Genomic DNA, 57,671 nt, shown 5'->3' with positions numbered 1-57,671 from the left:
TTGCAATGTCTCAGCAAGTCCCAGCGCCGAATCGGCAACTCCATCGGGCGAACGCAGGTATGACAGTGTGAAGGAGGAGCAGGAGCAGGTACGACTGAGGTTCGATTTGGATCGGGACTACGCAACTTGGTTTGAGTTTGTCTGGAATCGCAAGGGTGAGACCAGTGATCGGTGCAATGACTTGTTCGGATGGAATCCGAATTGGTATGTCGCCGTGAAAGAGAATGGTGGTGGCTGGTCGACAGAGATTGCGATCCCCAAGTCGGAGTTGATTGCCGACAGCAGCAATCCCAATGCGGGCGTCGCATTGGATTCGTCTTCTCGGGTATGGGCCTTGAGTGCGCTACATATTCAGCCCGGCAAATCAACCCGCACCATTTCACCCGCCGTCTCCGATCAATTCCAAAACGACCACTGGACCCTCATCGATTCCAATCCTTAAAGCAAAGAGCGAGTAGCGAGTAGCGAGGAGCATGGAGCATGGAGCGAGGAGCATGGAGCATGGAGCATGGAGCATGGAGCATGGAGCTCTACCCATGTCCTGAACCTAAACCAGGTAGCTATTTTCTTCACTCTTGTTACTCGCCACTCGTTCCTCCGTCTAGGCCTGGTCGATTCGCCGGTAGGGTGCGAGCAGGGGAAGCCGTCGAGACGACGGCTCTACATTTGCTCCGGCCTCAAGCCTCAAGCCTCGGTGCTACCCCCTCGTCCTCTGCTCCCCTCGCCCCGTTTCGGGGAGAGGGGCTGGGGGTGAGGGGTTGGGTACCTTCACAAACTCTTGAATCGCTCGAATCACTTCGCGACCTTCCCCAATCACCGCATAACCAGGTATACGAAGGACTCTAACCCCTCGCGCATGCAGGAATCGATCGCGATGCCGATCATGCGCTAACCCATCCTCGGTGAAGTGACTTGCGCCATCGATCTCAATAATGAGTTTCTGCTCCACGCAACAGAAATCCACGGTGTAAGGTGGAATGGGATATTCGCGACGAAACTTCAATCCTTGGATCTGTCGATTGCGAATCCATTGCCAAACATTTGTCGAAAATTCGTTGGATGTTCGACGCTTGCTTTGTACAAATTCGATTGCTTCTTTGGACCTGGACCGGCTGCGTTTCATGGGAATGAGTCTCTCTTCGATTCCATGGAATCCAATAGCAATTCAAGACCTTGAATCTCGTTGGAAACTTTCTCTTACTCTCTCAGCGCTCAACCCCTCACCCCCCCGCCCCTCTCCCCGAAGCGGGGCGAGGGGGGCCGAGAACAGAGAATATGAGTAGCGAGTAGCAAAGAGCGAGTAGCGAGTAGCGAGTAGCGAGGAACAAGGAGCAAGGAGCAAGGAGCAAGGAGCAAGGAGCATGGAGCATGGAGCATGGAGCGCTACCCATGTCCTGAACCTAAGCCAGGTAGCTATATTCTTCACTCTTGCTACTCGCCACTCGTTCCTCCGTCTAGGGTCGGTCGATTCGCCGATAGAGTGCATGCGGGGGAAGCCGTCGAGACGACGGCTCTACATTTGCTGTCGCCACTCCTCCGGCCTCCGGCCTCAAGCCTCAAGCCTCAAGCCTCAAGCCTCGGTGCTACCCCCCCCGGATCTCTGCTCCCCTCGCCCCGCTTCGGGGAGAGGGGCTGGGGGTGAGGGGTTGGGCACCTTCACAAACTCTTGAATCGCTCGAATCACTTCGCGACCTTCCCCAATCACCGCATAACCAGGTATACGAAGGACTCTAACCCCTCGCGCATGCAGGAATCGATCGCGATGCCGATCATGCGCTAACCCATCCTCGGTGAAGTGACTTGCGCCATCGATCTCAATAATGAGTTTCTGCTCCACGCAACAGAAATCCACGGTGTAAGGTGGAATGGGATATTCGCGACGAAACTTCAATCCTTGGATCTGTCGATTGCGAATCCATTGCCAAACATTTGTCGAAAATTCGTTGGATGTTCGACGCTTGCTTTGTGCAAATTCGATTGCTTCTTTGGACCTGGACCGGCTGCGTTTCATGGGAATGAGTCTCTCTTCGATTCCATGGAATCCAATAGCACTTCAAGACCTTGAATCACGTTGGAAACTTTCTCTTACTCTCTCAGCGCTCAACCCCTCACCCCCCCGCCCCTCTCCCCGAAGCGGGGCGAGGGGGGCCGAGAACGGAGAAAATGAGTAGCAAAGAGCAAGGAGCTTGGAGCAAGTAGCATGGAGCGAGTAGCATGGAGCATGGAGCTCTACCCATGTCCTGAACCTAAACCAGGTAGCTATTTTCTTCACTCTTGTTACTCGCCACTCGTTCCTCCGTCTAGGCCTGGTCGATTCGCCGGTAGGGTGCGAGCAGGGGAAGCCGTCGAGACGACGGCTCTACATTTGCTGTCGCCACTCCTCCGGCCTCCGGCCTCAAGCCTCAAGCCTCAAGCCTCAAGCCTCAAGCCTCAAGCCTCAAGCCTCAAGCCTCGGTGCTACCCCCCCCGGATCTCTGCTCCCCTCGCCCCGTTTCGGGGAGAGGGGCTGGGGGTGAGGGGTTGGGCACCTTCACAAACTCTTGAATCGCTCGAATCACTTCGCGACCTTCCCCAATCACCGCATAACCAGGTATACGAAGGACTCTAACCCCTCGCGCATGCAGGAATCGATCGCGATGCAGATCATGCGCTAACCCATCCTCGGTGAAGTGACTTGCGCCATCGATCTCAATAATGAGTTTCTGCTCCACGCAACAGAAATCCACGGTGTAAGGTGGAATGGGATATTCGCGACGAAACTTCAATCCTTGGATCTGTCGATTGCGAATCCATTGCCAAACATTTGTCGAAAATTCGTTGGATGTTCGACGCTTGCTTTGTGCAAATTCGATTGCTTCTTTGGACCTGGACCGGCTGCGTTTCATGGGAATGAGTCTCTCTTCGATTCCATGGAATCCAATAGCACTTCAAGACCTTGAATCACGTTGGAAACTTTCTCTTACTCTCTCAGCGCTCAACCCCTCACCCCCCCGCCCCTCTCCCCGAAGCGGGGCGAGGGGGGCCGAGAACAGAGAATATGAGTAGCAAAGAGCAAAGAGCAAAGAGCAAAGAGCAAAGAGCAAGGAGCAAGGAGCAAGGAGCAAGGAGCAAGGAGCAAGGAGCAAGGAGCAAGGAGCAAGGAGCAAGGAGCAAGGAGCAAGGAGCATGGAGCATGGAGCATGGAGCATGGAGCGCTACCCATGTCCTGAACCTAAACCAGGTAGCTATTTTCTTCACTCTTGTTACTCGCCACTCGTTCCTCCGTCTAGGCCTGGTCGATTCGCCGGTAGGGTGCGAGCAGGGGAAGCCGTCGAGACGACGGCTCTACATTTGCTGTCGCCACTCCTCCGGCCTCTCTTCTTTGTCGCAACTTACTACTTACTACTTACTACTCGCTACTCGCTACTCGCTACTCGCTACTTTTTTCTTCGCGTTGTTTGTATCGAAGTGGGGATGGGGAATGGAGCGGGGGACGGTGATTCGGGGGAGGCCATCGATTTCTTGCGGTCTTTCCGAAGGGATGCACAAAACGTTCCAGGATGCAAGATCCGAGAAGAGGTTCGTTGGAACCCCTCGGTGATTCGAAGGATTGAATAAATACGGCGTGTGCCAATACATCGTGTATCCCTTCGCGTCGATCCATTCGAACAATTCCCCTCGTCGTTCCTCACGGTCTGATTCGACGTACAGGAATGGACGGCAACGCATTATCGTGTCCGATGCACCCTTTAACACTTCTAGTTCCATTCCTTCCACATCCGCCTTGAGAAGATGGCACTTGGGAAGCTTCAGACTATCGATCGTGATCATGGCGACTTCATGGCCAGGAAGATCCGAACGGAGACTCACGCCGCCGAAGTTATTGATTTGATGCACCGGCATCTCCGGTACTTGTACGACCCCCGACACCTCACCAACGGCAACCCAATGACAGTCGACATTGGTGATACTGTTGAGAGCCATATTTCCGCAAAGGGTTTGGAAGACAAATCGCTGTGGCTCCATCGCGATGACACGACCGGTCGGCCCGACGATTTTCGCAAGAGGTAGCGTGTGGGCTCCAATGTTCGCGCCCGCTTCCACCACGACTTTCCCAGGCCCCAGTATCTGAGATAGGACCTCCAGCTCCCCAACGGAAAACTCGCCATACTCCAAAATCGAGCGACCGATATAGGCATCGTTCCGATTGACAATCATCGGACCAAAGCGAGATTCGACCAACACATTGCATGACTCGGGAGTCGAACAATCGGCTGCGGACATCCTTGAATCCTAAGGGAAGAAGGGGGCGGGGGCGCGGGCAGGGGGCGTTCTTAGTTCTTGGTTTTTGGTTCTTGGTTCTTGGTGCTGAAGACTGAAGACTGAAGACTGACTTCTTGGAGCATGGAGTGTCGAGCAGTCGTCCTCGACTGCTCCCCCCGTCTCCACCCTACCGGCGAATCGACCGACGCGTTTACCGTTGAATCAGCAGAGCTCTCCCTTCAAAACACCGTTCGGAGAACGGTTCGAACGCAGAACGCCGTTTTGAAAACGGCTACTGCACAGGCCCACTGGAAAATGTTGCCTAGCCCCGCCACCTACTTCCTTCGCGCAAAAACAGTCGAGGACGACTGTTCGACACTCCTCGCCGCTCGCCTCTCGCTTCTATCTTCTTCAAAGATGAAAATGCATGGCTTCTCCAAGTCCCAGCTTTTGGCGGATCTCTTCGATGGCCGTGACCGTGGTGAGATAATCGAACTGCTGATCGATGCGGTGGATCAATCCATCCCGGAAGAAGAAATGTAGGTTCATCCAAATCGGTGGAAGCTGATGCGCATAGAAACAGAGTATGTCTTCAAACTGCGCCGCCACGCGTCCTTCCCCAATTAAATAAGTCGTGGCCAAGGAGGAAGGGCGGCGCGTGAAGAAGGAAAAGAATCGATTCAAGAACGATTGGAACTCTTCTTTGCCGTTGTACATACCCGCCAGCTTCAATACCGACTTTTGGGCAGGAACATTGAACACGAAATCAGGAGCCAAAAAGTCGCCACAATGAGCGAGCATGTCGACCCCATAGGCGTCATAACTCTCGACGAAAGTTCTCGCGAGAAGCTCTTCGCTATATATCAACTCCTTGGTTGAAATCGGAATGGCAGCGTTCGAGAAAGTCTGAGCAAGGTTTTCAATGGTCTCCATGCTCAGTTTTCCGCCAGCTTCCGCTTTGCGGATCACCCGTTCGCAATACCCCGCGCGTTTTCCCAACTCGGCTTGGGACCATCCGACACGACGGCGAAGGTTGCGAAGCAGTTTCGAATTCACGGCGTGAAAACGGGATTTAGTCATCACAGGAAAGGCGTTCCTCGCTAGGGGGCTAGCTATGCGATTGGAGGGCTCCGAATGCAATGTCTTGCGATTTGCAATCGGAAAATAGGGCGAGCGGGCTTACGCATCCGGACGGTCCTCATTCCTGCACAGCTCTACAAATACCGTGCAGTCCCAGCCTGTCTCGAATGCGGGAGTTCAAGTCGAAATCGGTGAGCATGGAAGTGGCCGAAGAATTGATAACACGCCGGGCGAACGGCGTATCAGATTCCCCAACCACACCTTAAGCTGACTATACCCACCATTTCAATCTCGTCCAACTATGGGTGAAATCGTGAAACTGAAACAACGCGAGTTATCGACAAAAAGAAATCAATCCACGCTCGACTTGCTCCGCGGTCCATCAACGCGACGATGACAATTCCCTTGCTTTTCCCAGGTCTGGCGCATTTCTCTGACGAATAAGTTCCGTTCCGAACAAAATTGATCGTCAAATCCCCACGGATTTCAGAAAAAATCGCGTGAGCATCGTGCCGGTGTCGTGCCGGTCTCTCTGAAGAGTCAAGCGTTCGAGGATGCGGGGGAGTCGGAAACGCCTCAATCCGAACAAAGAATTTGACGCGTTTTTGGAAGGATGGAATGGAATGGCCGGTGCGGGCGCCACAGGAATCGACCCGTGGGCCCGACGAGGAACCGACCAAGATGCGCGGCTATTAACCAACCAGCAGAGAGTGCTGTCGCAGCTGTGCAAGAACTTTGTCGATCGTCATGGTATGTATGGACTTCATGTCTACGTTCTGCCCTCCTTTGATATTAATATTTACCTTACCTTGCTCGGCAAGTGACGCCAAATGATCGGCGAGCTGTCCGTGGGTTTTGGTACCATCGACTTCTTGCGTGATCAATCGTGTCAGTGGATCGAGATTGACCATCGAATGCCGCTGCGTCGTGACCGGTCCGCCTTGCGAGGCTTGAAGTCGTACCAATGCCGATACTTTCGGGGTCGAGGACAATTCCGTAACAAATCGGTCTGGAACGCAACGGAACTCTACGTCCCCTCGCACGACCAACTGTAACATATTGGTGGTAACGAGTTGCGAAATAGAAATCGATTCCCTTTCACCGACGACGACTAACTCCGAAAGCTTTTTCTCCACTATCTTGCACAACTCAGGGACATCCATGGATTTTGGCCAGGCTTCCACCAACGCGAACATCAATGCCTTCAAGGCCGAGTGCTTCGTTTGAAGCTTTCGACCGTTCGGGCACTTGAAAGCCACTTCCACCTCGGGACTGAGATTGTTCATCAAGCTGGGATCTTCCAGCTTGATATTGCCCGCATATCGGACTCCTTCCATACGCGATGGACTGAGATGGCGATCCAGTTTCACATCCGCACGACAAAGGAGCGACTGCCGAAACATCCGATTGGTGACGAAGTCGGTGTACTGGCTACGGTGGTAGACGTCGGTCGTAAGTTTCGAAAGTGCATCGGCCGCTTTAGGAGGGAGATTGCTCGTGATCATCGACGCTAGGCTGGTCTCGCCGAGGAACTGGAGACCGAGCCCCTTGGCCATCTCCATGAACTGATAAAAGAACATCGGTCGATTGTTCTCTTCCAAATGCTCATGGAAGAGATAGGAATCCGGATGCTTCCCGAGCAACTCCAATTCGGATTTCAATACCTGCGCATAAGGAGTCGTTTGCCCCTCGGTGCTGGCCACGATAAACGAAAGGAGCGCTCGGGCTTGTTGGATTTTGCTCGCAGGATCCGGCAGATTGGACACATGATACAACATCATCTGCCGAATCATCCCTCGCATGAACCACCCGGGGTAGGCGTTGTAGCTGATGTAAGCGACTCCATGGGGCGTTAAACGCTCCTGGCATATTTCCAATATCCGTTGCTGAGCGACCGGGGGGACCCATGAAAAGACACCGTGGCAAAGGATGTAATCAAAATCGCCATACGCCTCGTTAATCGCTTGAAAATCATCGGCGATTAACCGGATGTTTTTCAATCCCAACGCTTGGACAATCTTTTGGCCATCGGCGATTTGCTTCGACGATAGGTCAACTCCAACGACCGTCGCGTTGGGGAATTGATCCGCGAGAGGGATAATGTTCCCTCCGCTCGCACATCCTAATTCGAGAATTCTCGCATTCTCCGGAAGCGTTGGTTGAAGCTGAAACAGCTTCGCTAAGGAATAGATATGGTCGGGGTGTGTCGCCTCGAATGGATGGCTTGGATAAGGAATCTCGTCATACGAATAGGTCGATTCCTTGGCAATTCCGGAAAGTTCAGTCACAGGGGTTCCTCGGGTCTTAAAAATGAGTACGTATTACGCAGTGAATGGAGGTTGGGAGAATGGAGGTTGGGCGTGTTCGCGTCGTCGCGGTCGTCTGATGAAAAGCATCAGTCCCGTGCAAGCCAGTAGCAGCGCGCCAGGTTCGGGAACGGCCGTGATCGTCGGGTACAAGAACTGACGCATCCCATATTCGTCGTTGGTTAGGGGGATCCCGTTGCTCAACGGATTGTTGGGGCCGATCCCAAGCCCATTGGATTCCATCAACAGATCGATGCCGTTCAAAGCGAATGTCGAGCTAGGAATGTTATAGAACGAAAGTCCGGCGGACTGCATCGGATCCGTCGGATTCACCAGATGAGCCCAGGAGTTGTTCAATGTCGCTAACGGGTTCGCATCAGAAAAATTATCATCGAGAAAAGGCCCAGTCAGATCGACATCCCCAAGTCCGATCGCATGCCCAATTTCGTGCGTCAAAAGCCGTTGAAAGGTGTCGAGATTATAAACAGCGTTCTGATTGCTGTTGATGGTGATGTCGACCCCGGCGATAGCAGCTGTGTTGGCATAGTTTTGGACGCCGCTAGTCAACGTTACTTCGGTAGGCGAGACCAACATCCCGGTGAAGCCTCGCAACCCGGCATCCCCCGCATCCCAACCTAACAAATCGATCTCTGCTCCTAAATAGTTCACGCTGCCAAACGCATTCGCACTCACGACTTGAGTAGAGAGGTCCGAAACGAACGAAAGATTGGTACCGAGACCTGAGTCAGGATCTACCGATTGCCAAGCACCAAAGGACTGGTGAACAACCGATTGAAATTCGCTCACCGTCGGGACAATCGACCATTGAAACCGATCGCGAAAGGCTTCATACGATCCCCCTTGCAGAGAATAGCGGATACCGCCGGACAAGGATCGTTCGACGCCCCCGATCACACTCGGCGCCGCATCCCAACGAACCCCCGCCGTCGCAAACCCCGCCGTTTCGATAACACCGGCTCTTACGCTCATCGGAATCCCAAAAGCATACAGAATCGCTATCGCAATCAATCGTATGGTCGCAACAATAGTCACTCGTCTCATAGCGTAGAGTCACTTTGGAATAGATTGAAACTCGACAAGGAATGCAGCGAAAGGAACATGGGCGGATTCGACCCGTGAGATCCAACGAATGTGGAATGAAATTCGACGGGTGGTATCCCAAATCGGTAATACGGGTAGATTCGATCTACCTTTCTGGCACAAAAAAAGCTCCAGGAATCCTGGAGCTTTCTATAGCAAAATAGGTTAGTGAATTCGCTCTATGATCGCACAGCCTTGAATCGGCGTCTGGCTACAATACCGACCAATGATCCGCTAACCGCTAACAGCAACATGCTCCCTGGCTCTGGGACAGCGGAGATCGTCACCGTCCCACCTGTCAGCCCAGGGTTCACCGATCCTGTAGCACCAAACATCAAAGATTCAAAGGAAGGAGGTCCTGCGGAGTTGATCGGATTGATCGAAAACGATCCAGTGGCTCCGGCAGCGACGGAGAAATTAACTTTGAATAGACCTGCGTTGTTGACAACACTTGGGTTCAGAGCAAGATCCCCAAAATTCGTCGTCACCGTCATTCGTTCCAGCCCCCCAACTTCGTTAGCCGTCACTGTCGGCGCACTTGGGAATAAAGGAGCAAATGGAGCAGAAGAAAAGGTAGCCGAGGTCAATTGAACCTGTGCTGCACTCAACCCAGAGAAACTAGTTGGCTGGAGGCTTACACCATACCCTGTAATCGTTGGAAAACTAGCGATATCAATCGCTGGATTGTCGGTAAATAAATACACATTCGCAGATCCAACAGTCGGGTTTACCCCGTCCGAAACCAAGTTGACATTCTCTACTTGGAAAAAGAAGCCTGCATGGCAAACGCTTTGCGAAAAGAGGCATGCCACTAAAACAAGGACGCGATACATGAGAGTACTCCATTAGGTGGTGTTGACCGACTCATCCTAATTATTAATGAATTTTGGTCAACAAAATTGTCGTATCAATTTAGTGCATACTCCCCAACGCGTTGCGTTGGGGAGATTATTTTACCTTAAACGTCTCGGTTCTCTTCCTTAGAGAGATTCTCCCGAGTTGCCGCTCAAGAATTCCCCATCGCCTAACACCAGGTCAAGCTCATCGAACGACTCCATGGCCTCGTCGATTCCCGTGACATCAGGTTCGTAAGGAGCCATTTCGATCGGTGATGGCGCCCAATCGCCTAATTGACTCTTGAGGGAACGGAGAACGGCTTCCTTTTCGTAGTCACCAGCTCCAGTGTTACCCGTCCCAAAGCTTCCGGGTGAGCCCACGGGGAGTGAATTGAGTGGGAGTGAAAGTCGCCCGAAGGTGATCGCTGCATCCGCGATATTGACGGTCCCGCTTCCATCCACATCCTTAAATATCGTATACGGACTGGTGTTTGGTGCAGGGAAGGCGTTGGTGCCGTCTGTCGATGCACCAATCGCTCCGAATGCCAAACTTGCGTCTGCAATGTTCACGGTTGAGAAACGATCCACATCACCTGGCAGCACATTGAATGTAAAGTTGAATGCGCCACCCGGTGTTCCATTGCCGGAGTCGAAGGAGTCAGCATTGTTGGCCCACTCGCCATCCAGCGGAGTTCCCAGGTAGGTTACACTGTCCGAAACCAACAATCGCAGCCGATCGTTCGTAATGTTTCCACTCAGGGTGAGTGTCGCAATATTGGTCGAGGTGTCATAGGCTACGGAAGTAACCGATGGCGTGGCTGCACCTTGCAATCCAAACAGAACGAAGTTCGCGGGAGTCAGAGTCGCTGGATCTGGATCCTGGCTGAAATTGACGAACAATCGATTAATGTTTGCCCACGGCAGCGTTGTTGCTTGCGCTGCGCCCGCTGGTATCGAGAATCCTCTCTGCCCCACTGGTGCGCCAGTATTGTCAACAAAGTCGTTAAACGTTGCTGACCAAGCCGACGATCCTGCTTTTACTCCCTGAACATTGAAGACTTGGAAGTCGTTATCCAGGATTCCCACGACGGCTACGTCTGTGGTGTCCACGACATGCAATCCAGGTCCGTTGACATAGGTCGTGCTGAGAGAGACTCCGAATCCTTCAAGCCCTTCTACCAGCAAATCGTCGACAATCGTGAACGTCACCGATTGAGGTGCCAGACTTCCAGGACCGAACACGACTGTTTGCGAACCGCTAGGTGCAAAGTCGGAAGGTGAACCGGCCGTCAGCGGTGTGTAGTTGACCGTGACTGGGACCGAAATTCCTTCCAGCTTACTGCTGATCGAAACCTTGATCGTCGCCGACCCATCTCCCTCGTTCACCACGAGATCTTCCACCGTGAAGACCGCTTTGTCATTGTCGATGATGTCGACAGCGGCATTGCCTACACCGATCGACGCCGGCTCCATACCCGGAAATCCACTATGAACTAGTCCAACCAACCCGACCTTAACTGTCTCGGTTGCTTCGACCAACAAATCATCGTTGACGGAAACGTCGATCAAACCAGTTGTTTGTCCAGGTGGGATGAAAATCGAACCTGAAAGAGCCACATAGTCACCAGATGGTCCCGCAGTCGCTGTTCCTCCCGCCGAACTGTAATTTACCGTCAATCCCAACGGAGGAGCAGGAACTGGGGTCACCCCATCGTCCTTCGTGATCTTGATGATAAACGATCCGTTGGAAACACCTTCGGTTCCATTGCCGTTGTTGAACACGCTGACCAAGATACCGTCGGAATCGTCGGCGATGGTGACGGTGTCATTGTTCGCACCCCCGATCTTGATATCTGCGTTCGTGGGCGAAAGCAGACCGGTCAGAGTCAGCGTCACAGTCTCAGCCGACTCCACGGCGACGTCCTGCAGAACACTCACGTCGATCTTGGTTTCGGTTTGACCCGCTGGGATCGTGACTGTTCCACTCAACGCTTTGTAGTCCGCGCCGTTGGTCGCTTGGCCCACACCGGCGGCGATCGAGTACGTTACGACGGTGTTGGTGTCGCTGACTTCCGACAAACTCACCGTGAACTGTCCGTCATCGAGAGGATCTTCCGATGCGTTCGGATCGTTCGCCTTGAGCGTCACGAGTGCTTGATCGTCGTCGTAAATCGTAACCGTTCCAGCTAACGTTCCCGTGAGGGTGACATCGGGGTCTCCGCTCGTGATCTTGGTCAAGGTGACCACGACCGTCTCGTCGTCTTCCAACTCTGCACTGTCCACAACCGTTACGTCGATGAACGCCGAGGTCGCACCTGCTGGAATGGTGACGACACCAGTCAGAGCCTTGTAGTCAGAACCCGGCGACGCCGAGCCACCTACCGTGTAACTGATGATGGTTGGCGAACTGGATACCGCGGTTTGTACCACGGTGAACTGTCCGTTTCCTTCATTGACTGTGTCGAAGGGTTCCGATGCCAAAGGATCGTTGGTGACCAAGCTTACGGTCGCGACATCGTCATCGGTGATCGTTCCGATCGCCTTATCGTTGACGTCGGTGTTGCGAGTTCCGGTCTTGTCGACCATCGTAACCTCGAATTGCTCATTGCCAAAGGAGTTGAGCAACCCACCTTCTACGATGGAATCGTTATTGACCCGCACGCGGAACTTCTGACTGGTGGTCGAGTTTGCACTGAAGGTCACCTTCGAATTGTAAGCTCCTACGCCACCATTGGCGGCATCGTTGTCGTAATCGATTCCACCCACCAACTGCGGCACCGGTACCGGCTTGGCGATGTTGAGGAAGCTGTCAAAGTCACCACCTACCGCAGTGAGGTCGGTGAAGTTGATGTCGATGTCGGTCGCGACGTCGATCGGATTGCTTACCTTGACCTCAAATTCCATCTCGACGAAGGCAGGCGATCCGTCGCCGGATGGCGAGGTTTTGTCCGTGTCCTCCACCACCGTTACATCCGCAATGGTGAAGACGGCCTTGTCGTCGTTCGTAATCGTTCCCGTTCCGACCGCACCTGCAATCACCAGCGGCGATCCAGGAGTAGCCGAAGTCAACGTTACCTTGAGGGTTTCAGTCGCTTCTACCAACGTGTCGCCGTTGACATCGATCACGATGAATTGCGTTTCACCCGCGATTCCCGTGAAGGCAAGTGGACTGCTCGTCGCTACGCTGTAATCGGATGGACCCGACTTGTTAGTCGTCACATCCGCTACCGCAAAGGAAACACTGAAACCACCTGCAACAGCCGTTGGGCTGGTGACCAAGAACTTCATCGCCACCGTACCGCTGTCCGTTTCCACAACGGTCGGACTCGAAATCGTGAGAACGCTGGCGTCATCATCGAGGATGCTCACCGTCGCAGGAGTGGAGTCGGCAGAAATCGCCGCGACATGCACTCCCTTGATCGATGTGAGTTTGATATCCACCGTCTCGGTGAACTCAGCCAAGTTGTCTTCAAGGACTGGAACCGTCAAGATGGCGGTCGTATCCCCGGCCGAGATCGTTACCGTTCCCGTGACGGCGAGATTGAAATCGCTGCCGTTGGTCGCCGTGCTGGATCCTTGAACCACATACTCGACAACGGTGTTCTCGTCAGAATAGAACTTGCCATTGAGCGGGTTGTAGTTCGGGTTGGTCGGTACCAATGTCAGCAAGAACTTGCCATCGATCGGCAAACCAGCCTTGTTCTCATCCCCATCCACGAGCTTGCTCACCACCACCTTCGCGGTGTCTTGATCGACCGAGAAACCGGTCAAATCTTGAATGGTGACGGTCTTCAAGGTTGTATCCGCAGTGATCTTTGCGTTGCTAGTCGACGAAAGTTTGATCTTCACTGTCTCATCGTTTTCGATGATGTTGTCATCGAGAACATCCACAATGATCGTGGTCGACGTCTGTCCTGCAGGGACGGTTACGCTACCAACTGGGATCGCTAGCGTTGTTCCTGCCAACTTATCCAACAACTGGTAATCGTTGCCCAATCCTGGGGTCGCATCTCCGCTCGGATCGAGCGAGAAGGTGACGACGGTATTTGTCGATGATGGGTTGGTGAGGAAGACGGTGAACACACCGTCGTTCGTCCCTGGCTCGAATCCGATAGGGCTGGTAGGGATCAAGAACGCTGTCGATGTGTCGTCGTCCGTGATGTTGACCGTACCAAGAGTGGTTCCAAGCTTAGCACTTGGATCGGTTGGGCCCTCCAAACTCAGCAATTGAATGTTCACGGTTTCGGTCGGTTCGAGCAAATTGTCTTGCTGGACATCAACGGTTACCCATGTCGACAATTGACCTGCTGGAATTGTCGCTAGCGTCGTCGAAATGGTCGAATAGTCCGAGCCACTCGTTGCCGTACTGGAAGCCAGGATCTTGTACTTCACGACGGTGTCGGTCGCGGAAACATTTCCTTGAGAGATGACAAACTTGCCATCGCTCAATGCCAAAGGTTGTCCAGACTCGGTTCCATCGACACCGCTTACAGAAACGGTGGTCGTGTCATTGTCCACGACCACTTGCGTCGCAGGTGTCGAGTCAATGGTTGGAACAGGTGCTGGGCCCCACTTGTAACTGGGGCCAGCTGTCGATGCACCCGTGATTTGCAACGTGAGGGTTTCGTCCCCTTCCAACTTCAAGTCGTCGATAACATCGACGCTCAAGGTGAATTGGGTGGTGTTCGCCGGAATCGTCAAAGTACCCGAGAGAGGTCCGACGTCAGGAAGATTGGTATCGGGATCGAATGCAGGGGAAATGAACAGTCCAGCGCCCGGGACCACACTGTACGTGACCACGGTCGGCTCAGGGAGCGGATTGGTCAAGGTAAAGGTGAACTGGGCATTGGAGCCCGCTGCTGGTCCGGGCTCAGCACCCGGGCTATCAGTCTTGGTCACCGCTACCTTGTATTCCAGATCGTTGATGGTCACGAAAGCATTCGGTGTAGCGTTCAACACACCGTTGCCATTCGAAACCGACGTGATCTGCAGCTGGACCGTCTCGGGCCCTTCTGTCACGTAATCCAGGAACGGCACCACTGGGAGCGAAACCGAAGTCGAATTCGCAGGGATCGTTACCGTTCCCGTGACATAGGTTGGGCCTACCGAACCGGTTAGCGCGGATCCGTTGTAGTCAGGAGCCTTGCCGTCCACTGCGAGGGCGGCTAGCCCCGCACCACCAGCTGGATTGATAACCTGATAGGTGATGACAGTTGGCTTGTCACTCGGGAAATTCAATTGGAATTGGAATTCGCCGTTGGTCGTTCCTTCCACAGCGTTCTTAATGGTCGCGACGTTGTTGACCTCCAACACTTGCTCGTCATCCAGAATCAAGACGGTCTTGCTGGTGGGAGTTCCAAAGATGCTGGGGTTACCCGAGACGATGGAGTCCAATTTCAAAATAACCGACTCACCAGCCGCTTCATTGATTCCATCATCGATCACCTCGATGGTGATTGTGGTGGATAAGAAGTTCGCCGGTATGGTGACCAACGCTGGCAGGGCGTTGTAATCGCTCCCCGCGGTGGCAGTTCCTGTTACCGATAGAGCCAGCACGGTGTCGGTGTCGCTCGGTACGGTCAAATTGATAACTGCCGTCCCATTAATCGGAGAAAGCTTCGTGTTCCCCATTGTGTTTTCATCGCCATTGACCACAGCACCGAACGAGATGACGCCGAAATCATTGTCATTGATAGTGACCGTGCCCGTCACAGGAGAACCGAGAGTGATCTCAGGGTCTGCCGTTACGATCTTGGTGATCTTGAGGTTCACTGTCTCAGGGAACTCGATCAAACTGTCGTTGTTGGGGGTAATGAATACGGTCGCATTGGTCGCGTTCGCTGGAATCACGATCGAGCCGGATGGAACCGGGACATAATCGCTACCCGATACGGCAGTTCCTGTAAGCAGATCCTCGTAGTAAACCGTTACAGCTGAACTGGACGGGTTGGTCATCACAATCATGAACTTGCCCTGTATGCCTGGCTCGACTGCATCGGACGTCCCGAAGACCTGAACCGTTGCAGTATCGGTGTCCACGATTTCAACGGTCGCAGAGAGATCCAGATCCACCGTCAAGTAGGGTCTGGCTCCGAACAGACCTTCCGAGCTGACAATCTTTGTTCCAATCAAGGGGTTGTTCGGGAGGATGGCCCATCCGAAGTTTGGATTTCCACTGGACCAGGATTGCACGTTCGACGTGACATTGACTGGAGTGGTGGAGAAGCTCGGTAAGATCGCCAAAGGACCGGATGCCGAGGATTCCAAACCATCCGGCTGGATCCCGTTACCACCAAATACCGTGTTCCAAGTTGCCGTTCCCTCGGACCAGCCACCGAACAGTTCGTGCAGGGATACCGGACCGCCGATCGTCGTGGTTAACGAGAGAACGGCGTTCTGAATCGGTGCCCCTAACGGAATAGCCGATGGGCCGATAATTCCTCCAAACTTCAGCAATCCGTGTTCCGCTGCACTCGATGGAACGGGCAGTGAATCGGTATCGACCTGAATCGCTCCTCCATCGAAGTTCACGGTCGGGAACGCAAGAGAAATGAAGGTGTCTTCACTGCTGTTGTAGGTCCCCAACCCTTGTTGGAATTTCAGCGATGGGCCACCCAACGAACCAAGCTTGATCTGCGGATCACCCGAGGTGATCGCAGTCATGGTGACTTTGACCGTCTCGGTTCCTTCGACGATGTTGTCGTTGAATACATCAACCAGCACGGTTGCCGACGTGCTATTGGCCGGAATGGTTACCGTCCCTGAGAGGGTCGCATAATCATTGCCTGCTCCCGAGGTCGCTGTGCCCGCGATCGAGTAGGTCACGACAGTGTTCGTCGCGCTGGGCTGGCTTAGGAAGAATGTGAACTCTCCGTCGACGTCGCTAGCGGGATTGTCCTGTGCGGGCGACTTGGTCGCTTTCACCGAGACGTATCCTGCGTCATTGTCGTTGATCGATACAAATCCTTGATCCAACGACTTGGAAATCGTGATGTCTCCAGCACCACTGGATACGCTCAACAGCTTGATCCGGACCTTCTCGGTCTCTTCGATCAAATTGTCGTCGGTAGCTGCAACCGTGATAACGGCAGACGTTTGGTTCGCTGCAATGGTCACTGTTCCGGTTAGGGCAGGATAGTCCGAACCAGCCGTCGCATCATCTGCGTTACCTGTGAGGACTTGGTAGGTCACGACCGTGGGAGTTTCACTTGAAGTGTAAATCCCAGCGCTCGGGCTGTAGAGCTTCACTGCAAACGATGCGGAGTCGTTGTTCAGTGGCGTCTCGGTGGCTACCGAATCGACAACGCTCAACTCGACTTCTTGATCGGAGAAGATGTTCACGGTCGCAGGTCCACCGGCTGGGGTATAGCCGATACCGCTGAGGACCTTGGTAACCTGCACGCGGACGGTTTCGGTTCCTTCGCTGATCCCATCATCCATTACATCGACCAGCAACGTGGTACTGGTCTGGAACGGAGCAAACGTTACCTTGCCGGTTGGACCCAGTGCGACGTAATCACTCCCGGGGGTCGCATCGTTGATGTTCCCGGTCAGAACCGAGTATTCGACCACAGTCGGCAATGGGCTTTGACCACCTAACGTGATTTGGAATTTGCCGTTCGTGTTTCCTTCTGCAGCGTCATCCACCTTGGTAATCGTTACAGTGCCCGATTCGTCGTCGATAATATTCCCTACCGCGTTACCAGAGCCTGTTACGCCGGGACCACCACTGACCGAAACGATCTCGATAAAAACGGTCTCGTTTCCTTCGAATAGCCCGTCATCGAAAGCACCCGTCGCATCGATCTCTACCGTCGCAGATTGAGGTGCTGCCCCTGCTGGAATCGTGACAGTCCCAGTGAGGAATCCAAAATCAACTCCCTCCACCGCAGAGCTCAACGCATTCACTTTGTACGTGACGACTGTAGGAACAACGGTTATCCCTGTACCGACGGTTTCAAAGGTGAAAACACCCTTTGCCCCACCTTCGAATGCGTCCAGAGTCTTGCTGACCGAAACGGTCAAGGAATCGTTGTCGACGATCACCAACTGATCGGTCGGAGAGCCGACTCCAACCGAAATGTTGGAGTCGGTCGGTGTAAGGAGCTTGGTAATCGAGATGATGACCGTCTCGTTTGCCTCGAGCTCCAGGTCATTGAATGCACCCATGACGTCGATGATGACATCGGTCGATGAAGCAAACGCAGGAATCGTCGCGGTACCTGTTAGAGGAGCAAAGTCCACTCCTGGTGTCGCCGATCCGCTGATGGTGTACTCGATCACCGTATCGCGATCGCTCGTGGTCAGCTTGCCAATGGGATATCCAGGTGGTTCTGCCAAGAAGAAGGTGAACTTCCCGTTGCTGACTCCTTCGACGGCTGGCGAGAATGTCGCGTCGACGTCCACCACTCCTAGATCTTCGTCTTGGAAGAGCATCGAGGCGGTCGGAGCAGCCAGGGTAATTTGTGGGTCGGTGGTGGTTTTGGTCGCAAGCTTGACCACCAACGTTTCGTCTTCTTCGATCAAGGCCGAATCGATGACCGGAACGGTCAATGTCGTCTGCGTGGTGTTCGCAGCGATGGTGACAGTCAACGTTTGTGCCAGGGTATGATCAGCAGGATCCGAAACGGAACCATTGAACAAGCTCTTTGTGGTCGAATTGATGTTGTCGACGACAACTTCTACGACCGTGTTCGAAGAGCTCTTCAAACTTTGTGTGAAGGTGAAGACACCGTTGGTGCCGGGTTCGACGGCTTTGGTGGAGGTAACGGTAATCTTGGCATTGTCGTCGTCCAAAATCGTTACCGCTGCGTTGCGAGAAGCGTCTGTGGCGGTCCCGCTTTGGAAGCTGATGTCGCTGTCCGCGAGAGGAATGGAGTCGAGCCGAACTTTGATGTCTTCATCGGGTTCAACCAAACTGTCGCCGATCGCGCTCATGATCAGGGGAACATTCGTGCTACCCGCTCCGATCACCCCATAGTTTTGGGCACCCGGTACCGACAAATGCAATCGATAGCTTTGAGCTCCTGTCGCTCCCGTATTCGCCCCAGCACTCGCTCCAGCGCTATTGGCGCTCGAGCCAGCGGTCCCTGCGGTAACGCGTACATAGTAAATCCCCGCACTGGGCAGATTGACGGAGACCTGGGAGTCGGTCGTGTTCGGTCCTCCACCACTACCACTACCGCTACCTTCAAAGAGGTTATCGTTGGAGCCGAGCAGCGTACCATTGCCGTCGAAGACTTCGAGGAAGGAATTGAAACCGCCGGTCGTGGTGTCGATATCAAACACCGATGCACCTCCCGTGGAGGTATAGAAGGCATAGACGTCGGCCGTTCCGTTATTAGTTCCCGTGGTGCTATTGACCGTCAAATGCGGAACCGTTGTGGAATTCGCAATTTCCGAATCGTTGTTCAGCGAGAACCCGGCCAGGCCCTGCGCTCCGGAAGCAAACTGCTGTGGACCAAACACCGAATCGTTGGCCTCGATTTCCGATACCAGCCCAAACGTGAAATCGGTTCCTTCGGTGGCCGTCGTTCCCGTGATCAACGAGTACTTGACAACCGTTGGAGAACTAGAGGCCTGGGTTTGCGAAATCTTTGCAGTCGCAACACCCCCGGTTTCACTCACGGTCGCAGCAACAAAGGGACCGATCGAAACTTTGGCCGTGTCAGGTGTATCGGCAATGGTGATGACATCGGTGTCGGAACTACCAACGACGATCAATGGATTCGCCGAGGCCAAAGTGATCTTCGCTTTGATGGTCTCAGTGGCTTCGACCAAGTTATCGTCGTTGATGGTTACCGCTACAACCGTGCTCTGGCTCCCAGCAGGAATCGTCGCTGATCCAGCGGAATTGTAATCGGCTGAGGACGCAGTGGTTACCGTGTTCCCGGGCACAGTGTAAGTCATGTTCACGACGGCGGCCTTGTCGCTCGGGGAACCGACATACTCCACGGTGAATTCACCTGGATCGGTTCCTCCCGCATTTTCAGTAGCCGATGCATCGGAGGCCACGATTCGAATCGTCGGAGCGGTCTCGTTATCGATGATCCCGATTTGGGCATTGGTCTTCAATCCGATCGCTTCACTCGAAGAAGTAATCAACGCTACCTTCACCGTTTCTGTCCCGCCGTCGTACAAATTGTCATCGATCGCGTCGATGTCGATCACAAGACTCGTTGACCCTGCGGGAATGGTGACGTTCAACAAGGAAGGTTTCCCGAACTCATAAATCTTGACACTCGCAGCGGTTGCCACAAAGTCGGCGTTTTCGGTGTTCGCAAATCCGGATGTGGTGTCGAACGCCAACGTGACGACTTCGTTACCCACATTGCCGCTTCGTGTGAGGAAGAACTGGCCGTTTTGAACCGGGCCACCTTCCTGCAAGTTCGAATCGTTGGTGAAGATATCCACCGCGAGAAGCTTTCGCTCTTCCAACCCTTCGCACAACGCTGTTCGGAAGTAACTTTGCCGAACGGCGGGCGCTCGCCGCGATGATCCCTTACCCCACCCCTTTGGCGACAAACCCAAGATCGCCATGAAGGCCGCCCACAATGTCTTCGCTTGCCCGGTTGCCCAATGCAGGAGACCCAACGACGGCGTTCGGAAGGTTCGCGACCACCAAGCCATTCTAGCCTGGTAGCGCATAACGAAACTCTCCGCAGACTTGCGGACTTGGTTCCTCATCAAGTAAGCCTTCTCGCGAATCCGAGCAGTACGTGCAGCAGATTTGGCGGAATCACGGTGGGAGCGACGAATCATAATAAATCTCTCGAACTAACAGTTGCAGCAACAAGATGAATACGAAAGTCAGCGACGAAGCCGATCCGAAGACCCTTAACAACAATTGAGTTCAGCGGGCTAATTGAGTTAAGCAGACTCGAAGGAAGCTGGGCAACTTTCAACGATGTAATCACAAAGAAGGCGGGGTTGGATTTGGGCGGCGGCACAGTTGTCACGGAAGGAACAATCCTTCCATCCGACACAAGCCTCGTAATTTAGATGGGCAATACATGCCGTCAAGCAACGGGAACCGGCACGCTCGTCAGTCAAGCTCCATGAACCAAGAAAATAGCGCGCTAAAATAGGAAAATAACTTGTTCGCTTTCTGCCGACTTTGTTTTGAGAACGCAAAGCAAGCTTCCTTTGCATGAGCGCATGACAAAAAGATGCACCGATTACGTGGCGGTTCTATCAATCAATTCGTTGGTGAGAATGAGAACTTGTCTGGAAGTATGCGTTGAAGTAGCCACTTTCACTTTCCGTGCCCGTTTGTTCTTCGCGACTCCATCGCGTGTTGAAAATGGAGTGCCGGTTGCGTGCCGGAACGCGACCGGCATCCATTCAAAAAAACGGCTGTTTTGCGGTTGCCACGCTTGCGTTGATTCTCAATTCGTGAATCGAACCATCGCCGAACAGACTTGCGCGACATCGCAGTAACGATTGATTCATTCATCTAGCGTCATCGCGCATGCGCGCGCCCGATTCGTAAACGCGTGCAGTCGAAGAGTCGGCCCCAGTCGTCGTGCATGAATGCGCTTCATCAATCCCTACAAACCAACAAAAGATGAGGATGCGATCGTAATAGGAACGGTTAGCGTGCCGGTTTAATAGACCTCGATACGATCTCCCATTCATGCTTGGTTCGTCAACGGCTTGCTATAGTAAGAAGCCGGTTTGGAAACGCATCGTCTCGCTGTCGTTTCTCCCGTGAACCTATGAGAACCACCGAACGAGGTGACTCCTCGGACTGGATCGACTGCACCTTCACACGCCTCGGATCTCCCTATCCTCGCCTACGTCCCTATGAATGCTATTGTCGAACAGATTCAAACCGCGTTGGACCTTCATCGAAACGGCTCGATGGGGCAAGCGGAATCGCTTTACCGCGAAATCCTGGGCAAACAATCCGATTGCGTCGATGCGATCTACCTCTTGGGAGCGTTGCTCGTTCAATCGGATCGAGCCAACGAAGCGATCGCGATTCTTCAACATGGAGTGAAACAATTCCCACGCCATGCTCCCATTCTCGTGAACCTTGGGACGGCCTACTCGCGGATCTCGGATCTGAGCATGGCCGAGCATTACTACCGACTGGCTTTGTCGGTCGATCCCGATGCATTCGATGCGTTGCGAAATCTCGCGACCAATCAAATCAAACAAGGGAAACTGGAGAACGCTCTTCCTTTGCTCGAACGCGCCCTCCAATTGGACCCGACCGCAGTCGACGCTCGTTTGTCGTTGGCATTTACCCTTACCAAAACCGGAAAGCACGATGCCGCAATCCCGCACTTCCGCACCCTCTTGGCCACCGATCCCGATCACCGCGCGGCCCTGATCGGATATGGGCAATGCCTTCTTAAAGAAACGGTCCCCAGCGAAGAAGGTGTGACGGTTTGGAAGCGGATCGTCGAGCTCCATCCGGGGCACGCAGGCATGCTGAACAACTATGCGACCGTTCTTAAAAACACGAAACGCTATCCGGATGCCGAAGCCGCTTGCCGCGAAGCGCTCGCACTCCTTCCCGATTTCTTTTCTGTCTGGTGCAACCTCGCCATTATCCTGGCCGCCCAAAATCGATTCGAAGAAGCTTGCCACGCATTCGATCAAACCCTGCTTTTGGGTAGCCGCCGCTCGGAACTCAACCCTCAACTCCCGCCGTTCGCAACAATCTCCGAAGAGACTTGGCGTGAGTTTGGTGCCATCGCAGGTTGCCAACTCGCCGCGTGCCGAAACTTTCTCGGCCATACCTCGCAAGCTTCAGACGCGGTCGAAACCGCATTGCGAATCAGCCCCCATGACATCGACTCTCTGATGATGAAGGGCTTCCTCCACCTGCAGTCCGGTCGATTTGAACAAGGCTGGCCTCTCTACGAAAAGCGCAAGCTCAGCAAACACAAACCACGTACGTTCCCCAAACCCGAATGGGATGGTTCCGCCCTCGATGGCCGCCGGCTCCTGATCCATTGCGAGCAAGGCCTCGGGGACTCGCTTCAATTCATCCGCTATGCCAACATCGCCCACGCGCTGGGTGGAAAGATTACCTTTCTCTCCCACCGTTGCCTCGTTCCACTCCTGAGCGCCTGCCCCTACCTGGAACGCGTGATCGCCGACGGGGATCCACTCCCCGATTACGATCTCCATATCCCGTTGATGAGTTTGCCCCATGCCCTTCGGACGACGTGGGACTCGGTCCCCAAAAGCGTCCCTTACCTTTATCCCTCCCCATCGCTCACGGAGCAGTGGAAAGCGAAACTCTCGCCCTACACCGGTTTCCGAATCGGGATCGCTTGGCAAGGAAACCCGAATTTCGCCAACGATGAAGTCCGCAGAGTTCCGCTGAAGATGTTTCAATCGATCGCTTCCGTACCCGGGGTCCGTCTGATTTGTTTGCAACAGCGGGAAGGGATGGAACAGCTCGGGGACATCGACTTTGAACTGATTCGCTTCGAAAACCTCGATGCCAATGCGGGCGCCTTCATGGACACCGCGGCGATCATTCAAAACCTGGACTTGGTCATCTCACCATGCACCGCGATTCCGCACCTCACCGGAGCGCTGGGACGCCCCATTTGGCTGGCGAAATCCTTTGCCGCCGAATGGCGATGGATGAGCGACGACCGGGAAGAGAACCCTTGGTATCCGACGATGACGATGTTCCGCCAGCCGAAGCTTTGGGATTGGGACTCGGTCTTCTCTCGCATGCGGGATCGACTCGTCACCCTTCTTGAATCAGACTGATGGAATGAACTCCTTCTCTCCCTCCGATTATGTCGTCGCCCTGCTCAACAAAGGGGTCGCGCTGCAACAACAGGGGAAACTGGCCGATGCACAGTCTCTCTATCGGCAAGTGCTCGAGGTATGCCCCGAACAACCCGATGCACTGCACTTGCTAGGTCTCATCGAGATGGCCAACGGGAATCACGTTGCCGCGATCGATTGCATCCAACAGGCCCTGCGATGGAGCCCCGATAGCAGCGTCTTTCTCGGGAACCTTGGCGTTGCACTCCGGAATATCGGACGGATCGACGAAGCCATCGCAACCTATCAGCGAGCCCTCCAATCCAACCCCGAAGCCCACGATACTTGGTTCAATCTTGGCAAGGCCTACCGATTGCAAGAGAACAACCTGCGCGCCGAAGAAGCCTTCCGAAAAGCGATCGACGCTTCACCCTCCACGGCTTCTCCCTATCTCAGCCTATTGCGTCTCCTCTCGGAAGAACGGCGAGTGGAGGAAGCCTTGGAGTGGGCGAACCGGGCGATCGAGCGCTGTCGGCCGAATGTCGAATTGCATCTCTCCAAAGGGGCGGTTCTCAAGCGGCTGGGCCGGATCGACGAAGCGATCGTGCAATACACGAAAGCGACCGAGCTGAGTCCGACTAGCGTTGATGCGTTGACGCGGCTGGCTTCGACGCACTTCTCTCGGCACGAAATCGACGAAGGGAAACGCTGGCTCGATCGTGCGCATCAACGAGCACCGAACCATCATCTGGTTCTCAATGCAATTGGGCTTCTGCAAACCACGCTTGGCAATGCGACCGCGGCCGTTTCGTTCTTGGAACGTTCTCTGTCCGAGAATCCCTCCTACGCGACGACCTTTTGCAATTACAGCAATGCCCTGCGCAAACTGGGACGGCTATCCGATGCCCTCGAGGCCATTCAAAAGGGACGAGAGCTCGATCCGAAGAACCACGAGGCGTTGTTGCTGGAGGCCGGCTGCTGCTTGAGCGTCGGGGACATCGATACGGCGATCGAGCGGTTTCGATCTGCCATCGCGTTGCGAGGCAAGGTCCGGGACGCGCACGACGGATTGCTCATGGCCATGCAATACCACCCCGATATTACCCCCGAGAAACTGCGCGACGAGCATGACCTCTGGTGGCAAAGCGTTGCTCCCGAAACAGAACAAGTGGCTGCACCGGACCATTGCGCCGTTGCGAGCGTTGCGCGCAATTCAAATCTTCCTCAACGCGACCGTCCGCTGCGGATTGGTTTCACCTCGGCGGATCTCGGCGCCCACCCCGTGGGTTATTTCACGTATCGACTGTTCAAGCATCTGGATCGCGACCGATTCCAGACATTTGTTTACTCGGATCGAATTGGTCGCGATTGGCTTGCCGCGAAGATCGAAGCGGAGACGTTTCGTTGGTTGGACGCGGCTGCTTGGAGCGATGAAGCGCTGCGCGATCGGATTCGGTCCGATGAAGTGGATATTTTGTTCGATCTGTCGGGACACACTGCGAACAACCGGCTGGGAGTTTTTGCGTCGCGGGCGGCTCCCGTTCAGATCAGTTGGGCGGGATATGTGGGAACAACGGGTCTTCAAACGATGGACTATCTTCTCGCGGATCGTTTCCATGTCCCGTCGGAGTTCGAGTGCTATTACACCGAAAAGATATTGCGCATGCCCCATGGGTACGTGACTTATACGCCACCTGAAGATGCGCCACCCATTGGGGAGTTGCCGGCGGAGCGAAAGGGGTATGTCACGTTTGGTGCGATGTGCAATCCGGCCAAGATCAATCGCAGGGTTATGCTGCATTGGGGCGAGATCATGCGACGCGTACCGAATTCCCGATTGTTGCTTTGTTATACGGGGATGCCAGATCGAATGAATCGGGAGCGGATCGAATCGGCGATGGAGGGAATGGGTTGTGGGGGGCGGATCGAGTTCGATCAAACGACTGGGGCTGCATCGTTGATGGAGCGATACCATCGCGTCGACCTCGCGCTCGACACGTTTCCTTATTCGGGTGGACTTACCACGATAGAAGCCATGTGGATGGGCATACCCACGGTAACTTGGCCGCATCGCACGTTTGCCGGTCGGCATTCCTTGAGTCATCTATCTAATGTCGGCCTCACCGAGTTCATTGCATCGTCGTCGGAGGAGTACATTGCAAAAGCATGCGCGTGGGCGAGCGAGATCGAGCGATTATCTCCCTTGCGTCGCACCCTCCGTCAACGCGTCCTCGACTCCCCCCTATGCGACGGCCCCCAATTCGCAAAAGACTTCGAAGAAAAGATGAGAGAAATAAGTAGCGAGTAGCGAGTGGCGAGTGGCGAGTAGTAAGTAGTAAGTAGTAAGTAGTAAGTAGTAAGTAGTAAGTAGTAAGTAGTAAGTAGTAAGTAGTAAGTAGTAAGTAGTAAGCAGTAAGCAGTTAGCAGTTAGAAGCGAGTAGCGAGAAGCGAGAAGCGAGAAAGAAGAGAGGCGGAAGCAATGTCGAACAGTCGTCCTCGACTGTTTTTGCGTGAAGGAAGTAGTTGGCGTGGCTAGGCAAAGTGGGAAGGGACGAAAAGCGAGTAGCGAGTAGCGAGTAGCGAGTAGCGAGTAGCGAGAGGCGAGAGGCGAGAGGCGAGAGGCGAGAGCAATGTCGAACAGTCGTCCTCGACTGTTTTTGCGTGAAGGAAGTAGTTGGCGTGGCTAGGCAAAGTGGGAAGTAGCGAGTAGCGAGTGGCGAGAGGCGAGAGCAATGTCGAACAGTCGTCCTCGACTGTTTTTGCGTGAAGGAAGTAGTTGGCGTGGCTAGGCAAAGTGGGAAGTAGCGAGTGGCGAGAGGCGAGTAACGAGTGGCGAGAGCAATGTCGAACAGTCGTCCTCGACGGCTTCCCCCGCATGCACCCTATCGGCGAATCGACCGCCCCTAAACGGAGAAAAGAGTGGCGAGCAGCGAGCGGCGAGAATGAAGAAAATAGCTCCCTGGTTCAGGTTCAGGACATGGGTAGCGCTCCATGCCCCTCGCTCCTCGCTCCTCATATTTTTGATTCTCGGCCCCCCTCGCCCCGCTTCGGGGAGAGGGGCGGGGGGGGGAGGGGTTGAGTGCTGAGAGAATAAGAGAACGTTTCCAACGTGATTCCAGGTCTTAAAGTGCTATTGGATTCCGCGGCATCGAAGAGAGACTCATTCCCATGAAACGCAGCCGGTCCAGGTCCAAAGAAGCAATCGAATTTGCACAAAGCCAGCGTCGAACCTCCAACGAATTTTCGACAAATGTTTGGCAATGGATTCGCAATCGCCAGATCCAAGGATTGAAGTTCCGTCGTGAATATCCCATTCCACCTTACACCGTGGATTTCTGTTGCGTGGAGCAGAAGCTTATTATTGAGATCGACGGCGAAAGCCACTTCACCGAGGATGGGTTAGCTCATGATCGGCATCGCGATCGATTCCTGCATGGGCGAGGGTATAGAGTCCTTCGTATACCCGGCTTTGCGGTGATTCGGGATGGTCGCGAAGTGATTCGAACGATCGAAGAGTTTGTGAAGGTGCCCAACCCCTCACCCCCAGCCCCTCTCCCCGAAGCGGGGCGAGGGGAGCAGAGATCCGGGGGGGGTAGCACCGAGGCTTGAGGCTTGAGGCTTGAGGCTTGAGGCCGGAGGCCGGAGGAGTGGCGACAGCAAATGTAGAGCCGTCGTCTCGACGGCTTCCCCCGCATGCACCCTATCGGCGAAACGACCGCCCCTAAACGGAGAAAAGAGTGGCGAGCAGCGAGCGGCGAGAATGAAGAAAATAGCTCCCTGGTTCAGGTTCAGGACATGGGTAGCGCTCCATGCCCCTCGCTACTCATATTCTCTGTTCTCGGCCCCCCTCGCCCCGCTTCGGGGAGAGGGGCGGGGGGGTGAGGGGTTGAGCGCTGAGAGAGTAAGAGAAAGTTTCCAACGTGATTCAAGGTCTTGAAGTGCTATTGGATTCCATGGAATCGAAGAGAGACTCATTCCCATGAAACGCAGCCGGTCCAGGTCCAAAGAAGCAATCGAATTTGCACAAAGCAAGCGTCGAACATCCAACGAATTTTCGACAGATGTTTGGCAATGGATTCGCAATCGACAGATCCAAGGATTGAAGTTTCGTCGCGAATATCCCATTCCACCTTACACCGTGGATTTCGGTTGCGTGTAGCAGAAACTCATTATTGAGATCGATGGAGCAAGTCACTTCACCGAGGATGGGTTAGCGCATGATCGGCATCGCGATCGATTCCTGCAAGGGCGAGGGGTTAGAGTCCTTCGTATACCAGGCTTTGCGGTGATTCGGGATGGTCGCGAAGTGATTCGAACGATCGAAGAGTTTGTGAAGGCGCCCAACCCCTCACCCCCAGCCCCTCTCCCCGAAGCGGGGCGAGGGGAGCAGAAAAGGGGGGGGAAGCACGGAGGCTTGAGGCCGGAGCGAGAGCAAATGTAGAGCCGTCGTCCTCGACGGCTTCCCCCGCATGCACCCTATCGGCGAAACGACCGCCCCTAAACGGAGAAAAGAGTGGCGAGCAGCAATAGTGAAGAAAATAGCTACCTGGTTTAGGTTCAGGACATGGGTAGCGCTCCATGCTCTTTGCTACTCGCTACTCATATTCTCTGTTCTCGGCCCCCCTCGCCCCGCTTCGGGGAGAGGGGCGGGGGGGTGAGGGGTTGAGTGCTGAGAGAATAAGAGAACGTTTCTAACGTGATTCCAGGTCTTGAATTGCTATTGGATTCCATGGAATCGAAGAGAGACTCATTTCCATGAAACGCAGTAGGTCCAGGTCCAAAGAAGCAATCGAATTTGCACAAAGCCAGCGTCGAACGTCCAACGAATTTTCGACAAATGTTTGGCACTGGATTCGCAATCGACAGATCCAAGGATTGAAGTTTCGTCGCGAATATCCCATTCCACCTTACACCGTGGATTTCGGTTGCGTGGAGCAGAAGTTCATTATTGAGATCGATGGCGTAAGTCACTTCACCGAGGATGGGTTAGCTCATGATCAGCATCGCGATCGATTCCTGCATGCGCGAGGGGTTAGAGTCCTTCGTATACCAGGCTTTGCGGTGATTCGGGATGGTCGCGAAGTGATTCGAACGATCGAAGAGTTTGTGAAGGCGCCCAACCCCTCACCCCCAGCCCCTCTCCCCGAAGCGGGGCGAGGGGAGCAGAAAAGGGGGGGGAAGCGCGGAGGCTTGAGGCGGGAGGCGGGAGCAAATGTAGAGCCGTCGTCTCGACGGCTTCCCCTGCTCGCACCCTATCGGCGAATCGACCGCCCCTAAACGGAGAAAAGAGTGGCGAGCAGCGAGCGGCGAGAATGAAGAAAATAGCTCCCTGGTTCAGGTTCAGGACATGGGTAGCGCTCCATGCCCCTCGCTCCTCGCTCCTCATATTTTTGATTCTCGGCCCCCCTCGCCCCGCTTCGGGGAGAGGGGCGGGGGGGTGAGGGGTTGAGTGCTGAGAGAATAAGAGAACGTTTCTAACGTGATTCCAGGTCTTAAAGTGCTATTGGATTCCGCGGCATCGAAGAGAGACTCATTCCCATGAAACGCAGCCGGTCCAGGTCCAAAGAAGCAATCGAATTTGCACAAAGCCAGCGTCGAACGTCCAACGAATTTTCGACAAATGTTTGGCACTGGATTCGCAATCGACAGATCCAAGGTTTGAAGTTCCGTCGTGAATATCCGATTCCACCTTACACGGTGGATTTCTGTTGCGTGGAGGAGAAACTCATTATTGAGATCGATGGCGAAAGCCATTTCACCGAGGATGGGTTAGCTCATGATCGGCATCGCGATCGATTCCTGCAAGGGCGAGGGTATAGAGTCCTTCGTATACCTGGCTATGCGGTGATTCGGGATGGTCGCGAAGTGATTCGAGCGATTGAAGAGTTTGTGAAGGTGCCCAACCCCTCACCCCCAGCCCCTCTCCCCGAAGCGGGGCGAGGGGAGCAGAAAACGGGGGGATAGCACGGAGACGGGGGAAGCCGTCGAGGACGACGGCTCACCATTTGTCCTCGCCCTTTGCTCCATGCTCTTTGCTCCATGCCCTTTGCTCCATGCTCTTTGCTCCATGCTCTTTGCTCCATGCTCTTTGCTCCATGCCCTTCGCTCCATGCCCTTCGCTCCATGCCCTTCGCTCCATGCTCTTTGCTCCATGCTCTTTGCTCTTTGCTCTTTGCTCTTTGCTCTTTGCCCTTTGCCCTTTGCCCTCGCTACTCGCCGCTATTTTGCATTAGGTGGATTTCGTTGGCGCGGAGGATTTGGATGATCCAGCGGTAGTCTGGGGAGGATTCCGATAAGCGTTCCAGCCAATGGCTTGCGTTGCGGTGGATTTGGACTCCGGTCGCGGTCGAGGCCGCGTCGGCGCTGGTGGCGTCCGGTGCCAAAATCGTGATGCTTTGCGGGGCATCCAGCCCCAGCCCCAGACGCGGATCGAGAATGTGACTCGACGTTTCACTTCGCGATTGACTTCGCGCATCCGGTAACCGCTGCCAACGATCTCCCGATGTGGATATGCCGCATTGCGACAAAGATAGTCGCACCAACTCCACCGGCTCCTCCGTCGCGCCCCCACGCGAACAAGCATCAATACTGACGGGCCATCCGGTCGCATTCGACGGGGGGTTTCCAATTCGCATGTTACCAGCGAAATTGATCAAACATCGATCGAGATCCTTCCCCGTCAACAAATCAAAAATCCGATCGGCTACCCATCCCTTGCCTATCGCTCCAAAATCGAAACGAATCCCAGGACGCTTGAACCGCAATCGTCCGCGGTCTCCGTCCCAGTCCACCCACTCCCATCCGATCGATTCCTTGGCTCGCTCCCAGTCGGTCGAAGCGGGTAGCTTTCGCTTTCTTCTCAATCGGGTCATGGCGCCGAGTGATGCATCGAATGCGCCTTCACTGAGCCGATACCATCGGTCTGCTTCACGCAGCACGCGTCCCAAGTCTTCGCTCACCGGGTGCCATTGCAGATCGTCCGCCGCTGCGGATAGTCGCGACGCTTCGCTCTCGTCGTCGTAATCGCTGAGTAACCCGTTCCAGTACTCGGCCAACGCGCGCCCTTCTCGATCCACCCCTTTGGCCCGTTCGGCCGCCTCGGCACGGGTCGGTCCGGAATCTTCCCACAAGATCCGGAGCAGACTCCCCATGGCCGGGAATTGGGTTTGAAAGGATGCGGGCTCCGATTCCGAACTCGGGGCTTGCGCGCCCCACAAGACCGAACCACCCACGCCTCCCATGGTTTCCGTCATCCAAACGGCGCCGGCGACTCCCCATACGCTTTGAGCTAAAAACCGACGCCTCGGTAGCATGGCACAGGACAGCAGGTGCATGGACTTGTTCTGGACAACGGCAGCACGGTTGTCCCGATGCGAACCCTTGATATTGATCCGAAAGCAGTCTCCCTCGTTAGGATCGCCATCAGAGCTATGGCAAAGCATGGACGAATTCCGATCGGTTGGTGGAACGTGTTCCTGTGATTCGCAAGGATCGTCGTCGAATCGTTTCATGTTCGTTCTCCGGCGTTGTCGACGCGCGATTCGCTATCGAATGATACGGAACCGAGATGAGCCGCTGCCCAGGCCGATCGAATGGGCTCGCGTCCCTAGTTCATCCAATGCCTTTTGCCCTACATCACCGAGCGAAACGGTCCAATCGTTGACGTAGAGTTCGACATGTTTCAACAGAACGGTATCGTCGAACTCTTGCGCGTACCGACGCATGGTCGGGAAAGTCGATTCTGGGTTTTGCTTCGCGTAGAGGATCGATTCGCGAAGAATGGATTGCACTTGGTGCAGAACCTCTTCCCCCAAATCCAACGCTCCGATTATCCCGCCGAGGGGTAACGGACACTGTGTCTCGGTCTCCCAACGGGTACCAAGATCCTCGACCAAGTGAAGTCCTTCTTGTTGCCACGTAAATCGCCCTTCGTGAATGCAAACTCCGAAGTCCGCTTCCTTGCGTTTCAGCCGAGGCATGATCTCCGAAAAAACAACATGTTGCACTTGAGCAGAGCCTGGATAGAAGAGCTGGTAGAGCAGCGCGGCGGTCGTGTCTTTACCGGGACAAAGGGTCGTTTGTTCAGGTGTGGACGGTACTGAATTCGGCGCGGCGGCGAGTAGGAGTGGGCCGACTCCGAAACCAAGGGCCGATCCGCTATCAAAGACGCCATAGCGATCGGCGAGATAGATCGCTGCATGAAAACTGGTTTTAGCGACATCCAACGTTCCTTCCAGCAATCGATCGTTCAAGGTCTGAATGTCCAAGAGTTCGATTTCGAAGTCCAATCCTCGCCAATCCACCAATCGATTCAGGAATGCGTGGAAGGCAAAGGTGTCGTTGGGGCAAGTCGAGATGGCAAAACGTATGGGGGGGCTCATCGGTCTATTGCCTTACGTGGTCGTCTCTAGAATTTGAGTCATCGCCGCATCGAGACTTCGATCGATCTCCCAATGACGGTGATCCCGATCCCCGACGCGATTGGAAATCCCTCGAATGATTCGCAGAGGCTTGTTGGCCAATCGGCATGCTGCGGCCACGGAAAAGCCCTCCATGTCTTCGGCGATTGCACTCGGATGCTTGGTCATGCGTCGTTTGACCTCCTCGTTGTCGCAGGCAGTAGAAGCTACGGTTAGTAACTCCGAGTCGCACCGGAGGTCGTTTCCGAAGTCGATACGGTCGGCAATTTCCGGGGGGCCGATCCAATGGAGCCAATTCAAATCGCCCGCCGATAAAAACGACTCCCCGGTCCCCACTCCAACGCCATAGCACGTCACGCGCGCGAATTCGATACTGCTGCCGATGGGAATATCCTCGGCATAGGCTCCCGCGATCCCCATGAGGACGACTTGGGAGGGATTCCATTGCTGCAATGCCATGGCGGTGGTGATGCCCGCGATAGCCATTCCGAATCCACAAAGTTCGATCGCGTTGCCTTGCTCGGTCCACGCGCGACGCAGCTCCAGGGAGAGTCGTTCCCGTTCAAACGCAGTGGGGATGAGGAGCAGATTCAATGCAGGGCTCTTAGGCAAACGGTCTCAATTCGTTCAGAACTTGGTCGTGCACCAAGCCATTGCTCCCGAGGCAATGCGGGACGCGGATGTCGTACTCCCCGCTCCAAGTCGAAAAGGTTCCCCCGGCTTCTTGAATGACCGGAGCGACGGCTGCGACGTCCCAGGGATTGACGATGGGATCCACCATCACTTCGGCGCGTCCTGTTGCTACGAGGAGATACCCGTAACCATCGCCCCAAGTTCTCGTGACATACGCGAGCTTTTCAAGATTTTTGTAGGCCGACTCCGCTTGACGCACGCCGAAGTTGTCGATTTGGGAAGTGACCATCAATCCGTCCTCCAGTTGTGCCTGAGAGGATACGCGGCATCGCTGCAAAACAATGGGCCCCGGGTCGGTACCGTACTTGGGATCCCCCTGCAGTGGCGCGCTGCCGTACCAAGCTCCCAGCCCCTTGGCGGCGATAACGAGTTCACCCAGGACCGGGATATAGATGACTCCGATCATGGGTTCGGTACGATAGGTCATCCCGATCAAGGTGGAGTAGAGAGGAACTCCGGAGATAAAGCTCTTTGTTCCGTCGATTGGGTCGATGATCCATTCGAACTCGCTTTGCCCTTCGATGACTCCGAACTCTTCGCCTAGGATGGCATCGTCACGGTATCGATCCGCGATCATTCCTCGTGCGAGTTGCTCGGCTGCTTTGTCGGCAGCGGTGACCGGAGATTTGTCTCTCTTCCTTTCGACTTGTACTCCTGTGCTGCGATAAAAGGGCAATGTGGCGTTTCCGGCGGCGATCGCCAAATCCAACGCGAACTGAAGCCGTCCGCTCATTTCCGAAGCGAGCGTACCGGGCAACCGAAAGTCGAGCACCATCTCATCTATCCCTGTGGGAGTAACTCAATCTAGAAGCGGCCGACAGTATAGGGGGCAAGTGCCATTCGCTCAACGCAAGGCGCATTCGAGCCATGCATGTGTTATGGGCTCGCCACTGGGTGCGTCTCATTGCGGCTGGGAGCCAATCGATGCACAGCTGGGCCAGTTGATGCATTATTGCGCCAGTCGATGCTTCGTGGGGGAGAATGATCAGCCTTCGAGGGATTCGAGATCCAGTTCGGTGGCAGGTCGATCGAGCCCGGTGCCATGGGACATGGTCGTGGATGGGGGCAGCTCTTTGGATTCTCGGACGACCAATCGTCCAAGATCCAATCGAATCACCTTGACCGGCTTGCCGCTGTCGATCGGTCCTGTTTCGCTGATGGCTTCGAAGCTCTCGTCGTGGATCTTCACATAGCCACTTGGGAGTAGATCGCAGGTAGCTGTCCCGAGTTGCCCGATCAATTGGTCTGCGGCACCTGACTTCGCAGCATCGGACCAAACGAAGGTTCCCGCGGGGACAGGCTCGACGATCATTCGTTTACCCATGGGCGTTTTGGGCCAAACGACGACGAAGACCCAGAGCAAGATAGGGATGAGGGCGAAGGTGGCGACGAGCATCGCCAATCCGGCTTGGAAGCTGTAGCGAAACGCGAAGATGACTGCCCCCAAGGCGAGAAAACCTGTGACGGCTACAAGAACGCCTCCACTGGGGATCATCAGGTCGATGGCGAAGATCACAATGGCCAGAATGAACAGGCCTAACGCTATCCCTAAAAATGACACTCGCTATCCACTCCCTCTTTGGTATCCAAGAATTCGAACAACCGTTTGAACATGGCGACTACTCGATACGATTCGCCGCTTTGCGGAATCGTTCCAATCTCTCGCGGAGGGACTCGGGTGGTCTGACGCGAGAACCATCTTCGAGATATCCTCGCAGTTGATCGTCTTGATCGGTCGTTCCCTGAACTTTGCTTCCTGATTTCTTCAGTCCCAACGATCGAAGGGCCGCATCGAGATCCCGTTTCTTATCCGGATCCGTTCTGGCCTCTTCTTTTGCTTTGGACCAGCGGTCGATGAAGCGTTGCATGTCCTCTTTCGACCAATTGAGTTTCCGCAAGAGTTCGGGATCGGGCTGATCTCGTTGCTCTTTCAAGTATTGGAGGGCGAGGTCGGTTTGTTTGTCTGCGTAGGTCGTGTCCATGGGATTGCGAGGTGGGAGAACGTCGCGACCGTCGGATTTGACGACTCCCGCATTCGAGCTGGTGGCCGAACGCATGTTGCCGGAGATATTTCCGCGATCGGAGGGCTTGCCTCCTTCGGAGGCGGATTGGCTTTCGCCGGATGGGGTGGCGGAATCGCTACCGGGCTGACTGCTGGGTTGGGAGCCAGATGGTTGGGAGGATTCTGCTCCGGGTTGGCTGCTGGATGGGTTGTCGGGCGACCCTCCGGGTTGATTAGCGCCCGGGTCTCCGGCGGATTGTGGGGAGGGACTAGGTTGACGAGGTTGACCGGGTTGACCGGGTTGACCGCCGGATTGGGAGCCGGATTCTCCGCCGGTTTGGGGAGCGGCCTTCGGGCCGGGATTTTGTTGACTGGAAGAATCGGGGGAACCCGATTGGGAGCTAGATTCACCGCCGGGTTGATTGGCACCTGGTTCTCCGGCGGATTGTGGGGAGGGACTAGGTTGACTAGGTTGACGAGGTTGACTAGGTTGACCGGGTTGACCGCCGGATTCGGAGCCGGATTCTCCGCCGGTTTGGGGAGCGGCCTTCGGGCCGGGATTTTGTTGACTGGAGGAATCGGGGGAACCCGATTGGGAGCTAGATTCTCCGCCGGGTTGATTAGTGCCTGGTTCTCCGGCGGATTGTGGGGAAGGACGAGGTTGACCTGGTTGACTTTGTTGACCGGGTTGACCGCCGGATTGGGAGCCGGATTCTCCGCCCGGTTGGGGAGCGGCCTTCGGGCCGGGATTTTGTTGACTGGAAGAATCGGGGGAACCCGATTGGGAGCTAGATTCTCCGCCGGGTTGATTAGCGCCTGGTTCTCCGGCGGATTGTGGGGAGGGACTAGGTTGACCTGGTTGACTTTGTTGACCGGGTTGACCGCCGGATTTGGAGCCGGATTCTCCGCCGGGCTGATTGGCGCCGGGCTGATTGGCACCTGGTTGATTGGCACCTGGTTGATTGGCACCTGGTTGATTGGCACCGGGCTGATTGGCACCGGGCTGATTGGCACCGGGCTGATTGGCACCGGGCTGATTGGCACCGGGTTGGTTGGCACCGGGTTGGTTGGCACCGGGTTGGTTGGCACCGGGTTGGTTGGCACCGGGTTGGTTGGCACCGGGTTGGTTGGCACCGGGCTGATTGGCACCGGGCTGATTGGCACCGGGTTGGTTGGCACCGGGCTGGTTGGTGCCGGGCTGGTTGGTGCCGGGCTGGTTGGTGCCGGGCTGGTTGGTGCCGGGTTGGTTGGTGACGGGTTGGGGGGGACGAGGTTGACCAGGTTGACGTTGTTGACCGGATTCGCCGGGTTGGCCGCCGGTTTGGGGGGATGATTCTCCTCCAGATTCTCCGCCGGATTGATCGCCGGATTGGGTGGGGGATTGTTCGCGCTGCTGTCGATATTCGTTGATGGCGTCGAACGCTTCGCCGTCGTGTTCCGGCGACTTGCCAGACTCGTCTCCGCTAGGCGTCGACGGAGAAGTGGCATTCGAGCCATTTTGCGTTCCACTTTGAGATCCGCCTTGCGATCCGCTCTGGGAGCCGCTGGATCCACCGCTTTCGGAGCCGCTTTCCGATCCGTTGGGCTCGCTGCTTTCCGATCCGCTTGATGCGTCGTTTTGCGGATCGCCCGAGCCAGCTCCTTGAGAACCAGACGGTTGGGACGTTGCGCTCTGATTGCCTCCAGAGCTGGAGGAGCCTGTGCCGGACGCGTTCGAGCCTCCTTGTCCGGTCCCTTGGCCACCTTCGTTGGTAGAATCCGAATTGCCTGACTGCCCGGAACTACCTCCCTGCCCGGTTCCTTTTCCTTTCCCTTTGCCTTGGGTGGATTCTTCACCGGATGCTCCGCCACCCGCGCCGCTCTGCGACGAGTCCGTTTGGGCGCCGGACGATTCTTGACCACCCGATGCACCGGAGTTGTTGTTCTTGCCCTTTTGGTCGTTCTGTTTCGTCGGGTTTCCTTTGCCATTCCCCTTGGGGTCTTGTGGTTTGGTCAGGTCCGACGTCTTGGGGGGCTCTTTGGCTGCATCCTTTGGATCTTTGGTTTCGGTGCGTGCAGTGGCCGCGACCACTTTCACTTCGATGTGGCTCGATTCTCGTTCGTTCGGTTCCAAGGTATCGGTACCGGGTTTGCGGCGGTTGTCGGTGGCGACAGCAAAGACTTCGACGCGATCGCCGGTGCGGAGTCCCAGCTCTCGCGGCGAGAGTCGGTAGGATTTGAGGACCTGTTCGATCGTGCCCGTTTCCGTCTCGAACAACGTCGAGTTGGCGATCGGAGTGGCTTGTTCTCGTCTCGGCAAAGGATGCACGATGGCGCGCAAGCTCGCGAGTCCGTAGTCCGGATCTCGAGCGCGGAACTCCAAATCGAGAGGCTGGTCTTCCGGGACCTCGATGCTGGCGGGAACATCGCTGGCCAAGTTGACGGTGGGAGCGATATCGGCAAGGACCTTTAGTTGGTAGATCACGGGATCCGAGTTCTGTTCGCCGAGAGTGTTCGTTCCTTTGATGCGATAGCGGTGGAGGGTTGGGCTACTTTTCTCTTCGTTGAGGAGAGCCAGCCAATCCCCATGGAGCTCTGTCGTCTGGACTTTCAGATCCAATAGGCTGGAGGCCTGCAGGAGGATTCCCCGTTCCAGCACGGGGTTGAATTCGATGCGGGCCTTCGCCAACGGTTGGTTCGCGTGAGCAAATAGTTGCACCCGAGTGCCTTCAGGAACTTCGCACGATCCATCTTTGAGAATGGTTCGATCCTTCAGTTTCGTGTAGGGTGGGAACTGAAGTTGTAGCCGATCGATCGCGATAAGAGGGACCGTTTGGATTTTGACATCGAAGGGACCTTCGACCGCATCGCCCGCTTCGATCCAGTAGGTAAAGGGTTGGTGGAGGCCGCCGATCCCCTCGCCGAAGTGGACCGAGTAGCTGAGCCCTTCGATCTCGGGCTTGAGTTTGACCCGTTGACCGACCTTTTGGCCGTCGGAGAGGTCGTATCGAAGGTGCACTTCGTCTTGTTTGTACATTCCGCGGGTGCTGACGGAAACGATGAGATTGGTGCCTTGCGTGATGGTTGTCGAGCCTGGACTCACCTCGAGGATTTGGACACGCGACGCGGGATCGATGGCGGCAAAGGGCATGAGGATGCGCGCGAGCGAAACGACGCTGCTCTTGGGGGCTGCGAAGCTATAGATCAAAAATGCGAGGAGCGAGGTCACAAAGAAGGTCGTCCACTTGAGCAACGATCCGGTGTCGAGAACGCTGCCGGAGTCGGCGCCGTGGAGATTGCGAGCTGCGAATCGTCCCACGACTGCGAGCACTCCGCGGGGTGTCGGATCGTCCGCGGTCGATAGCTGCAACCAACTGATGAGGCTTTCTTTCATCCCGGGGTAAAGGGATTCGATTTTGCGGGCCGCGTGTTCGGGGTGAATGGGTTTGAGGAGCAGCGGAAAGACTCGCTTTGGAATCCACCACAAAGAAAAGAAGACGATCGCTGCACAAAAGAGGAGTCTAGCGAGTCTCGGAAGGGGAGCGACCCAGTGGTCCACGAACACAGCCAGGACGATCAGCATGAGGACGCCGGTCAACCAAAGCACCACGCCGATCCCCAGCTCCAATCGACGCATCGATTTGGCCGCGGTCTGCAAATAATCCAAAAGAGTTTCTCGGCTTACCGTACCCGTTTGGGACGCGCTGGCAGATTGAATTGCTTTGGCGGAAGTGGTTGGCATGCGAATGGCAATCGACCGAGACAAGGAGAACCGTTGACGTGCTGATGCCTGGATCCCGATCGCAGGGAGCATCGAATTCATTATATCCAATCGGACCAGGGAATCGGGGGTGAATTCTCTGTTGGACCCTTTCGAATCGAGTCGGTTCGTGGCGAATCTGTGGAATTTCCCGGCTGGGGCGTGACCCGGCCTGGCGCGATGGGCTTGCTCACCCTGGATACTAAGGCTCAAATCCCGGGTGAGTCGCAATCCCCTTGGGCTGGGGACGGCCTAATTCAAGGAGTCATGGCGTTGAGAGCTGAGATCATTTCGATTGGGGATGAGCTAACGAGTGGAAATCGCTTGGACACCAATAGTCAGTGGCTGAGTCAACAGCTGGGTGCGTTTGGTATTCAAACGGCTTTCCATACCACCGTAGGCGATTGCCATTCTGACAATATCGCGGTGTTTCGAAACGCGGCCGCTCGCGCGGACATTGTGATCTCGACAGGTGGTTTAGGACCTACTGCCGACGACTTGACACGGGAAGCCATCGCGGACGCGTTTCAACGTCCGCTCGCGCTGCGACAGGAAGCTCTCGATCACATCGAAAAGCTATTCGCGACGCGCAATAGGCCGATGCCGGAGCGCAACCGGGTGCAAGCGATGTTTCCGGAGGGGGCACGCATCATTCCGAATCCACACGGCACCGCACCGGGCATCGATATCGTCGTATCCGATGGGAACCATTCGAGTCGCATTTTCGCGTTGCCGGGTGTTCCGGCCGAAATGAAGCAAATGTTTCAGGAGACGATTGACCCGCTCTTGGTCCGCGAGCTCGGAGCTGGAAAAACGAGATGGTATTATCGGGAGCTCAAGTTATTCGGAATCGGGGAGAGCGATGTTGAAAAGATGATTCCCGACTTGATCGCGCGAGACCGCGATCCGGTGGTGGGGATCACGGTATCAAAGGCGACGATCACGCTGCGCATTGCGGCTTGCTGTGAGAGCGAAGAAGTGTTCCGGGAGCGGATCGCACCGACCGAGTCGATCATCCGTGAGAAGCTCGGTGCGCTCGTGTTCGGCAGTGGAAGCGGGGATTTGGATGAGGCGGTTGCGAAGATGTTGGATGACCATCGATTGAAGCTTGGGGTCATCGAGTACGGTGCAGGGGTTTGGATAGCACCTGCGTTGAGCAAACATCAGACAACCGATCCAGAGTTCGGATTGGTGGCTGCCCGATGGTATCCTCAGTTGCCACCTGAGTTGCCACCGCATGGGGAAACGGGATTGGAGCGAGAGGCTTCGCTCCAATCGATTGCCGAGGAGATGTTGCATTCCGAGCAGCTGGATCTATGTCTCCTCGCGGCAACGTATCCACCCTTGGCGGATGTCATCACATCGACCACGCTACCGTCGTCCGACTTCACCATGGTCTTGGCCCGGCGAGATCGAAAGACCCTCACGACGCAAATCACCCTCGGCGCCCATCCCGATGTCCTTTACCATCGTCTTGCCAAAACTGGATTGAACTTCCTTCGAACGGAGCTCCTTAAGCGTGACTAGTCCCCAGCGCTTCTTTGTTGCCAAGACGACCGAAATTCCTGAGAACGAAGGGCGCGCCTTTCCCATTGCGGAGCGGATGATCGCGGTCTTTCATTATGAAGGAGAGTTTTACGCGATGGACGATTTTTGCCCGCATATGGGGGCGTCGTTGGCGGGCGGATGCCTGCAGCGTGGCACCGTCGCGTGTCCCTGGCATGGCTGGCAGTTCTCCCTCAAGGATGGGGGCTGGATCGAAAATCCGAAGATCAAATCGCAGGTTTACCCGGTCCTGGTGGAGGGAGACGACGTTTTCGTGGAAGTCGTCCCGGATTAGGTCAATCCGTTCGCCTAGTGTCAGCGGAAAATGGGCCGGAGCAAAGACGGTTTTTCCTCACGGGTGGATCGGTCCGTGGTTAGGATAGATCCCGTCTTCTCAACGATTCGCTTTGCCCGGTTTTAGACATGCCAGACTCGCAACTTGCCCAAGGAACGTACGAGGTCCTCCGAAACCGCTTGCGCGAGGGGGCGGCGGACTTGCGAGGCCGGCTCGGAAAGCTTCACGAAGAGCGATCGGCCGTCTTCGGGAACTTGGAAACGAAGCTCCTGTCCACGATTCATGTGACGACGGAGCACAACTGCGTTCCTCGCGATCTCTTTGCCTTCCAAGACCTGATTTTGCTCGGGAGCAACGTGCAGTTCGGTTTGAAGACGGAGATTGCGGCATCGGACATCTTCTCCATCTACCGTTTCGACGGGCAGCATGCGACGTCGACTTCGCTGGGGCCGTTCGACGACAACCGCTTTCATCGCGACTTTGCCGAGCTGGTTCGCTATTACAAGAATGCGAGCTTTCTACGCTTTTGGTTGAACGGCCCCAACCTTTATATGGTGTTTCAGACAGGGAAGACGATCGCCAGCTTCAAAGCCTTTAAGTGGGCGATTGAAAAGGACGCCATCCATTACGTCGACAATCGGAGCGAAGGGGAGATCCGTCCGATCCCGCAAACCAGTTTCCCTTGGAAGCGGACGACGCGCGAGAATCATCGACCCGGTAAACATCCGCACATCTCCATCGAGGACAAGCTGTTCGTGGAGTGCATTCACGGCGATTTGACCATCAAGATTGAAGACAGCACGGAGGACGGGCTCGGCATCTATCGCGAGCCGGTGGATAGTCCTGACCAAACGCTGGACGACGCGGAAACGCTTTATGCCATCCTCGACGATTTGATCCTTCTCAAGATCCGGCCCTATCAGGAAAAGGATTACCGCCATTTCGTTTTCAGCGTCAAGCGATCGGAAGCGAAGCGGATGGATGGGATCGGTAACGCCTGCATCCTTCTCCCCGATGATCACGGGATCATCATGCCCAATGGCTTTGTGCTTCAGTCGGGGGACTACAAAGTCATTGAACACGGGCTTTCTTCCCTCGCGTACGATGGCCTGCGACGTTCTCCCAACGGGGAAGATTTCCTATACGTGTTCACCCATGCGGAATCGGGGACTTACCTGCAACTCCGCTACAACCTCATCCGACAAACGGTCGACACGCCGCTCGTATGCCATGGGCAAGCGTTCTTGGCGGACGGATTGATGCTGAGCATGCGGGCGGACGAACAAGCTCAAAAGCATCACGCCATTCAAGTCTGGCAAACTCCTTTCACCAGTCCCGACTATCGCCCGATGGTCCAAACGGACTCCTTGTTGTTCAAGATCGGCAATCAAGACTTAGTGCGAGGAATGTCCGAGTGCCAAGAGATACTCAATCTCATCGATCGGGATGACTCGTATTTGGGACTTTATTCCGATCTGGTAAAGCGCGCGACCGAAACGCTCGACACGTATTTTTGGCTCGACAATCCCGAGGCGGGAGAGTTGGCCAAGCCCATCCGCTTGATCCGCGAGGCAGCGGAGTCGGCGGTCAACGAATTCGACAAAGTCGTTCGAGTTCGGCAGCAATCGGAAAAGGCGCTGGCAGACGCTCAGCACGAAGCGTCGGAGCTGATCAAAAAAGTAGATCGACAGAAGTTCGATCAGATCGAGCAGTTCGTCGAAGGGCTAGCGAGCGTTCGCGCGCAGCGTGGGAATGTCGTTCAGTTGAAGGAGTTGCGATACATCGATCTGGCCGCGGTCGAGGCCTTGGAAAAGGAGTTGATCGAGTTTACCGAACGGTTGGGAAGTCGATGCGTCCAACATTTGCTTCATCCTGAATCTTTAAAGGTTTATCAGACTCGCATTGGGGAGTTCCGAGAACACGGCACGCAGGCCAGATCGGCGGCGGAAGGAAGGAAAGTCGAAGCGAGTTTTCAAACGGTAGGTGGGTCGCTCGAGTTGCTCATTGAAACCGTGTCCCAATTGAAGATCGAGGACACCACCCAACGGACGGAGATCGTTGATCGCATTGCGAATGTCTTAGCGGAACTCAATCGGGAACGGTCCCTGCTGCGAGCCCAATTACGTGAAGTGATCCATCGAGAGCTGGAATCCGATTACGCATCGCAATCGAAGCTTCTCGATCAATCCATGGCGGGTGCTTTGGAGAGCGCCGACGAGCCGGACAAGGTAGACACTGCATTGACGCGGCTCCTCGTTCAAGTCGAGGAACTGGAAGGTCGCTATGCCGAATCCGACGATTTGCTGTTGAGGCTCACGGAGAAGCGGCAGGTGATAGCCGATGCCTTCGAAGCAAGACGTGTACAGCTCGTCGAAGCGCGAACGCAGCGAGCCAATTCTCTGGTGCTCGCGGCCGATCGATTGCTGGCTGGTATTGCAGCCAAGGCGAATCGAATCGAAGAGCCCAATGCGTTGCGAGCCTACTTCGCCTCCGACATGATGGTCGAAAAGGTGAGAGGGATCACGGAGCAGTTACAGAAGCTTGGCGATTCGGTACGCCAAGACGACGTGTTGTCCCGTCTCAAATCGATTGGAGACGATGCGCTGCGGCAGCAGCGAGATCGGCGAGAGCTCCTCACCGATGGCAATCGTGTGATCAAGCTTGGTCAGCACGCATTCAGTGTCAATCATCAAGCGATCGAGCTTACGACCGTCGCGCGCGGTGGATGTCTGCAGTTGCATATCACCGGAACGCAATACTTCGAGCCACTCGATGCACCGGAGCTGGAGCAAGCCAAAGATTTGTGGGAGGTCGCTTTTCCGAGCGAAACACCCGAAGTGTACCGCGGTGAGACGCTCGCCTATTGGATGTCGACGCGTGTGGATGCGGAGCGTTTTCTCGCCAGTTCGCAAGAATTTCGGATCCAAACCATTCGCGATTTCATGCAGACCAGGTATCAGGACGGGTACGCGCGCGGCGTTCACGATCAGGATGCCGAAAGGATTCTTACCGAACTCCTGCGGACGCAACAGAATCTAGGATTGTTAACGACTTCTCCCAAGACTCGAGCCTTCGCCATGTTGGTGTGGAGTGTCCTGGTCCCGACCAAGGAGAGGGAGGCGACCCAGCAGTGGGTGATCGCCTCGGAGTCGATTGACAAGCTGGTTGGTGTGAATCAACCTTCGACCGCGGTGCGCGCGCATGTAAGGCAATTGATGGAATCGCATGGTCGCGAGATTGCGGAAAGCGATTCCACATTGGATGATCGCACCCTCGACAATGCGGCCAACTTTCTGGTCGATACCATGCGGCATCCTTCCGGCGCGTTTCCCGAATCCCCGGAGAGTGCTGCTTTTCACAAAGCGATGCTGAGCAATCTGGATGAAAAGCGACTTGTTCTGCTCCAGCAATCGCTGGAATCGGAGGCTTTGGGCTGGAGCGAACGATGGGGGCTCGCGAATCGACTGGCTGTTGGGTTTTGGGAGTCTCGGCAAGCAGAGTTGTCGGGGGCTGGTATCGACAAAGCGTATGCACCGGAAGTCGCATGGCGGCTCCTCGCTGCGGTGCAGCCAGTTGTTTCTACTGCGAAGGGTACAAGCAAGTCATCGGCGAGCCCTATGGCTAAGGGGGATTCGACCGGCGTGCAGGGGCAGTGGGCCAAGCCAGTCAAGATCGCTGGCTTGATTGGCGATCACCCCAAGTTGCAGGGAGGTGAGCTCGTTTTTCAATACCATGATTTTGCATCGAGATTAGAACGCCATATCACGGAGATCGTCCCACGATGGGAAGCGTTGCAACGGACGAAGCATGAGTTGGTTCTCCGCGCTGATAAGCGACTCAAGACGCATGACTTGAAGGCCCGGGTGCTGACGAGTTTCGTGCGCAATCAGTTGATCGACACGGTTTATTTGCCGCGCATCGGAGACAATCTCGCCAAGCAAATCGGAGCCGCAGGAGACACCAAGCGAACGGATCGCATGGGATTGTTGCTGTTGATCAGTCCACCTGGATATGGCAAGACGACTTTAATGGAGTACATCGCCAATCGGCTTGGGCTCGTCTTCGTCAAGGTCAATGGTCCCGCGATTGGACACGGCGTCACTTCCCTGGATCCAGCCGAAGCACCCAATGCGGCGTCGCGTGAGGAAGTGGAGCGGATCAATTTGGCGCTCGAGATGGGTGACAACACGATGCTCTATTTGGATGACATCCAGCATTGCAACGTAGAGTTACTACAGAAATTCATACCCCTTTGCGATGCGACCCGACGGATTGAAGGGGTCTGGAAAGGTAGCTCGAAGACTTACGATTTACGTGGTCGCAAGTTTGCGGTGGTGATGGCGGGCAATCCTTACAACGAGAGTGGCGAGCGGTTTCAGATCCCGGACATGCTCGCCAACCGAGCCGACGTTTATAACTTGGGAGAGATCATCGGAGATTCTCAAGAAGCGTTTGAGATGTCGTACTTGGAGAACTGTCTCACCAGCAACCCCGTATTGCAGCCACTTTCGAGAGCGTCCAACCAAGATCAGAGGACGCTCATTCAAGCGGCGTTGCGAGGGACCACCGATGGGATCGACCTCGAATCCAACTTGTCGGTCGACGATGTGCGAGAGATGACGAGTGTGTTGTCCAAATTGCACCGGATTCGCGATGTCGTCTTGACGATGAATCGCGAATACATTCGAAGTGCGGCACAAGCAGACGATTATCGCACGGAGCCACCCTTCAAGCTGCAGGGTAGTTATCGGAACATGAATCGCATTGCGGAGAAGGTCGTATCGGTCATGAACGACGATGAGCTGAATCGTTTGATCGTGTCGAGTTACGAGCAGGACGCACAAACTCTCTCGCGCGATGGGGAGTCGAATATGCTCAAATTCAAATCGTTGTTAGGGATACTCAACGAGACGGAGGGAGCGAGGTGGGCGGATATATGCAAGGCGTTCGCGCAGAAGACGAAGCTCAAGGGGTTGTCGGGCGACCAAGCGACGGCACAGGTGATCAGTAGTATTCTTGGAATTCAGAGCGGATTGGATCACATCGGTGCAGCGATCGGATCGGCGTCGAATCTTTGGATGGAGGCGGCTTCGCAACGCGAGCAAAAGGTTGCACCTGAAGAGGGGAAGCCACCGGAGTCGCGGGTGGTGGTACAGCACGCGGTGCCGCGGGTTATGACCGAGTTGATTCGAAGTCAGTTCCAGTTGCTCTATGATGGACTTCGGCCGGTGCTGGAGGAAGTCGCCCAGCAGCGGCAAAGTGGCGAGCGATTGCGGCAGTCGATTGCAGACTGTTTGCGGCGTTACGAGGAGTTGGAAGCCAAAGCCAAAGAGGGCCCCGATTCGATTGAGGGGGAAGAGTAGTAGCGAGAGACGAGTAGCGAGTAGCGAGTAGCGAGTGGCGAGAGCAATGTCGAACAGTCGTCCTCGACTGTTTTTGCGGGAAGGAATTAGTTGGCGGGGCAAGGCAAAGTGGGAAGGGGCGAAGAGCATGGAGCATGGAGGAAATGTAGAGCCGTCGTCTCGACGGCTTCCCCCGCATGTTCTCTATCGGCGAATCGACCAGCCCTAGACAGAGTAGCGAGTAATAAGTAGCGAGAAATAAGTAGCGAGTAGCGAGTAGCGAGTGGCGAGGAGCCAGGAGCATAGTTCTGAAGCCTGAAGCCTGAAGCCTGAAGTCTGAAGTCTGAAGTCTGAAGTCTGAAGTCTGAAGCCTGAAGTCTGAATTGCTATTGGATTCCATGGAATCGAAGAGAGACTCATTCCCATGAAACGCAGCAGGTCGAGGTCCAAAGAAGCAATCGAATTTGCACAATGCCAGCGTCGAACATCCAACGAATTTGCGACAAATGCTTGACAATAGACTTGCAATCGCCAAATCGAAGGATTGAAGTTCCGTCGTGAATAACCCATTCCACGCTTTACCGTGAATTTCTGGTGCTTGGAGAAGAAACTCATTATTGAGATCGATGGCGCCGGTTACTTCACCGAGGATGTGTTAGTGCATGATCAGCATCGCGATCGATTCCTGCATGGGCGGGGGTATAGAGTCCTTCGTATACCAGGTTATGCGGTGATTCGGGAAGGTACCCAACCCCTCACCCCCAGCCCCTCTCCCCGAAGCGGGGCGAGGGGAGCAGAAAAGGGGGGGGAAGCGAGTAGCGAGCGGCGAGAGCAATGTCGAACAGTCGTCCTCGACTGTTTTTGCGCGAAGGAAGTAGTTGGCGGGGCTAGGCAAATGTAGAGCCGTCGTCCTCGACGGCTTCCCCCGCGTGCACTCTATCGGCGAATTGACCAGCCCTAGACAGAGTAGCGAGAAGTAAGTAGCGAGTAGCGAGTAGCCTGGAGCCTGGAGCCTGGAGCCTGGAACGAGGGGCGAGCGCCAGTTATGTTCTGAACCTATACCCTCTGGTTTAGCGATGGAGTTTGCATTCGAATGCATCCACGAGGGCTTGCCAGCTCGCTTCGATGATGTTCTCGCTTACCCCGATGGTTCGCCATGTCTTCTGGTCGTCGGCGCTCTCGATGTTCACGCGGATGCGGGCAGCGGTGCCGGCCTCTCCGTTTACCACTCGCACTTTGAAATCGACCAATCGCATGGAGTCGAGTTGCGGGAAGGAGGGTAGCAATGCCTTGCGAAGGGCGGCATCCATTGCATTGACCGGACCATGCCCTTCGGCCGCTTCGACCCGCACCGTCCCTTGCACTTGCACTTTGAGAATCGCTTCGGCGTAGGCTTCTGCCGTTTGGGCTTGGATATCCCCCGCCAGAACTTGGTATTTGATCGTTTCGAAATGAGGCTGGTAGGAACCGGTGCACTTTTTGACCAGCAATTCAAAGGAGCCTTCGGCGGCTTCGAACTGATAGCCTTGGTTCTCTTTGGAAACGATCTCGGCCAAGATTCGGTCTTGGGTCGCACGATCCGCAGGAAGGCCGGAGTCCTGCATCAAGGCAGCTATGTTGGATCGACCGGAGAGTTCGCTGACGAGGATGCGGCGTTCGTTTCCAATCTTGGCCGGATCCATGTGTTCGTAGGTATGGGCGAATTTATTGACAGCGTGGACGTGCATTCCACCTTTGTGCGCGAATGCACTTCGCCCGACAAAGGGCTGTCCGCTCCGGAGTTGGAGGTTGGCCGTCTCGTACACGTATCGGGAAAGTTCCGTCAAGTGATCGAGGGGACGGCCGTCGAGAACGCTGTAACCCGTCTTCTTGTACTGCAGGTTTGCCATGATGGCCACAAGGTCGGCATTTCCGCAACGTTCGCCGATGCCATTGATGGTCCCTTGGACTTGATCGCACCCAGCATCGATGGCTGCCAAGGAATTCGCGGTCGCTAGGTCGCCATCGTTGTGACAATGGATCCCCATGCGAACGCCGAGAGGGGCGAGGATCGATTTCGCATCGGAGACGATTGCTGCGATTTCCTCGGGAAGGGTGCCACCATTGGTATCGCAGAAGACGATCCATTGGGCGCCCGCTTTGGCTGCCGCCGAGACCGCTTGGAGAGCGTATTCGCGGTTGGCTTTGTAGCCGTCGAAAAAATGTTCCGCATCGTAGACGACTTGCGCGTGGCGGCCGAGGAATTCGACGCTTTCGGCGATCATGTCCACGTTCTCTTGAAGGGAGACCCCCAGCACTTCGGTGGCGTGAAAGTCCCACGACTTGCCGACCACGGTGATGACGGGTGTTTCGGCGGCAACGAGCGCCTTCATACCGGGGTCGTCCGCCGCGGCCAATCCGCGACGGCGGGTCATGCCGAAGGCGGAGACCAGGCTATTTCCAAGTTTCAGCTGTTTGACCTTGCGAAAGAACATCGCGTCCTTCTCGTTGGAGAGGGGGTAGCCCCCTTCGATCATGTCGATCCCAAATTCCGCAAGCCGTTCGGCGATGTTGAGTTTGTCTTGGAGGGAAAGGCTCACTCCCTCCCCTTGGGTGCCATCGCGAAGGGTTGTGTCGTAGATGTGAACAGCGCGTTTGGTCATGGTGAACGAAAAGGAAAGGATTCGGAAACAAAAAACCCCTGATGCCGGGCGGCCTCAGGGGTTGGTAGATGTGCTGAAAGTTCCAATGGATCTCACACCCCGAAGCCTAAGTGGGCTCGGGAATCGTAATGCTGATCGTGGAAGCTATCGTTGGGAACATGGTTCAATGCGAGTAGGGGTTCGGACCGTTCGATCCGCTGTGGGTGCAGTATAATCCGAGGTCGACTTCTCCGAAATGCCCCACTCCCATCGAATCGATTCTATGAACCCTCGCTGTGTATCGTTGGCCAACTGCGAACCTTTTGTCACCAAGGACGGGTCTATCATCCGTGAGATCTTGGCGCATCGAAACTCCTCGATTCGGCAGCAGAGTTTGGCAGAGGCGACAATTCCACCCGGAACGGCCACCGATGCTCACTACCATCCCAAGACCGAAGAGATTTATTTTTTGGTTCAGGGTGAAGGTGTCATGCATTTGGGAGAGGATGTTTTCCGAGTTCGAACGGGGGACGCCGTCCCTATTCCGCCCGGTACGATACATTGGATTGAAAATGATCAGGAGCTGGAATTGAAGTTATTGTGTTGCTGTGCGCCCGGTTATGAACACGACGATACGGTGCTAGTTCCTAATCCTTCCGATACAGATTGATTGCACTCGTAAACCTTCGCGGGGAATTGGACAGCCAGGATGCAGAGCACAGCCCACCCAGAGTTGGATCGACCGAAACCCAATGACGACCGACTTCCTCAAGTCGTGATCATCGGAGGCGGGTTCGCTGGGATGATGTGTGCCAAGCAATTGAAGCGTGCGAAGCTTGGTATCCAGTTGATCGATCGGCGCAATTTCCATTTGTTTCAGCCACTCCTCTATCAGGTGGCGACCGGGGGACTGTCGCCGGCCAATATCGCGGCTCCCCTGCGAAGCATTTTTCGTCGGCAGAAGAATGTTCGCGTTTGGATGGGGACCGTCGTCGATTTCGATGCTGCGAAGCAACTTGTGCATCTCGAGGATGGCACGTCGCTCCCGTACGACTATTTGGTCTTGGGCACCGGCTCGACCCACCACTATTTCGGCCGGGATGCCGATTGGGAGTCCGTCGCTCCTGGATTGAAGACCATCGAAGACGCCACGGTGATCCGGCGAAAGGTATTGTCGGCATTTGAGAGGGCCGAGAAAAGCTCAGATTCCGAGGAGATCGCGCGACTGCTCACCTTCGTCATCGTCGGGGGAGGACCGACGGGCGTGGAGATGGCTGGCTCGATCGCGGAATTGTCCAAACAGACCATGCGATACGACTTCCGTTCCATCGACCCCACGAAGGCACGCGTGATTCTGGTGGAGAGCAGCAAACTTGTTCTGGATCGTTATCACGAGAAACTGGCCAAACGGGCAGGCAAGGATCTTCGAGAGTTAGGGGTGGAAGTATTGAACGAAACCCGGCTCGCCGAGATTTTGCCCGATCATGTTGTCGTACTCGAGCAAGGGGTATCGCGTCCGATCCCCACGGAGACCGTGATCTGGGCTGCGGGGGTGAAGGCGTCTCCGCTGGGACGAACGCTGGCCGAACGATGCGGAGTTCCCGATATGGTCGATCGAGGGGGGCGCGTCGCGGTTCAGCCCGACTGCTCGTTGGCCGGATCGCCCAACATTTTCGTGGTTGGAGATCTCGCCAACTTCACCACTGCCGATGGTAAATCGTTACCCGGAGTTGCACCGGTGGCGATCCAGCAAGGAGTCTATGTGGGGAAGCGGATCGCGGCCATGATCCAAGGTCGCCCGACGGGTCCCTTTCGATATTGGGACAAAGGGAACATGGCCACCATCGGTCGTTCCCATGCGATTGTCGAGTCGGGAAAGTTGCGGTTGACCGGAAAACTAGCGTGGCTGGCTTGGCTCTTTATCCACATCCTTTACTTGGCCCGTTTCGAGAATCGGGTACTCGTCCTGTTCCAGTGGTTTTGGAATTACGTCACCCGGAATCGAACCGCACGGTTGATCACCGGGGGGCAAGTAATCACAGGGGGGCAGGAAGCCCGATTGCCCGAGAAACCGGCTTCGAACCCGTAAAATCGCCCCGTCGAGCCTCTTCCCCCCGCTGCCTCGACTGGACGGAATGCCCCTTTCCGATAAAACTCTAGCCACTGCTCCTTTAGGTATGCGGCGTTCGATGTTCCGATCGCATTAGTTTAGCTTCATTTGCTCCCGTGAATGAGCTGAAAGTACCGGCAGCCTGTCTCGATGACGCGAAGAGTATCTCTCCCTACAACCATGCCACTCATTGTTCAGAAGTTTGGTGGAACCAGCGTAGCAACTCCCGAGAAAATCCTGGCGGCGGCTCGGAAAGCGATCCGTGCCCAGCAGGAGGGAAACCAAGTGGTCGTGGTTGTCAGCGCGATGGGGCACAACACCGATCATCTCATCGATCTGGCTAAGGAAGTCAACGAGGAGCCCTCGGCGCGCGAGATGGATATGCTTTTGAGCACGGGGGAGCAAGTCAGCGTGGCGCTGGTGGCGATGGCTGTGCAGCGATTTGGGCACAAAGCCGTCTCGCTCACGGGAGCGCAAATGGGGATCCGAACGGATAACTCCTTCACCAAAGCTCGCATCAAGACCATTTCGACCGATCGGATTCGGAAATTGCTCGACGATGGCAACATCGTCATTGCGGCCGGCTTTCAGGGGATCGACGACGACTACAACATCACGACACTTGGGCGGGGGGGGAGCGATACGACAGCCGTTTCGTTGGCAGCCGTCTTGAAAGCAGACGCTTGCGAGATTTACACCGACGTCGATGGCGTTTACACGACCGACCCGCGATTGCTTCCCGAAGCGAGGCAGATGGGGCAGATCAGCTACGACGAGATGCTTGAGCTCGCGAGTCTGGGGGCGGGGGTCATGCACAACCGTTCCATCGAGTTCGCCAAGAAGTTCAATGTCCCTATCCGGGTTCGAAGCAGTTTCTCCGATGCACCGGGTTCGATGATCGTCGCGGAGCCCGAGTCGAGCAGCGTTCCCGTGTGCGGTGCTGCGTTGACCAAGGACGAAGCGCGGATCACTATCCAAGGAGTTCCTGACCAGCCCGGCACCAGCTTCGAGATTTTCAAACGGTTAGCGGACCGCAAGATCACCGTCGATATGATTGTCCAGAACATCGGGCAAGAATCGCTGGCCGACATTTCCTTCACCGTCCCCAATGATGAACTAAAGGAAGCCCTCCGAGCTGTCAACGAAGCCGCCAAATTGGTGGGGGCCAGCGGCGTGACCCATGACGATTCGGTTGCGAAGATATCGGTTGTTGGAATTGGGATGTCGAAGCAGACCGGCGTGGCTCAAAGAATGTTCGAAGCGCTCGCGGAGGCGGGCATCAACATCCAGATGATCACCACCAGCGAGATCAAGATCAGTGTTCTCGTCAAGCGAGCCGAAGCGCAAGCCGCGTTGCGCGCCGTCCACTCCGCCTTTTCGTTGCACAGCAAGCCAGATGATGCCAAGGTTTGGGAGATGGGCCAGAAGCAGCAGAGCGAATTGAGCGCGAGCGAGATCGTGGAGCGGCTGCGCAATTCCAATATGGAGCAGCTTACCTTGCTCGACATCTCGTTGGTGGGGGATCAAGCTCGCGTTACTTTGTTAGGTGTTCCCGACACCCCAGGATTGGCGGAGACGGTCTTCAAGGAAGTCGCCAAGGCGGGAGTCTTCGTCGACATGATCGTTCAAAGTTGCGATGGATTCCAAGGGGAGACGAGCATTAGCTTCACCGTCCCCGAGGAGCAGATGGACCATTGTCTGCAAGTCCTCAAGGCGATGGATTACAAGTTCCGCAAGATCGGCGGGTCGAAGGATATCGCTAAGCTTTCCGTCAGCGGTATCGGACTGAGAAGCCACACCAGTGTCGCGATCGCCATGTTCAAAGCATTGGCCGATGCCAACATCAACGTGTTGATGATCAACACCAGCGAATTGCGAGTCAACGTCGTCATCGCGGGCAAGGATGGCGAAAAGGGGCTGGCATGCCTCCAAAAGACCTTCGAGAGTTCCTTGGTGTAACGACTTTGATTGTGCATTCGTTGGGGAGTGTTTTGGGAGTCCCAAACAGAATGCGAGCCACCGGGGGGTAGCGTTCCCTCGGCGAAATGTGGAAACGAGATTCTTACCTACTGATTGGAAATAAGATGCAGCTAGCGCACATGGTTTACTTCACGTTGAACGATCCAACCGATGCGAACGTTCAGCAATTGGTCGATGCCTGCAAGAAGTATTTGGATGACCATCCCGGTGTCGTTTACTTCTCCGTCGGGACACTCAATAATGACTTGGCACGCCCGGTCAACGACCACGGTTACCAAGTGGCGCTCAACGTTGTCTTTGCGTCGCGGGAAGCCCATGACCAGTACCAAGTCGCGGAGCGACACCTGCAGTTCATCGCAGAGCAGAAGCCGAACTGGAAGCAAGTTCGCGTATTCGATTCGGACATCGCCTAGCACGTAGCCGTAGCAGATCAAGGAACCGCACATGGCCACTGTCTTGGACCGGATCGTTGCGAAGAAGTTGGAAGAGATCGCGTATGCCAAAAAGCAGCGGGACCTGCCTTCGCTGCGGGATGCGGCACTGCATGCTCCCGCCCCTCGCGATTTCTTAGGTGCACTGCGTGGTCATGATCGAGTGCGATTGATTGCCGAGGTGAAGAAAGCGAGTCCATCGAAAGGGATGATTCGACCAGCCTTCGAGCCCGTTCAGATTGCGACGGATTACGAAGCAGGTGGGGCGGCAGCCATTAGCGTGCTCACCGATGAACCGTTCTTCCAAGGTCGATTGGACTATCTGACCATGATTCGGGAGGCGGTTTCCATCCCGGTCCTTCGCAAGGATTTTATCCTTGACGAATATCAGATTTATGAAGCGCGCGTCGCGGGAGCCGATGCGGTCCTGTTGATTGCCGAGTGTTTGGATGGTTCGCAGTTGCAGGAATTTTATGCGCTCATCAGGCAGTTGGGGATGACCCCGCTGATCGAGCTCTATGCACCGGAGCATTTGCAGCGTGTATTGGATACGGGGACCCTTTTGGTGGGGGTGAACAACCGGGACTTGCACACCTTTGCGGTCGACTTGGAGCATGTGATTCGCTTGAAGCGAGAGATGCCCAACCAGATCAGCGTCGTGGCCGAGAGCGGGATCTTTACGGCTGCGGATGTGAAGAAGCTCGCAGACGCATCGATCGACGCCATGTTGGTCGGCGAATCGCTGATGCGACAGCAAGATGTCCGGCAAGCGGTCGTGAATCTTCTCGACTACGACCGTTTCGAACCTTCGGAAACAGGCAGCGACGAGTAGCAACATCACGCTGTGAAGCGTTGAGCGTTTCCGCTGTCGTTTCTTTGTCGGGTGTTGGTGCGGAGGACGGAGCGCGTGCTTCGGGCAGGGGGATCAGCGGAGAACGGATGCGGGGATTCCGGATTGGGTTGGATCGCGGTAGTTGTTGACGGGAACCATCGACCAGCTGCTGTTGGGGGTTCCGAGTGGGTAGGCATCCGTTCGGGGAATGAATCGAACGCTGTTGTTCCCTGCGGAAGTAAAGGGGTATCCGGTGGCATTGGCAACGGGGAGCAAGGCGCCGCCTTCGATGGGACTGGGATTGGAAGCAACGTACGTCGCACCGGAGTTCGCGGTGCCGTATCCCCCCATTCCGAAACCACTTGCTCCGAATCCACTTGTTCCGAAACCTGGCGTCGATGCATTCGATTTGAACAATCCGCCTGGAAAGAGAGAACCGGTGCGTCCCATGAGTTGCGGCCATTGGAAATTCGGTCGCGCTGCGAGCATCGGCCCATAGTTCGCCGGCATATTTCCGGGGGTTCCGGTTGCAGGAGGATTTGTACCGGCAGTCAAAGTGCCATAGCTGCCTGGCGGCAAGCCACCGTTGGCGGTCGGATTGTTCACGTTCCGTGCGATGTTCGATGCCGACTGCTGGCGAGCAAGGAGCCAGGGGTTGGTCGCGTTCCAACCGCTGTACTGGGGGTTGTAGGCAGGATAAGCGGCGAGATTGCTAGCCGGGGAGCTATTGGGAGCTCCTCCCGTGTTGGGGTAGTAAACCGGGGGTGGCGTCATGACGATGGCTGAAGACGGATAAGTCGGGGTGTCCAACGGTCTGGTCGGAACAGGAGGTTGCACCGAACCACCCCCAGCGACTTGTGCTGCGCCGGCACCGGCGTTTTGCATCGGCATGTCGACGAACTTCGCGCGCGGTTGGGATTGGGAAACGAGGACTGGGATCGATTTCTTCACCTCCTTTTGTACGTACTTTTGGTACGTCACTGGCTGTTTGACTTGGGTGAAGTTCGGTTGGTATTGAACAACGGGGACGTATTGCCAGGATTGACGAGGGGGTGCAAACGGATTGAGGGTCGGTTCCGATCGCAGTTGGAGCTGGTAGGTGACGATGGGGATGTAGTTCGTTTGCCCGAGAAGTTTTTCTTCGGTGACCCATTCGGGAACCCATTGTTGTTCGGAGACCTCTTGTTGTTGGTAGGTGACAACAGGTACGGTTTCGTAGATGATGTACCGGCCATAAAGTTGACCTGTACGCGAATCGGTAAAGGTCGAGCTCAGCTGTGGTCTAGCAAATCCATCCGCTCCCGTGGCGCTTGGACCGACCGCGGCCCCGTTTGGGCCGTTTGTAGGTGGAGCGTTTTGGGCCAATAGCGGAGAAAACGCGAAGGCAGCCCAAGCCGCGCAGCAGATCGCGCCGATAGGGAACGAGCGACCGAGGGCCGCTCCGTTTTCGATACGAATCCTAGATAGGTTTTGCATGATTACCCCATGGCTCCTTCCACTGCTTCGATGCCCCATCACGAGCGAACCGCTCCTGGCCGCTGATCCATCCCTGGTTGCAGAGCTTCAGCTGCTGGCGGAATCGGGGCGCATCAAGACGAAAGTGGGTGGTACTCTTTCCGCCATTCCGCCGCAAGGTCTAGTCAATGCTAGCAAGGGGTGGTTCTACCCCATCCATGGCGAGGTCGGCGATTTGCTGGCCGAAGATGCGATCCAGATCCCGGAAAATATCCAATCCACTGAACCCTGCTAGCGACGGTTGCGAATACGAGCAGGTCACGACTGGGTGTGCAGGAGGTCGGCGAGGCTAGTGAGGCCGGGGCGGGCATTCTATCCCATTGCATTGGCCGGCGCGGCGCATCGCGATTTGCAGGCGCAGCATGGACCCATTTTGATATATTAGAGGCCTCGAGTGGCTCGGCGTGCCCGGCATGGAATTAAGAAACATCGAACTATCAGGATTGCAGGTATGAGATTTTTTGGATTGATGGCGTCGACGATCGCATTGGCTGGCGTGTTGTCCGGATTCGTGGGATGCGATGCCAAACCTGCTTCGAAAACGGGCGGCGAAAGTGCCGAGCATGATCACGGGCACGGCGAAGAGGGGCACGATCACGCGGGCGACAAAGTGAAAACAAACGAGCCACCTGCTGTGGCCCTTAAGAATGTTTTTGACAAGACCGTCGCAGCGGCCCAAAAGATTCGCGACGCGGCGGAAAAAGGGGAAATCGATTCGGCGCACGACGAGTTGCACGACATCGGACATTACTTGAACGATCTCCCGGGTCTTGCAAAGGCAGCCTCGATGGATGCTGCCAAAGTGGAGACCTTGGAGAAAGCTTCCAAGACCTTGTTTGAAGTCATGAGCAAGATTGACGAAACGTTGCATGACTCGAAGGAAGTGAAGTTCGACGATGTCAAGGAATCCCTGGAAGGGGGGCTTGCAGAGTTGAAGGGCTTGAGCGAATCGCTCCCCAAAATCAACCAGTAGGACTCATAGGACTCATGAGATCTATAGGACCTATGGGACCTATAGTCAGGTAGCTTCGTAGAGCGAACCAGATCGATAGGAAATGAGCATGGTCAGGAAACTGGTTTATCTTCCATTTTTGGGAGCTATTCTTTTCGCGGGATGCGGTCCTAAGGCGGATCCGCTCGTCGAGAAAGCCAAGACGATCCTGCTCCAAGAAGACTTGTCCGCCTCCGCCGTTAGCATTGAGCAGGCGATCGACCAATCGGTCCGATCGCCGTCTCAGGGGCAGCCTCTGGTTATGAAAGCGAAGGTCGGGTCGGGCAAAGGAGACACATTCGACCCGAATGTCTCGGAGTTCTTGGTATCGGAGATCCCGGATGGCGAGCATGCGGGTGACGAGAAGCACGATGCAGACAGCTGCCCTTTTTGTCGAGCGAGAGAGGCGAAAGCTCCTACTGTCGTGGTCCGATTGGTGTCGAAGGAAGGGAAGCCATTTGCGCGTCCCGCTGACCAATTGTTCGGACTGAAAAAAGGGCAGCACGTGATCGTTCAGGGGGTCGGTACATTCGACGCCGAGTTGAACTTTTTTACTGTCGAAGCGACCGGATTTAAGATTTCCGGGTAGCTGCTAAGATCACGACAAAGACGCAGATCACGACCGCTGCGAGGGCGAGAACAAGTCCGAGGCTGAAGCCCATAATTGGGGAATCTCCGGTCTGAAGGGAATGGAACAGGGACGTAGAGCAGGGGCGTAAGAAGGGTGAGTATATCGACCCAAAGGCGTCCTGGCTGGGTTTCGATCAATTTCCGTTCGCATACGGAACCCCCTTTTTCCAATGGGTGCCATTCCGAGTACACTGTTGTTGATGGATCCCACCCCTACCTCCTACCTCTCCGTTTCCAGCAGCACCGCCATGATCGCGGTCTCGTTTCTTGCCCTCGCAATGGCGTTTGGGCTTGGGTATTGGAACTGGAAGAGAAGTCAATTTCGGCAGGCTGTTTTAGTACTGGAAGGGGTTCGGCTGGCCGCGATTGGCGGATTGGTCTTCTTGCTACAGCAGCCCGAGTGGACGACAGAGTACCGTCCTACAGAAAGGCCGAACTTGGTTGTGTTGGTCGACCGTTCCCGAAGTATGGAAACCCAAGACGTCTTGAGCGCGGATGCGACGGGCGGAGAGCTTCAAAGTCGCTCCAAAGTGGCGAAGGGTTTGGAGAATCCGGAGTTTTGGTCTAGGGTTTCCAATCGTTTCCAGGTCGCCGCGGAGGGATTTCCGTCGATCGCTACAGGGGATGCGGCGGGGACGGAAGCGAGTTCGAGCGGTGGGACCAACATCCATAATGCGTTGGAAGGGGTGCTCGATCGCGATTCGAATGTGCAAGCGGTCGTGTTGGTTTCGGATGGAGATTGGAATCGGGGCAAACCGCCTGTGGAGTTAGCCTCTCGTTTTCGTTCGAGAGGCATTCCCATTTTTTCCGTGCCCCTCGGATCGGAAACACGTTTGCCAGATCTGGAGGCGATCAGTTTGGATGCACCGACGTTTGGTGTGGCAGGCAAAGCGTTGCGCATTCCATTTACGATCGAGTCCTCGTTGTCGCGCGATCACGTGGCGCAGGTGACGGTTGAGTTCAGCAATGGGGACAAGGAGACCAAAGAGGTTCGGGTCAGGCCCATGTCACGAACTACCGATTCGGTTTCTTGGACGCCGAAAGAGCCGGGAGATTACACAATCCGGGTCACCATCCCGCCGCATCCCGACGAGCGATTGAGGGAGAACAACAGCATCGAAGCCCCCATCTCCATTCGCCAGGAGAAGCTTCGCGTCTTGTTGATCGAGACATCCCCGCGTTGGGAGTATCGTTATCTGCGAAATGCGTTGTCCCGCGAT

37 protein-coding genes and 1 pseudogene (2 of these 38 cut by a window edge) are annotated in these 57,671 nt (G+C 55.4%); 20 read left to right on the top strand and 18 right to left on the bottom strand.

Annotated elements, in window-relative coordinates; genetic code table 11:
* Positions 1–442, top strand: the 3' portion of a protein-coding gene (locus VN12_RS00895; protein ID WP_168164125.1) for a YCF48-related protein. 2,807 nt of this gene lie to the left of the window's left edge; the window shows 442 of its 3,249 coding nt (coding positions 2,808–3,249); its start codon lies off the left edge, out of view; its stop codon occupies positions 440–442.
* Between the two features lie 255 nt (positions 443–697).
* Here VN12_RS00895 and VN12_RS00890 read toward each other — a convergent pair whose 3' ends face one another.
* The 9 genes from VN12_RS00890 to VN12_RS00850 form a co-directional block, all read right to left on the bottom strand.
* Entirely contained in the window at positions 698–1,123 is a 426-nt protein-coding gene (locus VN12_RS00890; RefSeq protein ID WP_146675060.1) for an endonuclease domain-containing protein, read from the bottom strand.
* 447 nt (positions 1,124–1,570) lie between these two features.
* Entirely contained in the window at positions 1,571–2,011 is a 441-nt protein-coding gene (locus tag VN12_RS00885) for an endonuclease domain-containing protein (RefSeq protein WP_146675059.1), read from the bottom strand.
* Positions 2,012–2,444: 433 nt separating this feature from the next.
* A complete protein-coding gene (locus VN12_RS00880; protein WP_146675058.1) occupies positions 2,445–2,885 on the bottom strand; it encodes an endonuclease domain-containing protein in 441 nt (146 codons plus the stop codon).
* Between the two features lie 517 nt (positions 2,886–3,402).
* On the bottom strand, positions 3,403–4,263 hold the full coding sequence (locus VN12_RS00875) for an FkbM family methyltransferase (protein WP_146675057.1): 861 nt from the start codon (positions 4,261–4,263) through the stop codon (positions 3,403–3,405).
* Between the two features lie 390 nt (positions 4,264–4,653).
* Positions 4,654–5,322, bottom strand: a complete 669-nt coding sequence (locus tag VN12_RS00870; RefSeq protein ID WP_146675056.1) for a helix-turn-helix domain-containing protein — start codon at positions 5,320–5,322, stop codon at positions 4,654–4,656.
* Between the two features lie 692 nt (positions 5,323–6,014).
* Entirely contained in the window at positions 6,015–7,610 is a 1,596-nt protein-coding gene (locus VN12_RS00865; RefSeq protein WP_146675055.1) for a class I SAM-dependent methyltransferase, read from the bottom strand.
* Positions 7,611–7,643: 33 nt separating this feature from the next.
* Complete coding sequence (locus VN12_RS00860) at positions 7,644–8,690, bottom strand: PEP-CTERM sorting domain-containing protein (protein WP_146675054.1); 1,047 nt, start codon at positions 8,688–8,690, stop codon at positions 7,644–7,646.
* A gap of 218 nt (positions 8,691–8,908) precedes the next feature.
* A complete protein-coding gene (locus VN12_RS00855; protein ID WP_146675053.1) occupies positions 8,909–9,562 on the bottom strand; it encodes a PEP-CTERM sorting domain-containing protein in 654 nt (217 codons plus the stop codon).
* Positions 9,563–9,709: 147 nt separating this feature from the next.
* On the bottom strand, positions 9,710–20,326 hold the full coding sequence (locus VN12_RS00850) for a beta strand repeat-containing protein (RefSeq protein WP_146675052.1): 10,617 nt from the start codon (positions 20,324–20,326) through the stop codon (positions 9,710–9,712).
* 1,044 nt (positions 20,327–21,370) lie between these two features.
* Here VN12_RS00850 and VN12_RS00845 point away from each other — a divergent pair.
* From VN12_RS00845 to VN12_RS00815, 6 genes and pseudogenes are all read left to right on the top strand, one after another.
* On the top strand, positions 21,371–23,305 hold the full coding sequence (locus tag VN12_RS00845; protein WP_146675051.1) for a tetratricopeptide repeat protein: 1,935 nt from the start codon (positions 21,371–21,373) through the stop codon (positions 23,303–23,305).
* Positions 23,306–23,309: 4 nt separating this feature from the next.
* Entirely contained in the window at positions 23,310–25,613 is a 2,304-nt protein-coding gene (locus VN12_RS00840) for a tetratricopeptide repeat protein (protein ID WP_146675050.1), read from the top strand.
* An 860-nt stretch (positions 25,614–26,473) separates the two neighbouring features.
* Positions 26,474–26,914: an endonuclease domain-containing protein gene (locus VN12_RS00835; protein ID WP_146675049.1), complete on the top strand. Its 441-nt coding sequence runs from the start codon at positions 26,474–26,476 to the stop codon at positions 26,912–26,914.
* Between the two features lie 370 nt (positions 26,915–27,284).
* Positions 27,285–27,746 (top strand): annotated as a pseudogene (locus VN12_RS26330) (endonuclease domain-containing protein).
* Between the two features lie 314 nt (positions 27,747–28,060).
* A complete protein-coding gene (locus VN12_RS00820) occupies positions 28,061–28,582 on the top strand; it encodes an endonuclease domain-containing protein (protein ID WP_146675047.1) in 522 nt (173 codons plus the stop codon).
* A 261-nt stretch (positions 28,583–28,843) separates the two neighbouring features.
* Positions 28,844–29,269, top strand: a complete 426-nt coding sequence (locus VN12_RS00815; RefSeq protein ID WP_146675046.1) for an endonuclease domain-containing protein — start codon at positions 28,844–28,846, stop codon at positions 29,267–29,269.
* Positions 29,270–29,303: 34 nt separating this feature from the next.
* On the opposite strand, the gene VN12_RS26150 is transcribed toward VN12_RS00815, so the two are convergent.
* The 7 genes from VN12_RS26150 to VN12_RS00780 all read right to left on the bottom strand — a co-directional run bounded on the left by VN12_RS26150 (position 29,304) and on the right by VN12_RS00780 (position 38,141).
* The gene (locus VN12_RS26150; RefSeq protein WP_205855161.1) at positions 29,304–29,444 is read right to left on the bottom strand and encodes a hypothetical protein; all 141 of its coding nucleotides are present in this window, start codon (positions 29,442–29,444) and stop codon (positions 29,304–29,306) included.
* A 70-nt stretch (positions 29,445–29,514) separates the two neighbouring features.
* Positions 29,515–30,816: an FAD:protein FMN transferase gene (locus VN12_RS00805; RefSeq protein WP_146675044.1), complete on the bottom strand. Its 1,302-nt coding sequence runs from the start codon at positions 30,814–30,816 to the stop codon at positions 29,515–29,517.
* A gap of 33 nt (positions 30,817–30,849) precedes the next feature.
* Complete coding sequence (locus VN12_RS00800) at positions 30,850–31,686, bottom strand: 1,4-dihydroxy-6-naphthoate synthase (protein WP_146675043.1); 837 nt, start codon at positions 31,684–31,686, stop codon at positions 30,850–30,852.
* A 12-nt stretch (positions 31,687–31,698) separates the two neighbouring features.
* The gene (locus tag VN12_RS00795) at positions 31,699–32,337 is read right to left on the bottom strand and encodes a hypothetical protein (RefSeq protein ID WP_146675042.1); all 639 of its coding nucleotides are present in this window, start codon (positions 32,335–32,337) and stop codon (positions 31,699–31,701) included.
* A complete protein-coding gene (locus VN12_RS00790) occupies positions 32,330–33,193 on the bottom strand; it encodes an inositol monophosphatase family protein (protein WP_146675041.1) in 864 nt (287 codons plus the stop codon). The genes VN12_RS00795 and VN12_RS00790 overlap by 8 nt, the downstream gene beginning before the upstream one ends.
* Before the next feature lie 210 nt (positions 33,194–33,403).
* On the bottom strand, positions 33,404–33,979 hold the full coding sequence (locus VN12_RS00785; RefSeq protein ID WP_146675040.1) for an NfeD family protein: 576 nt from the start codon (positions 33,977–33,979) through the stop codon (positions 33,404–33,406).
* Positions 33,980–34,037: 58 nt separating this feature from the next.
* Entirely contained in the window at positions 34,038–38,141 is a 4,104-nt protein-coding gene (locus VN12_RS00780) for a hypothetical protein (RefSeq protein ID WP_146675039.1), read from the bottom strand.
* Positions 38,142–38,339: 198 nt separating this feature from the next.
* On the opposite strand from VN12_RS00780, the gene VN12_RS00775 reads away from it, so the two are divergent.
* The 4 genes from VN12_RS00775 to VN12_RS00760 all read left to right on the top strand — a co-directional run bounded on the left by VN12_RS00775 (position 38,340) and on the right by VN12_RS00760 (position 46,242).
* Positions 38,340–39,686: a competence/damage-inducible protein A gene (locus VN12_RS00775; protein WP_146675038.1), complete on the top strand. Its 1,347-nt coding sequence runs from the start codon at positions 38,340–38,342 to the stop codon at positions 39,684–39,686.
* Entirely contained in the window at positions 39,679–39,999 is a 321-nt protein-coding gene (locus tag VN12_RS00770; RefSeq protein WP_146675037.1) for a Rieske (2Fe-2S) protein, read from the top strand. The genes VN12_RS00775 and VN12_RS00770 overlap by 8 nt, the downstream gene beginning before the upstream one ends.
* A gap of 128 nt (positions 40,000–40,127) precedes the next feature.
* Positions 40,128–45,362, top strand: coding sequence for a DNA repair ATPase (locus tag VN12_RS00765; RefSeq protein ID WP_146675036.1), 5,235 nt, complete (start codon positions 40,128–40,130; stop codon positions 45,360–45,362).
* Between the two features lie 547 nt (positions 45,363–45,909).
* Complete coding sequence (locus tag VN12_RS00760; RefSeq protein ID WP_146675035.1) at positions 45,910–46,242, top strand: DUF559 domain-containing protein; 333 nt, start codon at positions 45,910–45,912, stop codon at positions 46,240–46,242.
* 169 nt (positions 46,243–46,411) lie between these two features.
* Here the strand turns inward: VN12_RS00760 and cimA are convergent, their stop codons facing one another.
* Positions 46,412–47,983, bottom strand: a complete 1,572-nt coding sequence (gene cimA / locus VN12_RS00755; protein ID WP_146675034.1) for a citramalate synthase — start codon at positions 47,981–47,983, stop codon at positions 46,412–46,414.
* A gap of 262 nt (positions 47,984–48,245) precedes the next feature.
* On the opposite strand from cimA, the gene VN12_RS00750 reads away from it, so the two are divergent.
* The 5 genes from VN12_RS00750 (at position 48,246) to trpC (ending at position 53,315) form a co-directional block, all read left to right on the top strand.
* Positions 48,246–48,632 carry a cupin domain-containing protein gene (locus VN12_RS00750; RefSeq protein WP_146675033.1) on the top strand — a complete coding sequence of 129 codons (387 nt, stop codon included), beginning with the start codon at positions 48,246–48,248 and terminating at the stop codon, positions 48,630–48,632.
* 39 nt (positions 48,633–48,671) lie between these two features.
* Positions 48,672–50,051 (top strand): NAD(P)/FAD-dependent oxidoreductase, encoded by a 1,380-nt coding sequence (locus tag VN12_RS00745; protein ID WP_146675032.1) that lies wholly within the window; start codon positions 48,672–48,674, stop codon positions 50,049–50,051.
* A 201-nt stretch (positions 50,052–50,252) separates the two neighbouring features.
* On the top strand, positions 50,253–52,031 hold the full coding sequence (locus VN12_RS00740) for an aspartate kinase (RefSeq protein WP_146679740.1): 1,779 nt from the start codon (positions 50,253–50,255) through the stop codon (positions 52,029–52,031).
* Positions 52,032–52,156: 125 nt separating this feature from the next.
* Positions 52,157–52,465, top strand: a complete 309-nt coding sequence (locus VN12_RS00735) for a Dabb family protein (RefSeq protein ID WP_146675031.1) — start codon at positions 52,157–52,159, stop codon at positions 52,463–52,465.
* 31 nt (positions 52,466–52,496) lie between these two features.
* Positions 52,497–53,315, top strand: a complete 819-nt coding sequence (trpC, locus tag VN12_RS00730; RefSeq protein ID WP_146675030.1) for an indole-3-glycerol phosphate synthase TrpC — start codon at positions 52,497–52,499, stop codon at positions 53,313–53,315.
* 93 nt (positions 53,316–53,408) lie between these two features.
* On the opposite strand, the gene VN12_RS00725 is transcribed toward trpC, so the two are convergent.
* Entirely contained in the window at positions 53,409–54,791 is a 1,383-nt protein-coding gene (locus tag VN12_RS00725) for a hypothetical protein (RefSeq protein WP_146675029.1), read from the bottom strand.
* On the opposite strand from VN12_RS00725, the gene VN12_RS00720 reads away from it, so the two are divergent.
* From VN12_RS00720 to VN12_RS00705, 4 genes are all read left to right on the top strand, one after another.
* Positions 54,790–55,065 carry a hypothetical protein gene (locus tag VN12_RS00720; RefSeq protein WP_146675028.1) on the top strand — a complete coding sequence of 92 codons (276 nt, stop codon included), beginning with the start codon at positions 54,790–54,792 and terminating at the stop codon, positions 55,063–55,065. The genes VN12_RS00725 and VN12_RS00720 overlap by 2 nt on opposite strands.
* A 216-nt stretch (positions 55,066–55,281) precedes the next feature.
* Positions 55,282–55,803 (top strand): hypothetical protein, encoded by a 522-nt coding sequence (locus tag VN12_RS00715; RefSeq protein ID WP_146675027.1) that lies wholly within the window; start codon positions 55,282–55,284, stop codon positions 55,801–55,803.
* An 88-nt stretch (positions 55,804–55,891) separates the two neighbouring features.
* Complete coding sequence (locus tag VN12_RS00710; RefSeq protein ID WP_146675026.1) at positions 55,892–56,410, top strand: hypothetical protein; 519 nt, start codon at positions 55,892–55,894, stop codon at positions 56,408–56,410.
* A gap of 211 nt (positions 56,411–56,621) precedes the next feature.
* Positions 56,622–57,671 carry the 5' portion of a hypothetical protein gene (locus VN12_RS00705; protein WP_240491278.1) on the top strand. The gene runs 1,218 nt beyond the window's last position, so only the first 1,050 of its 2,268 coding nucleotides appear in the window; the start codon lies at positions 56,622–56,624; its stop codon lies off the right edge, out of view.

It is taken from the genome of Pirellula sp. SH-Sr6A, assembly GCF_001610875.1.
Classification (GTDB): Bacteria; Planctomycetota; Planctomycetia; order Pirellulales; family Pirellulaceae; genus JBKCUI01.
The sequence above is the reverse complement of the archived record's forward strand: the minus strand, read 5'-3'. Positions and strand labels throughout refer to the sequence as shown.

Coding starts and splice junctions, on each gene's coding strand:
- VN12_RS00890 (WP_146675060.1), bottom strand. CDS start 1,123: ATGAAACGCAGCCGGTCCAGGTCCAAAGAAGCAATCGAATTTGTACAA.
- VN12_RS00885 (WP_146675059.1), bottom strand. CDS start 2,011: ATGAAACGCAGCCGGTCCAGGTCCAAAGAAGCAATCGAATTTGCACAA.
- VN12_RS00880 (WP_146675058.1), bottom strand. CDS start 2,885: ATGAAACGCAGCCGGTCCAGGTCCAAAGAAGCAATCGAATTTGCACAA.
- VN12_RS00875 (WP_146675057.1), bottom strand. CDS start 4,263: ATGTCCGCAGCCGATTGTTCGACTCCCGAGTCATGCAATGTGTTGGTC.
- VN12_RS00870 (WP_146675056.1), bottom strand. CDS start 5,322: ATGACTAAATCCCGTTTTCACGCCGTGAATTCGAAACTGCTTCGCAAC.
- VN12_RS00860 (WP_146675054.1), bottom strand. CDS start 8,690: ATGAGACGAGTGACTATTGTTGCGACCATACGATTGATTGCGATAGCG.
- VN12_RS00855 (WP_146675053.1), bottom strand. CDS start 9,562: ATGTATCGCGTCCTTGTTTTAGTGGCATGCCTCTTTTCGCAAAGCGTT.
- VN12_RS00850 (WP_146675052.1), bottom strand. CDS start 20,326: ATGATTCGTCGCTCCCACCGTGATTCCGCCAAATCTGCTGCACGTACT.
- VN12_RS00845 (WP_146675051.1), top strand. CDS start 21,371: ATGAATGCTATTGTCGAACAGATTCAAACCGCGTTGGACCTTCATCGA.
- VN12_RS00840 (WP_146675050.1), top strand. CDS start 23,310: ATGAACTCCTTCTCTCCCTCCGATTATGTCGTCGCCCTGCTCAACAAA.
- VN12_RS00835 (WP_146675049.1), top strand. CDS start 26,474: ATGAAACGCAGCCGGTCCAGGTCCAAAGAAGCAATCGAATTTGCACAA.
- VN12_RS00820 (WP_146675047.1), top strand. CDS start 28,061: ATGAAACGCAGTAGGTCCAGGTCCAAAGAAGCAATCGAATTTGCACAA.
- VN12_RS00815 (WP_146675046.1), top strand. CDS start 28,844: ATGAAACGCAGCCGGTCCAGGTCCAAAGAAGCAATCGAATTTGCACAA.
- VN12_RS26150 (WP_205855161.1), bottom strand. CDS start 29,444: ATGGAGCGAAGGGCATGGAGCGAAGGGCATGGAGCGAAGGGCATGGAG.
- VN12_RS00805 (WP_146675044.1), bottom strand. CDS start 30,816: ATGAAACGATTCGACGACGATCCTTGCGAATCACAGGAACACGTTCCA.
- VN12_RS00800 (WP_146675043.1), bottom strand. CDS start 31,686: ATGAGCCCCCCCATACGTTTTGCCATCTCGACTTGCCCCAACGACACC.
- VN12_RS00790 (WP_146675041.1), bottom strand. CDS start 33,193: ATGGTGCTCGACTTTCGGTTGCCCGGTACGCTCGCTTCGGAAATGAGC.
- VN12_RS00780 (WP_146675039.1), bottom strand. CDS start 38,141: ATGCCAACCACTTCCGCCAAAGCAATTCAATCTGCCAGCGCGTCCCAA.
- VN12_RS00775 (WP_146675038.1), top strand. CDS start 38,340: ATGGGCTTGCTCACCCTGGATACTAAGGCTCAAATCCCGGGTGAGTCG.
- VN12_RS00765 (WP_146675036.1), top strand. CDS start 40,128: ATGCCAGACTCGCAACTTGCCCAAGGAACGTACGAGGTCCTCCGAAAC.
- cimA (WP_146675034.1), bottom strand. CDS start 47,983: ATGACCAAACGCGCTGTTCACATCTACGACACAACCCTTCGCGATGGC.
- VN12_RS00750 (WP_146675033.1), top strand. CDS start 48,246: ATGAACCCTCGCTGTGTATCGTTGGCCAACTGCGAACCTTTTGTCACC.
- VN12_RS00745 (WP_146675032.1), top strand. CDS start 48,672: ATGCAGAGCACAGCCCACCCAGAGTTGGATCGACCGAAACCCAATGAC.
- VN12_RS00740 (WP_146679740.1), top strand. CDS start 50,253: ATGCCACTCATTGTTCAGAAGTTTGGTGGAACCAGCGTAGCAACTCCC.
- VN12_RS00735 (WP_146675031.1), top strand. CDS start 52,157: ATGCAGCTAGCGCACATGGTTTACTTCACGTTGAACGATCCAACCGAT.
- trpC (WP_146675030.1), top strand. CDS start 52,497: ATGGCCACTGTCTTGGACCGGATCGTTGCGAAGAAGTTGGAAGAGATC.
- VN12_RS00720 (WP_146675028.1), top strand. CDS start 54,790: ATGATTACCCCATGGCTCCTTCCACTGCTTCGATGCCCCATCACGAGC.
- VN12_RS00725 (WP_146675029.1), bottom strand. CDS start 54,791: ATGCAAAACCTATCTAGGATTCGTATCGAAAACGGAGCGGCCCTCGGT.
- VN12_RS00715 (WP_146675027.1), top strand. CDS start 55,282: ATGAGATTTTTTGGATTGATGGCGTCGACGATCGCATTGGCTGGCGTG.
- VN12_RS00710 (WP_146675026.1), top strand. CDS start 55,892: ATGGTCAGGAAACTGGTTTATCTTCCATTTTTGGGAGCTATTCTTTTC.